This is a genomic window from Exiguobacterium sp. s78 (genome assembly GCF_018618985.1).
In the GTDB taxonomy this organism is placed as follows: Bacteria; Bacillota; Bacilli; order Exiguobacteriales; family Exiguobacteriaceae; genus Exiguobacterium_A; species Exiguobacterium_A abrahamii.
Genome location: NZ_JACSNB010000001.1, coordinates 1,424,865 through 1,482,535 on the forward strand (window position 1 = coordinate 1,424,865; position 57,671 = coordinate 1,482,535).

Below are 57,671 nucleotides of genomic sequence, written 5' to 3' on the forward strand. Positions count from 1 at the left end.
CACGTGAAGAAGCGATTAGGCGCCGGTCTATTCAAGTCACCGCACGGTCTCGAAGTCGATGACCAAAACAACATCTGGATTACCGACATCAGCCTGAACCAAGTCTTCAAGCTCGACCCGTCAGGCAAAGTCTTGCAAGCGTTCGGGAACGCATATGGTCCGTTCACGGAAGTCGGTCTGCGCATCCGAAACGTCTTGCCAAGCATCCCCCTACATCTGGATGAAAAGACATTCGCTCGTCCGACAGACGTCACCGTCCTAAAGGATGGCTCGTTCGCCGTATCTGACGGCTACCGGAATAGTCGCATCGTCATGTTCGATCCAAAAGGAACAGTCAAATGGGAAGTCAATGAACTCGGCAAACAAGACGGACAGTTCAATCTGCCGCATGGGATCAGTAGCGACGATGAGATGAATCTCTATGTGTCGGACCGGGACAACGCCCGGGTCCAAATCTTTAATCGAAACGGCAAACACATCGATACGTGGTCGTCAAAAGAACTCGGTCGACCGTACGGAATCGAAGTCGGTGCGAACGGTAAAGTCTACGTCGCTGATGGCGGAAACTATTTAAATGGACAAAAAAAGAACGCGCAAAGCCAAATCGTTATCTTGAACAAACAAGGAAGGATTGAGAAACGATTCGGTGCATGGGGCAAAGAAGCGGGACAACTCCGGATTGCGCACGACATCGCGGTCGGTTCGGATGGAACGATTTATGTCGCGGAACTAATGAATGAGCGACTTCAGGTGTTTTCCAAGTGATGAAATATACCTCGCCTTAATACGTCAGCAGCCTGCCTCGTTATTAAATCGAGACAGGCTGCTTCATTTAAGATCCTTCCTGAAAATCACGACGTGCATATCCGACTTGACCGATGACAACAAGTAGACATGCTACTACGAGCAGGACACCGAACAGTAGTCCATCGAAGTCTTCCGTCGGTACTTGCGGAATCAATCCTTGGATCGCCGTATACTCCACCCATTTTGGTAAGTCGATGATTCCACCGAAATACCCAATAAAGAAGGAATAGGTCACGTATACATAGGTTAACTTGCTCCACGTTGGTCGCCACCCGATGAATAGAGCAGCCAATCCAAGAAACAGGAGAACTGATGGCAGATAGTTGATTCCGGCAATGAAAAAGTCAGTGAATGTCATGGTCGCGTCCGGTCCCATTACTGAAATGGCAGTAAAACCTAGACTACTGATGACGATGAACATCGAGATGAGAGATGACGCGACAACTAAACCAATCGTATTCCAGTACAGTTGCTGTCGTGAGACTTTCGTCGCGAACAACGGACTCAAGCGCCGACGGTCCTCTTCGGTGTATAACCGGTTCATGAGCGTAATCGGTAAAATCGCAACGAGGACCATCATGATCATCATGATCGTGCCGGTAAAGGATTCTTCAATCGTAACACCTGAAACCGTGAACATCTGCTGGATGGTTGCATTGCTGTCAATGAATGTCTGCATGTCTCCATAAATCGAACCATAGGCAAGAGCCATGATTAGAAAAGCGACCATCCATGCGATGATGCTTCCGCGACTAATCCGAATCAACAGACCACGGATCGATAACAAGGATCGATTGGCTGTAGCACGTCCCTCTTTTTCAGGCAGATACCCAGCGCCCATGTCCCGATGATTTTCAAGAACTAGAGCCACGGTCATCAAAATGAGGCTCACTCCGATCGCCATTACGAGAAACAGCCAATTGTTCTCCGTGAATGGATAGGTCAAATACGTCCATCCCAGCGGATTGAGCACTGATAGTTGGTCATTCGATACATCCGTACCGGCGCGTCCTAAATAAAGAAGACCAATCCATCCCATCACACCTGCCGTCGCACTAGAAGACGACGGCATGATTTGAGCAATCAGTAAGGCAAACGTTGCACCTAAGATCCCTGCAGCCCCAACCGAAAGACCGAATAGAGCTGCACCCGCATTTGAAAACGTCTCGACTTGAAAAGCAATCAACGCACCGCTGATCAGTATCGAAATACTAAGATTGATTAAAATCACTTCAATTAGAATAGCGAGTGAATTGGCTTGTCGTCCGATTTGAAAAGAACGCATCAACTCCGTCAGCCCTAAATCTTCTTCCTTCCGTGTGTGTTGAATGACATGGAGTGACGATAAGACCATCGACAATAATGCACAGAAGATGAGCATTTGATGTGAGAACATCGCGCCTAACGTATAGTCCGCTATTGAGACAGGCGTCGTACCGATCATCGAGATCATCGCTGGATTTTTCAAGGTTTCATATAATCCACGCAGACTATCCCCTTTCGCCATCTCTTCGAATGAAGGAATAAAGCCGACCGTAAATAAGGTCACACCGAACGTCCATATTATGATTTTTTTGCTATCCCGTCTGAGATACTGAGACAACAGGATCTGCCAACAGGTAAATTGAAATCGCATTCGTCTTCCTCCTCTTTATCATGTGCAGCACGTAGTATATACCGTCGTCATTTTTCGTAATGGCGCATGAACAGATCCTCTAGTGATGGAGGCACTGCTTCTAAATGAACTACTTCCAGTTTTATCGCCTCTGTAAGAACCGCATTCATGCGAGAAGAATCCATTGAAAATACTGCCTGATTTATATTGCGCTGCGTGAAGTCATGAACACCGTCCAAGTTTTTAATCAATGAAAGATCCTGTTTCGTCTCTAACGTGATGACCGATCGTGTCAAATGTCTCAGTTCTTGTAACGTTCCCGTCTCAACGATTTCGCCTTTTCGAATGATGACGACACGATCCGCTAGTCGTTCGACTTCGCTGAGAATGTGCGATGACAATAAAATCGATTTTCCAGCTTGTTTGATTTTTTCTACCTCTTCTTGAAAAACAGATTCCATCAACGGATCAAGACCGGATGTTGGTTCATCGAAGATGTAGAGATCGGAATCGACTGCTAACGCGGCAATCAGACCGACTTTTTGCCGATTTCCTTTCGAATAACTTTTCGCCTTCTTTTTTGGATCAAGTTCAAAGCGATCGATTAGAGCATCACGCTTCGTTTGGTCTCCACCACCGTGTAACTTCATGAATAGATCAATGATTTCTCCACCCGTCAGATTCCCCCATAATGCGACGTCCCCTGGCACATATGAGATTCTTTTATGGATTTCAACACTATCGCGCCAGACATCCTTCCCGAAGATTTCCGCCTTTCCCGCATCTCGTTTGATGATCCCGAGCAACGTCCGAATTGTCGTTGATTTCCCTGCACCGTTCGGACCGATGAAGCCAATCACTTCACCTCGTTGAACCGAGAACGTGACGTCGGATAAAGCTTGAAATTTCGAGAATTTCTTTTTAACTCCTTTTAGTTCAATAATCGGATTCATGTTTCTTCATTCCTCTCTTCATCTCTAAATTCAGACTTAAAACAAACTAAATCAACAAGTGTAGTATTAAACTAAAACAATCAGTTTAAATAAAATACCAATTAATCTATTTTAGTTCATTTTATGTTTTTTATTTTTATCTGTAAAGATAATAATGTACTAAAATTAATTTGATAGTCCATTTCTAATCCATTACACTAGAGGGAGAAGTATTTTTTATAAGAGGTGAGACAAATGAATGGTTTTGAAAAACGAACGGAAGAAAAGAAAAAACAGATTCTCGATACAGCGTTTCGCTTAATGAATCAACAAGATGGTCATAAGACAATGACAGTCGATGAACTTGCCAAACAGGCAAATGTCGCCAAAACGACGATTTTCAAATACTTCGGTAATAAAGAGGCATTGGTCCAAGAAGTGTACAAACGGTTCATTACGGAGATGAGTACATCCGTAGAAGTCATCTTATCCAAAAATGAGGCTTTCGAAAAAACGCTTCTTGAAATCAGCTTCAATAAATTACGATTTCTGAAGGATCTCGATGAATCGTTTTATCTTGAGATGATGCAACAAATCACAACGAAACAGGATGATGGCTTGTCAGTATTAATGGAGAAATTCGCAAGTGATAGTCACGCGATGATGCTCGATTTATTTCACCGTGGTCGTAAGGAACAGAAGATCGACTTGAAGTATTCCGATGAATTTTTGCTACTCTATTTCCAAACACTTGCGGAAGGCCTGTCACATCCCCAGATTTACGAGCAACTCTTACCTTACACGTCGAATTTCTCAGAAGTAATCATCAAAGGAATTTCACCTCGATAAATACGGTTTGACTTGAGAGTGATAAAACCTAACTAGGAAACGACATCGCCTACGGTTTTTGAAAAAATGAATGACCTCAATTGAAAAGGCAGCAATGTTGCCTTTCTATATTTTGGTAAAATAAAGAAAATCCATCGGGGGTGTCTCATGAAACGTGGTCTAACATTAGCCGTTCTACTGATCCTCGTCGTTTGCATCATCGTTTTCGAACCGTTCCGTGGTGCGCCACCTAATCCCGAAGTCGAGGCAAAAGGAAAGGATGTTCCGACTGTCCAAGGATCTTATTGCTGGGATAGCTTACTCCGCAGTCAATGTGTCGATAAGACGTACCGTGACGGTCTTGACCTAGCAAAAGGGAAAACGCCAGTTACCGTCTCTGCTGGAGCACCCGTCCGTGTCGAATTATCTGGTGATCTTAAAAGCGTAAAACTATCACAATGGGATGATCAAAAACAGGAATCCCCTGTCGCTTTGAAAAAAGATCAGTTCAACGCCCCGACAGAACCTGGCCTCTATGCGTACGAACTAAACTCGCGCTGGGAACAAGGAGACGGACAATTCGGATTCTTACTGAAAGTGCAGTAAAAACAAATAACCCCCTTGATGTCATCGTACGTCAAGGGGGTTATTTCATCCTGCTTGGTGATAAAGTTGCAAAATTCCGAAGACGGTCAAGATGAGATAGCCTGTTCCGATGAACAGAAAGACTGGGCGAATCAATTGATCCTTCGGTTGACGCGTAATGCCTTCGAAGAAACAACTGATGATGAAACCGAGAACGAGGATTACGCTATACATGGAAAGGAAGATGACGAGAAGACCAACGAGACTCGGATTCGTCAACGAAGGTGCTAGACCACCGACTAATACGGCAAGCACAACTGTCCCCATTACGATTCCGATAAGTGGATGGATCGTATTTAGTCGACGGATCACATCATGACGTTTGACGAAACGCTCCACTAGAATCATCGCTGATTGACAGGTCAGTAAAAATAAGATTAAGAAATAGATTGCTTGCTCGACTGGACGGAACGTCGTGAAAAAGACAGCTCCGGTTAGAACAAGGAGTGGAGATATGAAAAAATCAAACGTTTCATTTCTTTCCCTCCTTTCGTACGACTTTCTTGAAAGTGAACGTGTGAGTATGACAATGTATCATACAACCTGTTACATCTTTTACCATTTAGTTCGCTTTTTCTAATTCTGATATCTATGTATCATTTTCAATAATTGTAAAAAATTGATAAAATTCTTTACGGTTTCATTCTGTATATGCTAGGATGAGACAAATCATATGAATTAAACGCGTCGAAGAGAACAGTACGTCATCTCGGCTTTTCCTAGAGAGCTCCGATTGGTGGAAAGGAGCATCAGCCATTGACCGAACCAAGCCTCTGAGCAGCACGGTGGAACCGAATCGGGGATATCGTGACGGGTGCTCCCGTTATCGAGCTCAGGTATTTGCCGTTTGAAAACGGTCGTACCGATGAAGGCGATACCGGTGACGGTCTCGCGAACAGGGGTGGCACCACGACACGCACAGTCTCGTCCCCAAGACCAACGTCTTGGAGGTGGGATTTTTTTATTGGCTTAAAAAACAGTAAAAAGGAGTGTGTCATATGTCGAATTGGAAATACCCTGGATTGCTATTACTTGGTGTTGGTGTCTCGAACATCGGCGCTTGGGTCTACTTCATCGCCTTGAATTTAATTGTCCTTGAACGAACGGGATCAGCGTTCGCCGTCTCCGTTCTCTATATTCTGTTGCCGATCTCCGCACTGTTGACGAGCCTCTGGTCCGGTAGTGTCGTCGATCGGATCAATCAGCGCCGCTTGCTCGTCATGCTTGACGTCTCGCGTGCCGGGCTCGTCTTTTCACTGACACTGATCGATTCGTTGTATGTCCTCTATGCCCTCGTCTTTATCCTGAACATCGGCAACACACTGTTTGAGACATCGTCATTGATCTACATGACGAAGCTCGTCCCGGAGACGAGTCGCCAACGGTTCAATGCGTTGAAGAACTTTATTCAATCAGCCGGCTTTATTCTCGGACCGTCGATTGCTGGATTTTTATTTTTAATCGGTTCTCCGGAGACGGCAATCATCCTGAATGCAGGAGCGTTGTTGTGTTCTGCTGCCTTACTATTCGTCTTGCCCGACGTCCGCCAGGCAGAGACTCCAGCGACGTCCTTCTCACTCCAAGTGATTCTTGCGGACTGGAAAGAGACGCTTCAGTTTGCACGGACTCGGCGCTACGTCACGCTCGTCTACGCCTTCTATGCGCTGATGATCGTCCTGATGAGCGGACTCGATTCGCTCGAAACCTCGTTTGCGACGATCGTGTTGCAACTGGATGAAAGCACGTATGGATTTCTCGTCAGTATCGCTGGAATCGGCATCATCTGTGGTTCTGCCGTCAATGCGATCTTCACGCATCGCTTGTCGCTCCGCTTCTTGATTCAATTCGGAGCACTGATGACACCGATCGGTTATGTGATCTTTGCCACAGCGACGTCGTTCCTGACGGCAGCAATCGGCTTTTTCTTGCTGACGTTTGCCCTCGCGTTTGCGAACACCGGCTTCATGACGTTCGCTCAAACGCACATTCCGGTCGAATCGATGGGACGATTCCTTAGTAGCATCCACGTCGTGCAGTCAGCTGGTGTCATTCTCTTGACGGCGTTGATTGGTTTCTATGCGGAGACCTCGATCCGCTTGACGTATACCGTCGCTGCAGTCAGCTTCCTGTTCATCGGTGGATGGATCGTTTGGATCGTCCAGGATCGAACGAAACGGCATCATTTTACGACGGAAACGGACGAAACGATCAAGCTTTCGTCATGAGAAAGGAAGGTATTCATGAACCTGACCGCAAAACGAATTTTCCTCCGTCCGCTTGACGTGACCGATGCACACGTCTTATTCGAACAAACCCAGGATGAGACATTACGTTATTTGACTGGTACGACAGCAACGTTTTCGATTGAACAGATTGAACAGCACATTCTTTCGATTCAAGCTGATCCATCGCGCTTCGATTTCGCTATCTGTTTGAATTCCGGTGAAATAATTGGTGAATGTTCCATTTTAGACATTGAGGCAGAGTTGAAACAAGCGGGCTTTCGTATTTCGATGCGTGCCCTCCCCTGGACCGGTCAAGGATACGGGACTGAAGCGATCGCGTGTATCATCCGGTTTTGTTTCGAGGAACTTCGACTTCATCAACTTGAACTTGAAGTGTTTTCGCATAATGAGCGAGCCATCGCTTCGTATAAAAAAGTTGGCTTTGACATCGTAGAAACGATTCCTGATGCTGTATCCTATGAAGGGCGTTCGTTCGACGAAATCATCATGCGGAAATGTAGCCCACTCTATGCTTAAAAGAATTACTCCTGATGTAGCACCTCCTTCGTGAGGTGCTTTTTCTAATCTATTAAAAACGAACATACCTAATTAACAGATTTTTTAGTCAATTCACTATTATTTGTATATAATGGAAAAATAAAAAGAAATATATGGATATGTACATAAGTGATAAGGAGGTCACATTACACAATTTTCTTCAAATCAAACGAAAGCGAGGAATAGTACATGCTGAGATTCATCTGGAATTCCTGGTGGCGCAACAAAGAGCGATTCATCCTGCTACTTGTCGGTGTCCTGATCGTCAGTACCGGACTGAGCTATTTGATCGGAACGACGCAAGCCAATAACGGAACGGTCGTTGATGAACTGCAAAAGCGTTGGGGATCGTCCTACGATATCGTCGTCCGTCCGGAAGGCAGCCGGAGTGTGACGGAAGACTTGAACCTGCTTGAACCGAACTATATGAGTGGACTCGACGGCGGGATCACCCGCAAACAATATGAGACGATCAAGCAGATTGCTGATGTCGAGGTCGCAGCACCAATCGCGATGATTGGTTATACATCGACATCGAGTAGCGTCGGTACCCATACGATTCAAGAAGAAGGGATTTACCGCTTGAAAATCAAGGATTCTCAAAATACGGGACTCCAAAACGAATCTTATACCATGACAACGTTTCTTGCTGCTGGCTGGGAACCAATGGGTGATGCAACGCGCACAGGCGTCTCCCCTTTAAAACTTGGTGAACAACCCCTCTATGACTACGGCTCAGAAGTCATGATTGCCGGAATCGATCCTGCTGCTGAAGACCAGCTCGTCGGTTTGAAAAAAGCGACCACTACCGGAACGTATAGCCGTTTCTTCAGCGAAACGGATCTTCCCGCTTCGTACGGTGATCAAGCGACGCAGATTCCGATTCTATTGAACTCTCGCGAATACGTCGATGCGATGCGCACCTATACATATGAAAAGGTAGAGCTTCCGTTCACTGCAACAGGCGTTGCAGACATGGTCCAAAAGATTGAACAAAAAGGTGGGAAAACATACCTGAGTAAACTACCAGTAGAAGAGCCTACCTCCTATTCGATCACGACTCAAGACGTCCAAAAAAAGTTGGTGGACGGTATCCTTAAAAACACCTTATCAACAGGCGATGCGAACAATAGTGATTCACTGTCTTCCATTACTTTGAAACCTTCACCGGTTGAATACAAAACAATTAAAAGTCCGTACGGTTCCCGTTGGCCTTTTACCTACCAAGTTCAACCAAAAGAGGTCGCCAAGGAATCCTTACTCTTCAAGCGAAGCATGTATCGCGAAGCACGTGAATTCGAAGGTGGTTTTAAAGGATGGAAACAAGTCCATCTCAACTTTATCGGTGTCTTTAACCCACGGGAGCTCGATGTTTCAAAGGATCCGTTGACTGAACTTCCAATGGAAACTTACTTCCCGGCAAAAGCACAGTGGGTCATGGATCAAAATGATCGTCCGGTCAATCCAGTCCGTGACGTCAAGCCCGCCAACGACTCCTATGACTTCCTGACGAAACCACCATCGATGCTGACGACACTCGATGCTGCCTTTAAGTTACGCGGGGATAAAGCAATTTCTGCGATTCGCGTCAACGTCAAAGGGGTCGAGACGATGAACGCAACAAGTGAGAAAAAATTGCAAGCTGTCGCACAAGAAATCGAGGATAAGACGGGTCTGATCACGGACGTCACACTCGGTTCCTCCCCGCAACTCGCCTTGACGTATTTACCCGGTCTAAAAGGAGAATCGGCACTCGGTTGGGTCCAGCAACCGTGGATCAAACTCGGGTCGTCGATCGCGATTTTCCAAGAGGCGAAAGTCGGAATGAGTGGCATCATCGCGAGCGTCATCGCTGTCGCGCTCGTCTACGTCTTCAGTTCGAACATCATCTTGCTCTATGCTCGAAAAAAAGAATTCGCGATTTTACTCTCGCTCGGATGGCGTTCACGGCAGCTATCCAGACTCCTCTTCCTAGAAGCAACACTTCTTGGAACGCTGGTCGCACTCATCGCCTGGGTGATTCTTGGATCATTTTGGATAACAGCGGATCACCCGATTGCCCTCGGACGCATCATCTTGATCGGATTGTCCGGGCTTTTGATCTACTGGGGCGGTACGATTGTTCCGACGTTACTCATCAGACGCATTCAACCATTTGAAAGCATGCGCTCTGGCGAAGTCTCAAAAGGACGTCGTTTCGTCCGAGCACAAAGTGTTCTTGGAATGAGCATCAACCAACTCGCGACTTACTGGCAACGCACGCTTCTGTCCATCATCGCAATTGCCTTACCGACGAGCTTGTTCATCTTCTTCTTGTTCATCACGTTCCGACTGAAAGGCGTCTTATATGCGACCTGGCTTGGTGAATATGTCGCGCTCGAAGTCGGTACGATGCATTATGTCGCAATGGGCGTCGCCCTACTCATCGCTATCCTGACGACGACCGAGATCATGTGGCAAAACGTCAACGAACGAAAGAATCAACTCGCCGTCCTGAAGGCAACCGGTTGGCGGAACGGTCAAATCCGACTTCTCGTCTTAAGCGAGGGTGTGATGACTGGACTCTTCGCTGGAATCGTCGGTCTACTTGTTGCCTTAGCAATGATTGGCTTCGTCTATAATCAGTTCCCATCCAGTGAACTCGGTTTCTTAAGTCTTATGCTCCTGATTCCGGTAACGACTGGTGTGTTTGGTGCCTTGCTTCCTGCCCAGCGTGCTGTGCGGATCACGCCGAATGCAGCCATCGGTGGCGTAAACGATAATCAACAATTGACCGAACGTCGCTTCAAATGGGCACTCGGTAGCATCGCTGCTACGCTCGTCATCGGAACGACGAGTTTATTCCTCCTCGCTGCACCTGAAACGAGAACGGCTCAAAAAGAAATAACGACACCAAAAGTACAAACGACCGGACAAAAATTAAAAAATCTCGCTCAAGATCCTGACGATAAGAAACATACTGCCGAAGACAACACGGCACTGGAGCAATTGATGAACGCAGGCGCTATTCAGACGTACCCGGGTGACCCGGCGGCGAAGAATTATGACTTCTCTGTTAAAAAGCTCGTTTCAACACCAAAAGAGTTAAAGCTCAAGGAGAAGTCAGGATATCGTTTCGTGACGATTCCAGTTTTCCTTCATAACCGGGATGAATTAGCTGCAGGTTCGTTTTCGTCGTATCGACCACAAACCTTCTCGTTGATTGCTCTTGACGGAAAAGAGTTTACTCCCGTCGATTATGTCAATCACGATAAAACGGCTTGGATAAATGCATTCAAATACATCAATTCGAAAAAATCATGGGTCGATCTTGTTTACCAAGTACCGGTTGACCAAAAGGTGTTCGTCTTGCTTGCAAAAGATGAGGCCGTCGAAAAAACGACGACCGTCAAGATCACGCTCGACGATATCAAAAAAGCGAATGCGTCAGCTACTAATCCTTCAACAGAGGAAACGGAAAAATTAAAAACATTGATGAGGCGAGGTGTCACGCAAACAACTCCCGGGAATCCGAAACATCAATCTGATCGTTTTCATGTCGAGGCATTGATTGACACACCAAAAGAACTGAATCTAAAGCAACGTGCTGGTTATCGTTTCGTGACGATCCCTGTCGTCATGCAAGATACAGGGGATGATATGGGAGGATTCATCACTTATCGTCCCAATCGGTATGCCTTGACAGACTTGCAAGGAACCGTTTATGAACCGATCGATTATGTGAATCGCAATGAGAAAGCCTGGAAAAACGGGTTTCAATATTTCGCACCGTACAAGTCACGAGTGGAGTTGGTTTATCAAGTACCCATCGATCAGAAGCGATTCGTTCTGTTCGCTTCTGATCCAGCTTTTCCCAAACCAACGACCGTCAAAATCGATCTGACAAAACAATCATTTAATCACTAGGAGGAATTTGACATGGGTCGTACCATCATTGAAAGGAATCGAGGTTTTGTCGATGCTTAAATTCATCTGGAATTCCTGGTGGCGCAACAAGGAGCGGTTCATTCTGCTCCTCGTCGGCGTCCTGATCGTCAGTACCGGACTAAGTTACTTAATCGGTACGACGCAAGCCAACAACGGAACGGTCGTCGATGAACTGCAAAAACGCTGGGGCTCATCGTACGATATCGTCGTTCGTCCGGAAGGCAGCCGGAGCGTGACGGAAGACTTGAACCTGCTCGAACCGAACTACATGAGTGGGCTCGATGGCGGGATCACCCGCAAACAATATGAGACGATCAAGCAGATTGCTGACGTCGAAGTCGCAGCACCGATTGCGATGATTGGGAACTACAATACGAATGCTGAAACGGATACCTATAATTTCAAAGAACCGGGCATTTACAAAATTTCGTTTACGGATATGCAAGATACCGGGCTAAAGAAAGAAACAGAATCTTATTCATTCTTTGCCGGAGCCGGTTGGTTCCCTCCTGAGAGTGACGGATTGAATCGAGATGTTTCACCGCAAGAATTAGGCGAGTTTCCTATCTACGGTTACGGGAGCGCAGTGATGCTTGCCGGGATTGATCCGGAAGCAGAAGCACAACTCGTTGGACTAGATCAGGCAACCAAAAAGGCTGCGCATAGTCGTTATTTCACGAAGGACGATGTCGTGAACGATTATGGTGACGGTGTTTGGGACATCCCATTGATCATGAACAGTCAGGAATACGTCAATGCTTCGCGGACCTATCGCTACGAGAAAGTCGATATCCCGCTCGTCAAAGATTCAATGGTTGAAACGGTGCGCAGTATCATGAAAAAAGGTGGCGAATCCTATCTCAAGACGCTTCCTGTTAAAGATACGAAGGAATACTATATTTCGACAGAGCAAGCATCAAAGCAACTTATTAAGAACATTCTCGAAGATAAGGTTCCGGAAAAAGCAAGTGGTAGCTTTGACTGGATGTTTTTAAAGCCATCGTCTGTCGAGTATCAAACGATTGCTAGTCCCTTTGCCAAACGTTGGCCGTTCACCTATCAAGTAACACCTCAAGAAGTCGATAAGGACGCCCTCATTTCGAAACGATCTATGTATCGAAAAGCTCGTCTCTTCGGTGACAACACGGGTAACCTTGATAAAGTACCGAAAATGCATTTGAACTACATTGGTGTCTTTGATCCGAAGAAATTGAACATCTCAAAAGACCCATTGACGGAACTGCCGATGGAGACCTATTTCCCGGCGAAAGCCCAATGGGTCATGGACAAGAATGAAAAACCGGTCAATCCAGTCCGAGAAGTCAAACCGACGAACGATCCGTATGACTTCTTGACGAAACCACCATCGATGCTGACGACGCTTGACGCCGCCTTTAAGTTACGTGGTGATAAAGCTATCTCTGCCATTCGTGTCAACGTCAAAGGTGTCGAGACGATGAACGCGACGAGTGAGAAAAAGTTGAAAGCTGTTGCTCAAGAGATCGAGGACAAGACCGGTCTGATCACCGATGTCACGCTCGGCTCCTCGCCACAGCTTGCGCTGACATACCTCCCTGGATTAAAAGGTGAATCGGCACTCGGTTGGATCCAGCAACCTTGGATCAAACTCGGTTCGTCGATGGCCATCTTCCAAGAAGCGAAAGTCGGCATGAGCGGCATCATCGCAAGTGTCATCGCTGTTGCGCTCGTGTATGTCTTTAGTTCAAATATCATTTTACTCTATGCCCGCAAGAAGGAATTCGCGATCTTACTGTCGCTCGGTTGGCGTCCACGTCAGCTCTCGAAGCTTCTGTTCCTAGAAGCAACGTTACTCGGCACACTCGTCGCCTTGATTTCTTGGACGATCCTCGGTTCGTTCTGGCTAACGACGGATCATCCGATTGCCTTATCACGGATCATCTTGATTGGACTCGCCGGACTGTTGATTTACTGGGGCGGTACGCTCGTCCCGATGACGCTCATCCGCCGGATTCAACCATTCGAAAGCATGCGTTCTGGTGAAGTCTCAAAAGGTCGTCGCTTCGTCCGGGCACAAAGTGTCCTTGGGATGAGCATCAATCAGTTGGCGACGTATTGGCAACGGACGATCCTTTCAACAGTTGCCATCGCCTTGCCGACAAGTCTGTTCATTTTCTTCCTGTTCATCACCTTCCGATTGAAAGGTGTCCTATATGCAACATGGCTCGGTGAATACGTTGCACTCGAAGTCGGCACGATGCATTACGTTGCGATGGGTGTTGCTTTACTCATCGCTATCCTGACGACGACCGAGATCATGTGGCAAAACGTCAACGAACGAAAAAGTCAGCTCGCTGTACTAAAGGCGACTGGATGGCGTAACGGTCAAATCCGGTCGCTCGTCTTAAGTGAAGGATTGATGACGGGACTGTTCGCTGGAATCATCGGCTTACTGATCGCTCTTGCGATGATCGGCTTCGTCTATAACCAGTTCCCAACTGGTGAACTTGGTTTCTTGAGCATCATGTTATTGATTCCTGCCAGCACGGGAGTTCTCGGTGCCCTCTTGCCGGCTCAACGGGCTGTTCGAATCACCCCGAACGCTGCAATCGGTAGTGTCTTCTCGAACCAAAAAGCGACCGAGCGTCAATTTAAGATCGCCCTCGGTTCAATCGGTACGGTATTAGTCGCAGGTGTAGCAAGTTTATTCTTCTTTGCAGCAGAAGAGACGACAACGACTACAGTTCAACCAAAGGCTGAACCAACTGTCATAACGACCGGACAAAAGTTAAAAAATCAAGCAAGTGAACCGGTTCAAAAGAAACAGTCGAAGAAAAAAAATACAGACGTCATCGAAGAATTGATGAATAAAGGTCGTCTTCAGACTTATCCTGGCGATAAAAACTTACTAGAGCAACGGGGGTTCATGGTCAGTTCAGCGAAACGTGTTCCGCTTAAGGATCTTCCGAAAAACAAACAAGCCGTATCCGTCAGACTTGAGATGCAAGTAAAGGGTGAAGATTCAGCCGACTCTTATATCGACTATAAACCTTCTTCTTTCCCATTGATTGATCGTCAAAAGAAAAGCTACACTCCTGAAGAAACAATTAATCTGAACAAAAAAGCCTATTCAGAAAGCTTAGGTTATTACGCTCCCTTACACTCAAAAATTGATGTCATCTACATCGTACCGAAGACAGAAGATACCTTCGTCATGAACGTAAAAACAGGCTTCACCGGTTTTCTCTACACCGTTAAAATCAAATTATGATTGATACTTCTATCTATTAGATCGCTGACTGTCATATGACGGTCAGTGATTTTTTGTTTATGCTGACAGATGATTTTTACTGAAATCGTTTGTTACACTTCCATTTTTGTTAAGATGATAGATAGGAAAAGAATTGGAAATAAAAATACTTAAACGAGGCTTTACTATGACATATTTCATGTATCTATTTTGTTTGATCGTCTGGGGACTGAACTTCATTGCTGTCAAAATCCAAGGAACACCTGTCGCCTTGGAAGTATCCTTGACCTATCGATTAGCGATGACCGCTGTTCTTTTCATCCTATTCGCATTATTCGTTAAACGAACGAACAAACCTACCGCGACGGACATGCCTTTCATCGTCGTATTCGGTGTCTGTAACTTCGCTCTGAGTTACTTATGTCTCTATTACGCGACGATGTTAAGCTCTGCCGCGATCGTGACGTTGATTTTCTCACTCAAGGTCATTCTGACACCAATCGCTCTGCGCTTGTTTTTAAAAGAGACCCTCCATGCGCGCGTTTGGATTGGCGGATGTTTTGGTATCATCGGCGTCGGTGTCCTGATTGTTCCGAGTCTAGGCAGCATCCATGGACTGACCGATTTAAAAGGGGTCTTGATTGCCTTGGTCGGCACGCTATTAACAGCAGTGGGTGACGCCAGTTCAGCGCGGAACGCCAAGCAACGGATCAACCCGGTTCATGCCAATGCGATCGGATTCACTGTCGCGAGTTTAGTGATGGGCGCAATCGTCATGATTCAAGGAACACCGCTTACGCTCCCGACAACCGTCACCTATCTTTCTGCCTTACTGTATTTAACCGTGATTGCATCGTTTCTTGCGTGGCTGTTTTATTTGAAACTCGTCGAACGGATCGGTGGTGCGAAGAGCGGCTATATGGTAGCACTATTCCCGTTGATCGGCGGTGTTGCTTCAGTATTGATCGGTGAATCGACGCTATCTCTTCCTTTAATCATCGGGTGTCTATTTAGTTGCATCGGGGCTTCGATTGCTCTAGGGATTCGTCTGTTTCGGCAACGAAATAAAGTATTCAGCTAATGTCAATTCATGAACCGGAGTGATGAACATGTCTTCTCAAATCATATGTACGTATGATTTTTTAAATTCACCGAACGCTATTTCAAATGCTTCAGCAAGGGACATCCCCACCATTCTGTCGATTGAAGCGAATGTCAAAATCATCATTGATCATGCACTATATCTCGAAACATCGTTATCCATCTTCGAGTTTTATAAATCGTTGTATCGGTGGAAAAGATCGGTGACGCCTTCATTCATTCCTGCCTTTTATTATTATTCGGTGGAGTTTGACCATGATGAAGAAGGGGCAATCGTATCGATGGTCCCCTCCACGAATCAAGGAAATATTCAATCGATTTGGGGCGATGAACGGATGAACACTGTTTTTCCTCTCGACACCTTAGTGACATGCTTGTCTGATTTAGAAAGGCAACTTCGATTCGATCTTGAAGCGTACTTCGACATTCAGCTGGATGTCTTCATCCGTCACATTCCCTATTCGTCACCAAAACTTTAATAGAATGAGGAGACTTCTATATGCTTGATTTATCTCAGTTCCAGATCGAGCTTGATATCAGGAAGCCAACACCCTATTTTCAGTCAACACCAGAACGCCGTATCCGCTTTTTAATGGAAGACCTAAATGCTTCGCAGTTAAAAGAAATTCTTCAGACGATTTTTCAAGAAGACAGATCCATCCATCTTCTATTCGTCGCTGCGTACATTCATCGTTTTCGTCGTTATTCAGCAAAGGCACGAGTAGGCTCGTCGATCACGATTCGAAACTGGAAAGAGTATATCGTGGAAGATGAAGTAGCTCATAAAGGTGTCGTCTATGCACATGTGAAAGATATAGAGCTCAATGAAATCATTTCCTATTGCACAAAAGTCTATCGAGGGCACACATCAGCTTACATCGTCTTTCATGACTCGGATTTCCTTTTGTATGTGTCGACGGATGTAGTGGATGTTATTGGCGATGCGACTGCGATTAAGTCACTCAAGGAAACATACGCGGAACTTTACAATAGCTTTCACGACAAGTACGTCGAGTAATATTCATAATAAACCTAGATATGTAAACATAAGTATTAATAATTAATTTTTTTGAATATTAAGGTTCATATATTGAATAAATGGAATACTTAATTATGTTTTTAGCAGGAACTATTATCTATCCGGTATTTGAAAGATAATTAGGGTATTATATAACTAATACAAGTATTTTATTTACCACTTTCCAACATCAGTAATGCCTCGTTCATCTAAGAGAGGAAAGGAATTTTTCCATGATTTTCATTACGGACTTTTCTTCACCGATCGGGCAGCTCGTCAGCCAACGTATGCGCACGGAAGAACAGCCTTTTTGCATCGGGGTATCCGATCCACAAGCCGCTTCCGAATTATATGGAGAGCATTTTGACTTTCGTCGATTCGATGTCCAAGATGCCTCGACGTTCGTAGAGGCACTCGCAGGATGCGATCAAATCTTTCTCGAATTTCCTGCAAACGCGGACTTGGAGACATTCGAATATTTTATTCATTATCTCAGACAGACTGCCCTGCAACACATCGTCTACCTCTCAGCCAAAGACGCTCTATCCCTCCCATTCACGCCACATCATCGTATTGAAGTCGTCATTCGCCAAATCGACATTCCCTACACGATCATTCGTCCTAGCTACTACATGCAGCATTTAAACATGTTCATGCGAGATATGTTACGAGATCATGCACACCTCTTCGCACCGGCAGGAATTGGTAAGACGTGCATGATTGATGCCCGTGACGTAGCGACCGTCGTAATGACGTGTCTTGAAAACCCAGCCACTCACTTCAATAAAATCTATACGATCAGCGGTGAAGCGGCTTACAATTTTTACGAAGTCGCCCGGCTTCTCGGAGAAGAACTTGAAACAGAGATCATGTATACGAACCCGTCGATTGATTTTTTCCGGTCCTTTATGATGCAACATGGATTGTCTTACGAAGAAACCAATGAAATCATCAAACTTCATGTGCCGATCTTATTAGGTCTAGCGGATGAGACGGATAACCACTTTCTAGAACTAATTGGTGAACGACCGATCACCCTTCGGCAATATATAAAAGACCACCTATCCGATTGGGTAAATGAAGAGGAGGGCAAAGCATATGATTACTCATGAACGAGCACTGTTCGTTCATCAATGCATCGTCGATTATTATCACCGGCTCGGCATTCATTGTCAGGTGACGATATTCACAGAGTACCCATTGCAATTGTTGCTCGACTTCGACTCTCGAAGAGATGAACTGATTACGCCTCAACGGCGAAGCCTCTCCTGTCGGTACATTCGCGCACACCTCATTTCTGCTTTGATCACATTCGATGATTCCTACACGCATGTTTACATGACGAAAGCGCCCTTTTCCTCCATGACGCGATATTGTCTCTTGATTGTCTGAAATCATCATCAGTCAAAAATGAAAGGAGATGCGATCGTGCGGTTGAAACGTGCTACGGAACATGGCTTACTGACATTACTTTTTTTGGCACACACCTCAAAATCGATGACACGAAGAGGAGAATACGTAAAGACGAGAGATATTTCGCTTCAATGTAACATCTCGTACGAGCATCTTACGAAGATCATTTCAATTTTAGGAAGAGCAGGTCTTTTACGAACCCATGCTGGACGAGAAGGTGGTGTTCAACTCCTTCCATTGAGTCATACTGTCCGGGTCGGAGAAGTCGTCGCATTATTCGAACGTCCGCTTTTCCCGGGAACGCGTTATCAGGTACGTGCATTAGATCAACTATTAGATGTTTCACTGATTTCGTTCTTTAATACGCTCAATCAAGTTACGATAAAGCAATTAGCGGACGATTTACCACCTCACTTTTTCTTAGACATATCATGATTTACTTCTCATCAAACAGCAGTTCAGTCAAGTGTACAGGAAGGACGTTACACATGACGATTTTAGTAACAGGATTCACAGGAAACGTCGGACTAGCCGTCGGTCATGCAATGATGAAGCGACATATTCCCTTTCATGCGGCTGTCATCGATCCAGCAGCTGCTTCAGAGAAATTCGGCAATGCTTTTCACTATCGTCACCTGGACTACGCCGATATCTCAACGTTTTCACAAGCGTTAAAAGGCGTCGATCAACTCTTTTTGATGTATCCGTCCCAAGTATCAACACGACAGTTCCATCTCTTTCTGCGCTATTTGCGCTTCACCTCAGTCCGGCACATTGTTTATCTCTCGTTCAAGGATGTTCCAGTCTTTCCGCTGACACCTCACCATACGATCGAAAAGATCATTCAAGAGACCGGTATCCCGTTTACGATCATCCGTCCCGGATACTACATGCAAAATTTGAATCTCTTCATGCGTGATGACATCCGTTTTCACGAGCAGATCGTTACGCCCGCTGGTCTTGGGAAGACAAGCATGATCGACATCCGGGATATCGCGACGTTCGTCATCCATTGCCTCGAACATCCTGCTCCCCATTTCAATCGTGTCTATACGTTGCATGGCGAGGAAGTTTTCGGTTTCCATGAGATTGCAAGTCTGATGACGCTACTCTTAGGAAAGTCGATTCGTTACACGAACCCTTCGATTCCATTCTTCCAAATGAAGATGGTCCAAAAAGGATATCCGAAAAGCTACGTCAATGAAGTCATCATGCTACACCTCCCGATTAGTCTCGGACTCACGAAACGAACGAATCGTCAATTCCGCGAAGTGACTGGCACCGAGCCGATTCCCCTAAGTCAATATATTCTCGATTATCAAGCCCACTGGGAGAAGCATTGATTCCTCTATTCTTCGTAAAAGGAAAATGACTTCCTCAAAAGACGCTGATTGTTTCGTCATATGTTCCATTCTGAAGAACCATAGCTAGTTTCACTTCATTTAGGTTCCTCGCAAAATCGATATTACGCTCTTTAAGCGCTAAGAAGTCGTCTAAAAAAAGTATAGGAGTTCAAATAACTACTTTCTTAACCTCTATTCTTTCATTGCACCTAGTCGTCTCAAAGAGACACGTGTGCCTCATTCATAATCCCTTCATCCATTTGAAGGGATTTGATAGTTTATTGTGGAAAATGATTCTATATGAAGATTCTTCTGCATGATATATGACTTGATTGATTTTAATTACCGATTTAACACTATTATTTATTCAATAAAGGAGGAGCTGGTATCCTTAAATTCATTTTGATTGGCTCACTACTTGCCGTGGTTGCTTTTTTTATCTATTTTGAGCCATTCCGTATTGAACCCTACGACCCCGACGTCGAAGTAAACGGTAAAGCGATTCCAACTGTCCAAGGTTCTTATTGCTGGTCCAGTTTGTTCAGTGCACAATGTGCGGACATGATCTATGTCGATGCACTACACATGACTGAAAAAAGTAAACCCGTCATTGTCTCACCCTCTGAAAAGATTCATCTCTCGTTTGATCGTAAACCCGATACGTTCCAAGTCGTACGCTGGGATTCGAAAACGAAAAGTGCACAGGTTGCTTTAAAAAACGATATTCTTATCGCACCGTCTGCTCAAGGTACGTATACCTATGAGGTCGTTGCCGGATGGAATGAACACGGCGATGGTCTATCCGCCTTTTTGATTCAAGTCCGATGAAACCCACCCCACTCAAACAGGAGATGAATAACAATGCGTACAGGTTTTCGACTTTGGCTTCCCTTGCTCTCACTTGCCGTCTGTCTATTCAATGCCTTCGGCTACGACGACAAAAATATCTTATTGTTTCTGACGAGCCCTGTCTTCTGGCTTCTTGAATCAAGATCCTTTCTTGGAACATGGCTAGATTCCTTCCATGTCCCGCTGTTCCTGATCTACATCCTGACCTTGATCAGTTGGTTCTTGATCGGCTTACTGATTGATGTCATTCTTTCTATTTTGTTTAGAAGATCGTCTAGACGCATCCATGATTAACTGAGGAGGAAAATACATATGGGTCCAACCAATGACATGTGGGTGTGGGTATTATTCTATGCTTTCTTTTTCATCACACTTATCAGTGCAATTTTTGTCGCGATCAAGCATCCATCTTTGAGAAAAGCATCGATTCGAGCGATGTTAGCCATGCTTTTTCTGTGTGCATTATTCATTTGGAACTCCATGTACCGTCTTGACATTACAGAGTTCAGACATTTTTACGAAGGATTGACGACACTGCGACCGTGGGCATGGATGTGTGTCTTCTTTTTCGCCTACACATTAAAGTGGTGGTATCTCGTATTTCTTCACACCCGTCGTCCGAGTCCCTCTTCCCATGAAATGCAGCACTGACTTACGTTTCCGAAAATCTTCGAAGGAGCTATCCGATATGAAATTACATCGATTCGCATCTGTCTTTTGTCTTTCGACCATCGTTTGGACGACAGCGGGTTGTACCATGATGGAAGAACAAGCAACACCGCGTGTAGCAAAAAAAAATGTCGCGTCATCTGAACAAGTGAACACTTCCTCCAAGATAGCAACGACCGACACCAAGAACCAACAAGCAATCGAATTAGAAAAGCAATCGGAGCGCGTCACGTTAGGTCAAACGAAAACGTACGACCTTTCTTCCTTATTAAGCAAACACCGTGTCTCGATCGATCCACAGTATGCTTATCAAAACCAGATGTTTTACTTGGATCTACAAGAAAATAAGAGCATCATTTATACATACGATACGAAACGACAGCACAACAAAATCGTCCATGCGACGAAGCATGCAATCCCGATGATGACGGGTACAGGTGAATTTTTACTATGGGTCGAAACGGAACAACCGACGAAAACAGGTGTAAAATGGTCGATTCGTCAATTGAAGATTACGACGAATCAGGTGACGACGCTCGATGTCGGTGAAAGTCGCTTCGATACGTCCCCTCCGAGAATCGATGTTACGTCAACTCGGGTTTCCTGGATCACGCAAGAAGCGACTGCACAAAAAACGGTCTCCACGATAAAAACGTATTCCTTAAAAACCGGAAAGATCACACCACTCCAGTCCTTCATCTTAAAAACAGGAAAGGTACGAGACGGTCTATTCACATACGAGCACCGCGATAGCGATGACGGCGTGACCTTATACACGTCTCACTTTAACAACGGAAAGAACGTCCGTGTGCTTGAGACGCTGGATGGTGCCTACAAAAAAGAGATATCCGGATTAATTGATTTCAGTCGCAGCGGTACCTATCTCGCTCTTGGAACAGAAGGCGACGCCATATTCCAACCCATCGGATTGGACGAACAGACGCTGAACTATTCCGCTTCCAGTGCCCAGACGACGATCGACGGCATTCAGTTCCTCTCAAATACACAAGTCATCTTCCGCGAAGGCATCCATCAGTTGATGTATGCGAACTTAAAAGCGAAGACCGTCGCTCCTCTGACTAACTTTGAAGAGTTGGTTTCCATTCCTCTTTACCATGACGGTGTACTGGCGTACAGCATCACGAATGGAACGAAAACGACGTACCATCTTGTAAACTTGAAAGCTTCAAATTACTAGACACGACAGTAAAAAAGCTTTTAAATCGTTTAAATCAAAAAATAAAAAACGATAACAAACTAAATGTAAGCCTAGATCAACTCAATTGGGAGAACTAGGCTTATTTTTAAGTTCTATATTTTAATAGTAGCTATTTTTAAAATCCGAACGACATTAGAACATTACGTTAAATATAAATCCAATATATCCGATACTTATTTGAAAGCTATTTAAACATAAGGGAGGAAAAATCTTTGCGTACAACTATAAGTTATCCCTTCCTTCTGTCCATCGGAATTGGTTTATTGTTTTGGTATGGGAACCATTTTTTTGAAGGATCTGAATGGATGCGATTGGTTCTATTAAACACGGTCCAGTTGTTCGTCGGTATTTTAAGTACGAGTTGGATCATAAAAAGTTATCTCAATAATGAATCCGCTAGACGTTTTTGGATGTTTTTAGGTCTTGGAACAAGTTTTTCTGCCCTTGGCACACTTGTTTGGATCATCTTACTTGTTACGAATCATGTCATAAATACACCGGACTTATCATCTTTAACTTGGGTCTGCTCTTACTTTTTTTACTTTGCTGCCCTGTTAAATCAACTTATGAATCAAACGAGAAAATTTTCAAACTCGGCATTCTTCTTTAATACAATGATTTATATGATAGCCGCGACTTCAATTAGTTATCATTACCTGCTTTATCCGCTTTATCAGATTAATCAGCAGTCTTTGTGGTACATCGCCCACACGTTTCTTTTCCAAATTGCCGATTTAGGAATTCTTTTTTTTATCATCACGCTTTATTATTTAATTCTATTCAACAAACGAAATGCATATTTGACTTATCTCATCATCGGTTTATTTTTACAAGTCATCGGAGATATCACTTTTGCACAATTTACAATTAAGAATAGCTATATATCAGGTGGCAGTGTCGATTTGATTTGGACTATCGCATTACTATTTATCGGTTACACCGCTCGATATCATGAAAAAGAGCCTAGACAAGGAAATATGATTGATCCATTTGCTCTTAATGTCTCAACTAAAAAAGAATTTATCTTTCCTTATTCGAGCATCTTGATCCTCTCCATCCTAATGATGCAAAGTTATGCCTGGAATTTAAATGCCTTAAGTACAGGATGGATCATGATTTTTTTTCTTATCATCATTAGACAAGCTTTTACTGTCATGAAAAATAGTGAATTATTAGCTGAATTAAACCAAATCGCATATATCGATCCATTAACGAGCTTAGGTAATCGTGCATCATTTTTACAAGACACCAAAAATAGCCTCAAAGATGAACACGCACCGCTTGCCTTCATATTGCTTCAAGTAGAACGAGTGCGGATGTACACAGATATTTTCGGGCATCATGTTGGAGAACAGATCATGAAAGAAGTATCTTTCCGCTTAAAACATGTACTGAAAGAGAATTTTAAAATGTATCGGTACAGTGAAGATGAGTTTATGATTGTGCTTCTGAAAACAGAGAGATCTAATATCACTGTTGTGAATGAAAAGATACTTATTCATCTTGCAGCTCCTATCCGTTTGAAGGAGCTAGAATTGAATATTGTAGCGCATGGTGGTGTCAGTGTATTTCCTGACCAAAGTTTGACGATCGAAGAAATACAGGCTCATACAGCTGAAGCTCTTTATCAAGCTAAACAGAATGGAAATTACGCATTTGTTTCCTATGGAACTGAACTTCAATCCAACTTAGTACGAAAGCTTGAAATTGAATCTTATTTACGAAATGCGATACGTGAGCATCAATTGAGCGTCTACTATCAACCTAAAGTCAATCTTCGTTCTGGGAGAATCGTTGGTATGGAAGCATTGCTCCGTTGGCATCATCCAAAGTTAGGGTGGATTTCACCAGCTGAGTTCATCCCAATCGCTGAAGAAGCAGGTCTGATCAATGAAATCGGAGAGTGGGTCCTATTCACTGCGACTTACCAAAGTAAACAACTTCAGCTTTTAGGATTTGAACCCTTACTTCTATCGGTCAACGTTTCTGTTCTTCAATTTCAGAGTCCAAACTTCTGCCGGCGTGTCATCGAGATTCTCGAGGAGACATCTCTTGACTCGCAGTGGCTCGAACTTGAGATTACAGAGAGCATTGTTCAAAACATCAAAGAGAGCGTTTCGATTTTGCAATGTTTGAAGACCTCGCAGATTAAAACATCCATCGATGACTTTGGAACAGGGTATTCGTCCTTGAATGTACTCGAGCAACTTCCGATTGATACATTGAAAATCGATAAGTCATTTATCGATCGCCTGCTTTCTAATCAAAAATCGCCTATGGTCAAGACGATCATCGAGCTCGGCTTGAATCTTAATTTAACCGTCGTAGCGGAAGGAATCGAAACGATTGAACAAAAAGAGGTTCTTACTTCTTACGGATGTACGATCGGTCAAGGTTACTTATTCTCTCGTCCAATCGATTTTGACGCATTTGTTACATTGCTTCAAACACAAGATGTTTTGAAGACCACATCTCTCTAAAAATTTTAAAGTGCATGCCGTAGATGACGTTTGATCATTTATGTCATGCACTTTATGATGGCGACTTATTTTTCTATCTTGATCTTAAGGAATAATTTTAAGATGCTCTGCTGATAAACCAGTATAGACCTGTTTTATAAACAAATTCTTTTCAAAAAATAAGCTCATTGTATACTAAGTGAATATGATAAGAAGGAGTATAAGAATAGCATGTTTAAACAACCTAAAAGCTTTATCCTCATCATTCTACTTTATGCTTTAGGCTATTATGGATGGATTGTCACTTTTTCTGATTCTCAATTTCTTGAAGCACTAGGGGGAAATATTTTTTCAATTGCAGGATTGTTGATCGCCCTTCTCTACTTGAGGATTGCTATCAAATGGGCTGATTCAAATGATCGTAAGTTCTGGTTACTTATCACTTTCGGCACCTTTTGTTATTTAATCGCCGAATTGATTTGGTTTTTCACAGAAAATATTTTTCACAAAAACGTGGCGTTTCCAGGATGGCCAGACGTGTTTTACATTCTACAAGTTATCTTCCTGCTTTACGCTCTGATTTACAAAATTTTGAAGGATGCAGCTATACAGCAACGCATTTCATTTTTATTCGATGTCATGATTATTTTAGTCGTTGCGAGTACCTTCTCTTGGCACTTTTTAATCGAGCCTATTTTGGATACGAGTGCGGCAACCATGAATGCTCTCATTGTCTCCCTAATCTACCCTTTAGGAGACTTGGGCATGTTAGTCGCCGCTTCCTTTTTATTCTTTAACCTTACGAGTAAGGATAAAAGTTTATCTATGTATCTCATTATCGCAGCCGTCACGATACAAGCAATCGCTGACTCTGTTTACTTGTATTTGATTGCTCAAGACACATACATCTCAGGTAGTTTAATTGATCCTCTGTTCATCATAGCAATGATCGTTTTAGCTTTTTCAGGTCTTCAACATCAGCCAAATACTATAAGTACAACGTTAACGACTCATCACGAAAAGTTAAATATTTTTCAAATGCTCACGCCTTATGGGGGAGTCTTGATTCTGTTCGTCTTCATGGGATTTCACTCGCGTAGTTTCGATATCGTGACAGTAGGTTCAGGACTTTCCATTTTACTCGTCATTACCCGGCAAGTCTTAATTATTATCGAGAATCATAAATTAGTCCGTCGCTACTACGATCAAGCACAAACGCTTGAATTAAGTGAAGAACGGTATAAATCCTTGTTCGAATATCATCCAGATCCAGTGTACTCAACTGACCTTAAAGGTCAATTTGATAGTGCGAATACTGCCTGTAGCGATCTTCTCGGCGTCTCTAAGACCGACTTGATGGGTCAAAATAGCCTTCGCTATGTCAAAGATACACATCGGATGACGGTCGCAGAAGAACTAAAGGAAGTATTTAAAGGTATGCCCCGAAGTTATGAGACCGTTGTTGAAAATGCATTCGGTTCCAGTATGTATATGAACATCACCAATGTTCCAATCATCGTCCAAAACGAAATTGTTGGAATCTTCGGTATCGGTAAGGATGTGACTGAAATAAAGCGAAATGAACAACGTATTCAATACCTTGCCTATCATGATGCGTTGACAGGATTATTCAATCGCCTTGCGTTCGAAGAACGCCTGTTAAAGCTCATTAAAAGTGATTCTTTTCATCCTCCATCAAATGTGTCTTTATTTTTCATGGACTTAAATCAATTCAAAGCAGTCAACGATACTCTGGGACACGATGTCGGTGACCAATTATTGAAAGCGGTCGCTAGAAGACTACAATCATTCGATGCGGATTTTGACATGATGGCACGGCAAGGCGGTGATGAATTTACATTACTTTTAAAGAATGTTAAATCATACGAACAACTTCATCGTATTGCAAATCAGTTGTTGAGCACGTTACAAGCACCTTATGAGATTGCCAATCATATGATTTCTTGTCCGCCAAGCATCGGTATCTCCTGCTATCCGACGGATGCCTCGAGTATGCTCGAGATGCTACAGCACGCGGATCTCGCCATGTATCGCGCAAAAGACATTCCCTCAGGAAGCTACGTTCTTTATAATGAACTTCAACATATGCCGAGTTAAAAAAACTTATTTGTCTTGGATATAGACTCTTTAGAATATGAAACCAGCACCTGATTATTTATCAGATGCTGGTTTTTATTAATTGATATTATATTTAATAAAAATAGTGGTTCGCTAATTCATCTTAAAATGTAAGAAGAATACAGTTATGAATGTAAACATTCGTCAATTGTCTCATCAGGAAAATCCTCCGATGAATTTTTTGCTAGTGGCAGAACCCTCATATAAGATAGTCAAACGTCTAGATTTCGAATAATCGGTGTCGATACGAACTACTTCTTGAGGCACTACAAAAAGGAAATCATTGAAAACGGAATCCGGTGCACGGATATGATCCGATTATCTCAAAACCTATGAAAATTCAGCATCCTTTTTTGAAAAGCATGATCTTATCGTTTGTACCAGAATCCATCTATAAAACTCCATTCAAACTCTTTGAACAATCATGATTGATGCCTTGATAAACGATTCACCTCAAATAATATTGCAAAAAATGTATTCATACCCCATAATATGAACATACGTTCTTATTATAGGGAGGTTCATCATGCAGCACCTTCAAAAAGAAATGACTCATCCGGTATCGTTACCCACTATGAATCCGCTTATTTGTCTCTCCATCGATTCATCCATTATTCTTCACAATGATACTTCCGTTACTATGACTTATAAAATGGACGTCATGTTATTCATCGCTTTACGGGAAAGATTATCCTTAAAACTGCTTCCTCCCCATCATTCCGGTGGCATTACAGAACTTGTCTACATAGAAGAAGTCGACTTCGAGAGTCGACAGTTGACGCTATTTCATGTGAACGATTCGTCATTGTCCTATCATCGCTACGTCGAAAACGATTACTTACTCTCCGAACAGCCTCAACTATTACTTAGCATAATGTGAGTTGAAACAAAATGATGACGTCAAAAAAGGTTGAATCCATTTCGATGTGTGAAGGGATTCAACCTTTTTTCGTGCTTCTCGGCAACAATGCTATTCCATTTAACGATACGAACGTTCAATCACAAAGTTTGTCTTATCCCCACGGAAGTAGGATCGTGAATACTCAATGATCTGACCTTCCTGATCCTCTGTCACCGTCTCGATATAAAAACACGGCGCATTGACCGGACATTTCAGATGACTACTGATGGCTTCATCCGCTAAGACGATTTCGAGTGACTCCGTCGTTTTCGCCACTTGGATATCGAAGACCTTCGATAGCGTATCAAACAACGAATGTTCTGCTTGTTCCTTCGTAATTCCTGGAGCAATCGACCACGGGATGAATGAGATCTCATATTGTGTCGGTTCACCGTCGGCATGACGAATCCGTTCAATCTTCTGGATGGGCGCTTGCTCTTCTACAGGAAAGACTTCCGTTAGGACGTCGGTCGCAGAGACGACAGACAATTGAATCAACGACACCTCGCCCCGCTTTCCTTGCACCGCTAACTGAGCGGCATAATTGTTTGGTGTATGCGACAAGGTCTGCCGAACTTTTTTACCGGCGACGAACGTCCCACGCCCTTGCTGTCGAATCAGATACCCTTCAAGCGTCAACTGGTTCAATGCACCTCGAACGGTCGTCCGACTGACATCGAACTCTTCACAAAGTACATACTCCGTCGGGAATTTTTTCCCTTCTTCGTAATAGCCTCTCTTGATTCGCGACAGTAACTCTTCCTTGATTGCCGTCTGTAACGTCGATTGCGACATACCCCCACCTCTTCCTCTAATCCTTTGTGCCTTTATTGTGATACAGACATCATACAAATGCAAATACAAATCATAATTTGTTTTATTTGTATTTTTATATTGCTCTAAGTTGTATTATTTGTTACATTTGTTACAACAAAAAGAAATCGCTTTCATAAGGAGGAATTCACAACATGCCACTCAAGGTCGTCATCATCGGTGGAGGCTCCAGCTATACACCGGAAATCATCGAAGGATTCATTCTGCGTCACCACTCCTTTCCGGTCGATGAGGTCGTGCTCGTCGATATCGAAGACGGAAAAGAGAAGCTTGAAGTCGTTGGTCAACTCGCTCAACGGATGATTGACAAGTCTAACGTGAAGATCACGCTTCGTTGGACGCTCGATCGAAAAGAGGCGCTCCGCGGAGCCGACTTCGTCTCGACGCAAATCCGAGTCGGTGGTCTTGCGGCACGTGCGCTTGATGAGCGCATCCCACTGAAGCATGGCTTCATCGGACAAGAAACGAATGGCGCTGGCGGTATGTTCAAGGCGTTCCGGACGATTCCCGTCTTGCTTGAGCTCGCTGATGAGATGACGGAACTTTGTCCCAACGCCTGGTTAATCAATTTCACCAATCCTGCAGGAATCGTGACCGAAGCACTATTGAAACATTCCAAGCATCAGAAGGTGATCGGTGTCTGTAACATCCCGTTCAACATGCGGAACTCCGTTGCTGAAATCCTACATGCCCCTGTCGAGCACGTCTCAATCGAATTCATCGGATTGAATCACTTCATCTTTGGTCGACAAGTCACGGTGAATGGTGTAGACCGGACGGCAGACGTTCTTGCTGCATTGCGTCAAGGGAATGACTACTCACCAGCGAATATCGTCGGACTCGGCTGGTCGGAGTCGTTCCTGAATTCAATTAAAATGTTGCCGAACCCATACCATCAGTATTATTTCCAAACGCGTGACGTACTCGCTAAAGATTTACAGGCTTACGAAGAGAACGGGACACGCGCTGAAGTCGTCCAAGAAGTCGAACGCCGACTGTTCGAGCAATACCGAGACATATCGCTCGATGTAAAACCGAAGGAGCTTGAGCAACGCGGTGGAGCCTACTACTCGGATGCAGCGTGTAATTTAATGGACTCGCTCTATAACGACCGTGGTGATATCCAAACCGTCAATACGCTGAATCAAGGAACAATCCGTGACTTACCGGAAGATGCGGTCATCGAGGTCAACGCCGTCATCACAAAAGCCGGACCGCGACCTCTGTCGATCGGTAGCTTACCACTCCACGTGCGTGGACTGATCACGAACTTAAAGACATTCGAGCAACTGACGATTCAAGCCGCCATCTCCGGGAAGTATGAGGATGCTTATCTCGCTGCACTGATGAACCCATTGATCCAAGACGAAAAACGGATCGACGCTTTACTTGAAGAGCTGTTTCGCGCGCATCACCCGTACTTACCCCAATTCCAACTTAAGGAGGTTCTCTCATGAACAAGTTCATTGAAATCGCCGGACGGATCGGTTCCCAGCGCCATCTCGTCGCCATCCGTGACGGGTTCGTCTCCGTCATGCCGCTCATCATCGTCGGTTCGCTCGCGATCCTAATCAATAACTTCCCTGCCATCCAGCTCGGCAGCTGGTCGCTCGACTTCGTCGGCTCGATGAATAACGCTTTTGGTGAAGGCAGTTGGCAACGGCTCGGCGGAAACATCTGGAATGCCTCCTTCGCGATCCTCGGCTTACTAGTCGCTTTCTCGATTGCCTATAACTTGGCACGGTCCTACCATATCGACGGTCTTGCCGCTGGTATCCTGTCGATCGCTTCTTATGTCATGCTTGTTCCGGTCACGAAGGACTGGGGACTTAGCTTCGCTTGGCTCGGCGCACAAGGCTTATTCGTCGCCATCATCGTCTCGCTCCTCGTGACGGAAGCGTTCCGCCTTCTCATCCATACGAAGCTGACGATCCGGATGCCGGAGGGGGTGCCCGGTGGTGTCACCCGATCGTTCCAAGCATTGATTCCTTCGATGATCATCTTGACGGTCGTTGCTGCGATCCAGTTGTTCATTCAAATAAAACTCGAACTCAGCATCTTCGAAGTCATCTTCAAGGCAATCCAACAGCCACTTCAAGGTTTCGGTGATTCGCTTGCCGCTGGTCTGATCATCGCTTTGTTGAACCATGTCCTCTGGTTCTTCGGTCTACACGGCACGAACATCATCGGGTCGGTCATCGAGCCAATCTACCTGCCGCTGATTGAACAAAACTTAGCTGCCTTCCAAGCTGGCGCTTCCGCTTATGATGTCCCGTATACGGTAACGAAACCGTTCCTCGATGCGTTCGTCTTCATGGGTGGCTCTGGTACGACTTTGTCACTTCTACTCGCCATCTTCATCGTCGTAAGGAAACAACGCAATCATCCCTATCATCAAGTCGCTAAGCTATCCGCTCCAGCCGGGCTGTTCAACATCAACGAACCGGTCATCTTTGGTATGCCGATCGTGCTCAACCCGGTCATGTTGATTCCATTCATTCTCGCACCGGTCGTCTTGACGGTCGTCTCATATGTTGCATTATCAACCGGAATGGTTCCAAAGACGGTCGCTATCGTACCATGGACGACACCACCAATCATCAGCGGGTACCTTGTCACCGGTGGTAGCATCCGCGGTGTCCTACTTCAGGTGTTCAACTTGACGCTCGCGACACTCATTTACATCCCGTTCGTCGTAGCAGGAGCACGCGCCATGACTGCCGAAATCAATCGAAATAAAGACAGCATCCACGAAGGAGAGAAAATCAGTTGAAAACAGAATCAATCCAACAATTATCGTTCATGATCATCTTACATGCCGGAAATGCACGATCAAGTGCGTTTGAGGCGATCGCCGCTGCCAAACGCAGCGACGCTGCGCTCGTAAAAGAAAAGCTGGAAGAAGCTGAAACCTCGTTTCTTGAAGCACATAAACTCCAAACGGAACTCTTACAAGAAGAAGCACGAGGAACCAGCAACGAGATGAGCGTCCTACTCGTCCACGCTCAAGATCATCTGATGACGGCGATGACGGTCAAGGAACTGGCGACCGAGATGATCGACATGATCACTAAAATCAATCGACTGGAGGAAGCGAAATGAATATCTTACTCGTCTGCTCAGCAGGCATGTCCACTTCAATCTTAGTAGAAAAAATGCGGACGGAAGCCGTAGCACGAGGGCTTGACGCAACGATCGAAGCAGTACCCGAATCGCGACTAAAGGAACATACGATGATGGACGTCATCTTGATCGGTCCGCAAGTCCGCTACCTCGAGAACAAAATCCGTACAGCAGTTAACGTGCCGGTTGCTGTGATTGACAACATGGCATACGGGTTGATGAAGGGCGATCAAGTGCTTGATCAAGCACTCTCGCTGACTGGCACGGCACATGCCTAAGACGCGTGTAATCGTCAATGCTGATGATTTCGGTTTGACGACGGGTATTAACCAAGGCATCATCGAGAGTCATCTTTACGGTCCCGTCAATTCGACGACGCTGATGATGAACGGACATGCGGTCGAAGAAGCTGTTCGACTTTCTCAGCAACACCCGGACCTGCATGTCGGCGTACATCTCGTGCTCTCTTGGGGAAAACCGCTCGCTTCGACAAGTCAGTCGTTAACGAAGGAGGACGGAACGTTCCGCTTCACGAGTCGCTTTTTGAAAGAAGAGCCACCGGATCCTAAAGACGTCTACCTAGAATGGAAAGCCCAGATTGAAGCTTTTCTTGCTACCGGGCTGTCGTTGCATCACTTAGACAGTCACCATCATATCCACGGCTGGTCCGCGATCGATTCCATCATCGTCGATCTCGCTAACGAATATCAAACGACGTTCCGTGCTGCGGGGAACGAGAAGCACCGGGATCTCTGGCTGACGAATCGCTTCGATGAGCGGTTTTATGGAGAGGGCGTTTCGTTTGCGACACTTGATTCAATCACACCCGGTTCATCCGTTGAGGTCATGGTGCACCCTGCCAACATGGATGCGTTACTTCCAAGCGTCACATCTTATGTGAATCAGCGACTCGTCGAGAAAGATCTTTTAACGAGATATACTCCACCGGATTGGTGGACATGAAAATAACATCCCTACTGCCTTGACGAACCGAGGAGTAGGGATGTTGTCATTTTCTTTATGAAACGTTGTAATAAGAAATTGCGATTTTTTTAGAATTAATTTTACATATATAAAATTAAAGTACAAAATGATTGTTGCTTTCACACTACGCATTATTTGGTGTAATGCGAAATTGAGTCTCAGAAAGTATATCTTCCGTATAATCAATCGCAGTTAACTGAGTGAAGTCTGTTAAGACGATATCAATTAATGGTCCCTCGACTTTATAGTTGTTTTCTTGAAGCCATTCTTGTAGAAATGAATATAATTTACGAAAACGTTCCTTCCCTGCCATACCTCTACTCACAATACAAGCATAACTACCACTAGGCAAAGTCGCATTCTGAAACGGGGATGTCATGGAAGGAAGAAGCACGCCTACCTCTAAATCGATTTCTGGAAGATGTCTTTCGAAGTGAGAAAATTCTTCATTTAGTTGGATATGATGATGCTGTAACACGAGCGATGTAACGGGTACATCCTCAAACGAATTTTCTTTGAGTAACTGTAGAAACGCGTCTTGATAGATATCAATTCCGCCTCTGTCGAAAATCTTTCGCTTCGATAGAATAGGTCGTTCATCAAAATGTTTCACTACTATTTCCCAACTATCCTTTTTCGTGATTGTTGATGAAATTAATTCCTTTTCTATAGATTCGATTCGGCGATGCACTTCCTTCTCAGTCTGAAGAAGTGCCAACCGCTTTAACTTAATTTCTTGTTTCTTCTTATCTAACAATCCAAGTTGAAGATTCACATCTCTTTCGTTTAAAAAAAGTTGAACTTCTTCAAGAGAAAAATTCATCCTGCGCAGATGCTGGACGATTTTCATATGTGTGATGTCGTGTTGTGTGTAATATCGATACTTACTATGTGAATCGATTTGACGCGAACGGATCAGACCAATCTGATCATAATATCGTAGTGTCGATGCAGGTATCCCACTTTGTTTTGCAGCCTCTCCAATTTTAAATAAACTCAAGTTATCTCTCCTTTTAAACTATATTTTATAGAAAGCTTGACCTTAAAGTTACTTGAAGGTTGATAATCAATCAGTGTCATCACAACATTGATTGAAGGAGAACTGAACTATGAAGTCAAGAAGGAAACGTACTCTTTTATTTTTATCTCTAATAGTAATTGGTAGTCTTTTCGTCTATCTTACCCGCCCGTTCGTACAAAACGAAACAGATAATGAAAATATTTCACTTCAAAGTAAAACAGATACTGAACAGTTGAAGATAAGTCTTCAACAGCAGATGAAACGCAATGAGTCGGACGCATTATATGCAATTCAGGATACCCAACAAGTGGCATCCATCGGCTCTTCGAACGAATTGTATAATGTTGCTTCTATTCGTAAAAGCATCATCAGTGCACTATTTGGGATTGCAGAGGAAAAAAGGTTAGTAGACTTGGATATGACATTGGGACAACTCTCTGTCGATGATTCCAAGCAACCCTTAACGAAACAAGAGAAGTCCGCAACAATTCGGGACTTATTACAAGCACGATCAGGTATCTACTTAAACGCATTGGGTGAATCACAACGAATGAAAGATTTACGTCCAAAACGTGAAAGTCATACTCCAGGAAGTTTTTATTACTATAACAATTGGGATTTTAACATGTTGGGTCTTATTCTTGAGAAAGAGACGAAAATGAAAATCGGAGATGCTTTTGAACAATGGATCGCCAAGCCTGTTGGCATGAAAACATTCAGCCCTTCTCATGTCACTTATGAAAAGAATGAAGAAACATCCATTCCGATGTATCGATTTTATATGTCTGCCGAAAACCTTGCCCGATTTGGTGCGCTTTATGCCCAAGATGGTAAGTGGAAAGGACGATCCGTTATTCCAATCAAGTGGGTTGAGGAGAGTACAATGGCTTACTCTAAGATTTCGGACGTCGATCGTTTTTCAGGATATGGATATCTTTGGTGGTTAGAATCAAATGCTAAAAATCCTCTGTTATGGGGAGTGGGATCAGGCGGACAGTTTTTAATCGTTGATCGGAAGAATAATTTATCTATCGCTTTATTGAATGACACTGGAACTTCGCCATTATCAACTCTCACTTATCGTTGGTTCGGACAGGAATCGACATATGCTGAGGCAAGGGCGATTCATCGACTATTAATAAAGTAGAATGTAGGAAACATGAAAAATCACTGCTCTCTTGACAAAACGAGGAGTGGGGATGTTGTCATCTATTCCTAAAATTTTATGATGAAAATCCAGGGTTCTAATTGGAATTAATTTTACAGATACATTACTTAATGGTATAATAATGGTAACCTTTTCATGAGGAGGAGATACTTTTGAAAAAACAGCTTGCTTTTGCCGGTTCTTTTGCGCTCTCAGCTATCACGATCGTCATCATTCTTAAATTAGTTGGAGTCGATCTTTAAAGCAATCACTCAAATGATGTAGATTTTCAAATTAATGATTCAATCGCTGTTATGATGCATCGTCTTCCGATCATTAGTAACAGCTTTTCTAGGTTCAATGCTATGGAACGATCGGAAGTGATGAATTGAAAAAAGTCGGAATGAACGTTTTGGTTGCCTCACTCCTATTAGGTGGACTGCTGTTTTACTTAGACGTCCGATACGATGAACGATTCGAGCAGCACGTCAGCACAAAAGTCGAAACCTATGTCGAGAAAAAATACGGTCCAGCTCGTGTCGTCTCACTCCACTCTGCTTATGACGACAAACACCGCGATAAAGAGAAACGCTATAAGATTGCCGTAAAAGTACAGGGGCAAGGACTTCAAAAAGAGGAATATTTCTTGTATCGTCTTCAAGATGATCACGTCGTCGAGATGGGCACGACGACTAGTTTGCCGAAGCGAAACTAAATCACGTGATGCTTTCTAATTTCACACTACATATCACGAAAGGTCAGAAGATTCTTTTTACTCGGAATCAACTGACCTTTTCGTTTAACCTTTTTACGACTCAGAAATACCGTAAGCCAGTAACAGTAAATAGGACATCATACAGAACGTAATAAGATGGATACCAACGAATAGCCATCTAAGTACTCGATGCTTCGTTTTGTACCCTGTGTATACGCCGACTAACGGAACGATAAACAGAAGCAGGATATAGACGCTTCCAAACCCTTTCAGACTGACTCCGCTCTTCATCAAGAAAAATAAGAAACAAAAACAGATGAATGCAGATAACGAAAGAATACTGTAACGATTCATAAGCCCTCCTCCTCTACAAACACAGCTTAGCGTCTTACCGTCTGAAGATTAAAGTATGTGGAGAGCGGCACGATCCGCCCCTGCTCATGCCAGTTCCGATATGCTTCGAAAACGCGTAAGACGTCCCCGTCATATCGTTCCTCGATGAGATGGTGGATTGCGAGAAAGCTCCGCCAATAATCAAACATGATACTCGACAGACTACCGGTATAGGAGAAACTCCCAAATTGATCAATCGAGCGCGCTCCATACTCCTCCTGAAAGAGCTCGACCAGTTCTGTCTCAATTGTCGTAATTCGCTTGAATGCTTCGTCCGACAACAAATGCTTGCGGGGTAGATACTCACACATCCCCTCTTCGAACCAGATTCCGTCTTCTCTCTCATCGTCGAATTCATCAACGAACAAATCCAAGTGATGGGTCAGTTCATGACCAGCAATCGTCAAGACGTGATCTTCCGCGAGCGTTTCGTAGAACGCTCGAATATGCGGTACGTCCTTCCCGTCGAGTTGAGACAAAAATAACGTTCGCCATTCTGCAACGTCTGGTGATATGTAAATTAAGTCCTTATTCGTAAATGCTGGAATCGGAATGTCCGAGAAGACGGTCGTCGCGAGTTCCGCTGACGTCCAAACGATTCCTTTCGACACGTCGATCAGTTGATACTTCTCTTGTAAGATCGTTTGATACTCGTCTAACCGTGCTTGAAAGCGATGCGTGACCGCTTCGTATTTGTCATAGTCCGTTTTTGTCTCAAACGCATGAATCTGTTTCATCATCGCTATATCCCCCATCCTTAAAAAAGCCTATTTTATTTTAACATATATTGGATAAACATAAAAAAACCACCTGACCCAGGTGGTTCGATAAATCATTCGTTTGCTATTAACACGACGACGTTACCGAATTTTTGTCCGGAGTCAACGTAACGATGGGCTTCGACGATCTCATCAAGGGAATAGATATGGTCGATAACGGCTTTAAATCGTCCCGCTTCAAACAGTTCATTCAAATAGTGTAGATCCTCTTTCCGTTCTCTCGCGACACCCTGCCCCGCGACGGATGCAAAGGCACCGTTTTGTTTGACGTGCCGTTTCGCTTGCGTCTTATTGATCTTTCCGGACGCATCGAAGACGGCATCGTACTTCAGCAACAATCCATCGTAGCCGTCCTTTGTATAATCGATGACGTGATCGGCACCGAGCGCTTTGACCCTTTCCGTGTTTCGTCCACTACAGATAGCCGTCACCTGCAGCCCTTTTGCTTTGGCGATCTGAACGGCAGCCGTCCCGACAGCGCCCGACGCACCGTAAATCAAGATCGTCTTCATCTGATCGATTTGGAGTTTTCGGAAGAAATGGAGCGACGTCGTACCACCGAACGGGAGACAGACCGCTTCCGTGTACGATGCGTGCTGCGGCATTTTTGCAATGCAACGTTTCTCAGACACGCACGCATATTCGGCGTATCCACCGAAGCCAAATCCGGTCAAGGCATGGACACGGTCTCCGACTTGAAACTGCTTGACGTCTCGACCGACTTCGACGACTTCACCGGCAAGAACAACGCCAAGAATTGGTTGTCTCGGTCGCTTAAAGCCAACAGCTAGGCGCATCGGAAGCTTCCCCAATAGCGGAACATCGAGCGAACGCATGCGACGATCTCCGGAATGGACGGCAGATGCATATACTTTAATCAGTAGATCGTTTGATTTTGGAACCGGGCGTGGTACCTCTGTGATGTGCAAGACGTCAGGGGATCCGTAGCGGGTACAGATGGCTGCCTTCATCGTAATGCCTCCTCATATCGAGATGATGGTATTCCCTTAATCATACGCCGATTTCGATCCGAATTCCTGTTGTTTTGGAGTAAGAAAGTTTTTTTAATTCGCATCAATCAGCATCACAACTGGTAAAATTTATATAATAATAAGATTTCATCTAACCCTATTAACTGACGAAAGCAGGTGCCTGGTTCATGCCGACACGTCGGTGGCTTTTCGCTTTTATTCTATTCCTTAGTTTGCCGCTTAGTGCCTGTACACACGAGAACGATACACATATCGTCGAGAAAGTTACAGGGGATACGTTATTCGTCGCTCCAAGTGAACAACATCCAGACGAGCAGTATGCATTAACAGAGATTCGCGTCACAACGGACACGATCGTGTATGGCAAAACGGATAACACGTCTGCCATTCAAACGGGTGATACGATTCAAGTGACGTTTGCAAAGGACTCGATTGTCGCGACCGAGATCCGTCGAACGAAAAACTAAGAAAGAGGGGTTCTCCATGATAGTCCAAGTACTTCGCCATCTACGCAATATTTTCATGATTACCACTGCGATTTTTGGTTCATCCTATTTTTTTCAAAAGAACATCGGCAATGATCTCATTGGTTTCCTGTTCATCGGAATCATAGGTGCGATTGGTTTTTTCATTACCCTCGGACTACTCTGGTATCTCAAACGAAAAGAAACGCACAGTTTTTAATAAGTTTGTCAAAGGAGACACAATCATGATGGCACGTACGAAAAAATCACACCTTATTCAGTTGAAAGTACTCTTCGCGCTTCTGATCACGCTTTCGATGATTGGTGCTATTTTCGCACCTCATTCTGTCGATGCAGTGACTAAGGAGTATACATCTTACAAAAAGCTAAAACTCGGCATGACCGCGACAGACGTCGCAAAGTCGCTTTACGGAAAATCGTTTAAGAAATACATAAAGAAAGAACACGGCGTCACGACACTCAATCACAAGGTAGTATTGAGTGAGATCAAAGACGACTATGCTTTATACGCTTTCTCATTTTATCCGTACGATGAAAAAAACGATCATTGGTCTTTACAGCGCATGCACCTGATCTTCAAAACGAAACAAGAAGGTCACACGTTATATCTTGCGCAAAAGGAATACACCCCTAAAACGCCTTCGAAAAAGCGACTCTTACCAGGAAAGAAATTTAAACCAGGCATGACGATGGCTGAATTCGATCATATTCTTTCAGGTAAAGGGCTAGGTGTCATGACGGCTCACCGCACAGAAGATTACTCTAAGATCGGAAAAGCCTACAATGACAGTACAGTCGAATATCCAGAAAAACAGACATCGCTCTTTTACTCGTATCGGAATCCAACGGGTGATGAATGGATGATCGTTGAATTTAAATATGATTTCGATCAAAAGAGATATATCGCTCAAAAATAACGAGTATTCATCTTCGGATGAATACTTTTTTACTTTTAATTGAAATTGATTGAATCTTTTTACAGTAATATTCGTAAAAATCTGTATACACGAAAGGAGCTCGACACACATGTATGATTTGTTATTGGCCGTTGGTATTTGTCTCGTTGCCTATTGGTTCTACTATGTCTTCTTACTCGGATTCAAAAAAGGAAATATCGTCATGACGTTTAACGAGCGGTTCATCCATCATGAAGACCATATTCAAGCTGTTAAGCGAAGATTAAAGGATGACGGTCGCCACTTCGAGTATCTTGGAGATCGAAAATTCATCGTCGATGGAAAACCGTACCTGTTCATGGAACGGACGGTTCCGGGGGACTTTGGTCCCTTGCAACAGACGATTCTAAAAGGTCAACGTAAAGCGTTCTAACCAAAACACCGCTCCTTCTGTCAATGACAGAGGGAGCGGTGCTTATTTGATTAAGCATTATTCAGGTGTATGTGCATACAATTCATCCATGACGCGTCGAATCGCGGGCAATGAATGCTCTAAATCAATCCAGGTTTTAAAATAATACTCGAAAAAGACACCTTGGTTCCGCATCCGTTCTAATGTATTAATCGGATCTCCCTCGGTGACCCAATCTAGGTTCTCAAAATTTGTATAACTATCCGTACACGATACGTCCTCCTCGTGAATGCCTGACTCTAAATAATCATTCGAACAGGTCTCATTTTGTACATCGATTTGTCGATAAAAATCACGAATTCCTTCCTTTGGACGATTGATATGGTAGGACTCACCCGTTTGATAACTCTCCTGGTAGTACCATTCCCACAAGATGACCCATTTCCAGACCAACCCATCGATTAGATAATGGCCGATTGCCCGGTCCATCCGGCAAAAGTTAAATCGAAACGTCCGTTCACCAAAGTTTGTCTTCAGATCAAGGACGACTTTGATATCATTGGTTTCCGGCGGATGACCGAAAAATAAGATGCCATGCTCGAATCCTTGTGCAAACTCCTCGATTGACTGGCGTCTGCCGGCTTTATCCTCAAAACTGACTGTAATCGAATCGAACTGAACGATTGATTGCTCCATCTTTTTTCCCCACCTTGTATATGTATTCAAAAAAGTGAGCCTCGAGCGAGACTCACTTTTGTTCGTCATGACGAGACGACTTCTCCACCCGTCAAATCAATATGTCCTTCTCCCCATGCGCACATCGCGTCAAGAATCGGCTTCAGCGACCAGCCGTACTCGGATAACGAGTAGATGACTTTCGGTGGGACTTGTTCAAAGACCGTCCGGATGATGACGCCGTCTTCTTCTAACTCGCGCAATTGTTGCGTCAGCATTTTTTGCGTAATCGTCGGCATTAGCTTGCGGAGCTCACTCGTCCGACGCTCGCCTTTGATCAAATGACACATGATGACGACCTTCCACTTTCCACCGATGACTTCAAGTGTTGCTTCGACCGGGATATTGTATGGCATATATGTTCCATCCTTTCGTGATTCCGTTAAGGGCATAGGTACTTTTTAGTGCCTATCGTACTTGAAAGTGCGTACTTCCCAAGCAGATTAGCTGGCTATATGATAGCAATTGTCAACGGAAAGTACAACCTCCTTTTAGACCTTGCATCTAAATGAAGGAGTAGGGTACTTTTTAGTGCCTATCGCACTTTAAAGTACGTACTTCCCGAAATGAAACACCCCGGTTATGCTGGGTTCATGTCAATCGGATCATGTTCGGTCGGGCCCACTGAACACGATCCTTACTGAAATCATTTTTAGGAGGAATCCCTATGAATCAATTAAAATCACGGATCCAGGAGGAACAGGTCCCAAGAAACGGCGGACTTGCCCTACTTGCCTTAGCCATCAGCGCCTTTGGGATCGGTACGACGGAATTCGTTCCCGTCGGACTGCTCGCAGCGATCGCTGGTGACTTAAATATCGGCATCACACTCGCTGGTCTCATCATTTCTGGTTACGCGATCGGTGTCGCCGTCGGTGCACCCATCCTGACGGCACTAACGAACCGAATGAATCGGAAAACGTTACTGATGGCATTGATGGTCGTCTTCATTGCTGGTAACCTCGTTTCCGCGATTTCACCGACGTTTGAATTGTTGATCGCTGCTCGTTTCATCACTGCTTTCTCGCACGGTGTCTTCTTCTCAATCGGTGCGACGATTGCCGTCCAGCTCGTACCGGAGCATAAAAAAGCGAGTGCCATCGCCTTGATGTTCACAGGTCTGACAGTCGCAACGGTCACAGGTGTACCACTCGGGACATTCATCGGTCAATCATTCGGCTGGCGCGCGACGTTCTTCGCGGTTGCTGCACTCGGAATCATCGCAATCATCGCAAGTTTCTTCTTGATTCCAAAAGACTTGAAACAATCACCACCTGCTAAGTTCTCCGACATGTTCAAATTGTTGACGAACGGACGCTTGATGCTCGGCTTCTTGATCACTGCCCTCGGTTACGGTGGAACGTTCGTCGCCTTTACGTACTTGACACCGATCATGCAGGACGTCACGAAAATCAGTCCGAGCTTAATCAGTATCATTCTGCTCGTCTACGGAATCGCGGTTGCGATCGGAAACACGGTCGGCGGAAAACTCGCGAACGGTAATCCGATTAAAGCGTTGTTCTATATGTTCATCATCCATGCCATCGTCATGATCGCCCTCTCGTTCATGATTCCGTTCAAGGTCGCCGGTATCATCGGCATCATCTTAATGGGACTCCTTGCGTTCATGAATGTCCCTGGACTACAGCTCTATATCGTCCAGTTGGCTGAAAAATATGTCCCAGCAGCAGTCGATGTTGCATCTGCCTTGAATATCGCAGCCTTCAACATCGGAATCGCACTCGGAGCAACGATTGGTGGTCTCGTCACCGATACGATCGGTCTCGTCCACACGCCATGGGTCGGCGGAATCATGGTTATCCTTGCCGTCATCTTGACGGGTGTCTCGCGTCGTCTCGAACATCAATAAGGAGGACCACTATGTTTAACGATCATAAAAGTTATCAGCGGATGTACCGGGAGGGCGAGCTCACGCTCGGTCTCCACGTCCCGCTCGAGAATTTCAAGATGCGAACGCCGACGCTTGCCAATCAAGTCGAGCTCGCACAAAAAGCAGAGAACTATGGTTTTACGACACTCTGGTTACGCGACGTCTTATTAAAGGATCCTTATTTTCTTGATCCGGCTGTCGGACAGATTCATGACATGCTGATATACGGGACGCATCTCCTTAGCCAAACGAAACACATCGCCCTCGGAACGTCAGCACTCGTCCTGCCGCTCCGTCATCCGTTACGCTCTGCGAAGGAAGTCGCGACGATTGATGCGTTGTTCCCGGAACGTTTGATTCTCGGTGTCTCGTCCGGTGACCGGCAAGCCGACTTCAATGGACTTGGTGTCGATCATCCAAGTCGTGGTGCTCAGTTCAAGGAAGCACTGCAAGTGATGGAACAAGCCTTATACGAAGACTATCCGCAAATCGATTCGACGTATGGGGAAGTCCGTGGTGCGACACTCGTGCCACGACCAAAGAAACGAATCCCGACGATGATCACGGGTTTCGCACAGCAGGATATGGACTGGCTCGCAGAAAACGGCGACGGCTGGATGTATTATCCGCAAGGACCGTTCGAACAAGCACGTGCCATCGAGCAATGGCGTGCTGCGAGTCAAGCAGCCGGTAACACAACGTTTCGCCCGTTTTCGATGCCGATGCATCTTGATTTATCCGCGGATCCGAACGAGGAAGCGACACCGATTCGACTCGGTTTTCGGATCGGTCGCAATCGACTGATCGAGTTGCTGGAATTGTATCGTGAGCTTGGCGTCAATCATTTATTCTTCGCGCTATTCGACGGTGAGCGATCAGCAGAAGACGTCATCGATGAACTCGGAACGTACGTCTTACCGCATTTCCCTCCCTTATCATGATGACTTATATAATTAAAAGTAACATGCATGAAACCCAGTCCCTTCTCGGAACTGGGTTTCATGTCGTTTCATCGCACATCACTTCGAATACATTCTTCCACTTTCGGGGATTGTTTTTTAACCAATTGCACATTCCGAACATTTATTTCTTTACTTTTGAGTTCTCGTGACCTTATAATAAATTCAAGATAACAATTACCTTAAAGGAGGAAGCGCTGTTGACACTACTCATTGCTTTTCTAGCCATCGTTTTCATCATGCTCGCTCTTGACCTTGGAGTCTTCCATCGTAAGGCACATGAAGTTTCGCTTCGGGAGGCCTGGACGTGGACGTTCGTCTGGATCGCGATTGCGATTGCCTTCGGGGGCTGGCTCTACTTCGATCAAGGTAGCTCCGCTGCAATCGAATATACGAGCGTTTATTTCATCGAGAAGGCTCTCGCGATTGATAACGTCTTCGTCTTCTCACTCGTCTTCGCATACTTCGCGATTCCATTGAAGTATCAGCACAAAGTCTTATTCTGGGGTATTCTTGGTGCAATCTTCTTCCGCGTCATCTTCATCGTCGCTGGTGTTTCGTTGCTTGAGAACTTCGCTTGGGTCTACTACATCTTCGGAGCGTTCCTCGTCTACACTGGTTGGATGATGTACAAAAACATCGGTCAAGAGACGTCGCTCGAAGAGAACAAAACGATTCGTTGGTTAGAGAAACGTTTACCGATCACGCAAGACATCTCGTCTGGTAAGTTCGCGAAACGGATTGATGGGAAGTTGTTCTTCACGCCACTCTTAATCGCGCTCGTCTTCATCGAGATCTCGGATATCGTCTTCGCCGTCGACTCGGTCGCAGCAAGCTTCGCGTACTCGCGTGACCCGTTCATCATTTTCTATGCGAACATCATGGCGATCCTTGGACTCCGTAGTCTCTACTTCGTCCTCGCGAACTTGATTGATCGTTTCTACTACTTGAAACACGGTCTTAGCTTCATGCTTGTCTTCATCGGAGCGAAAATGATCTTCAGTGACGTCTACAAAATGCCAATCTGGATGTCACTCGGTACGATCGTCCTCGTGATCCTGATCAGCGTCTTCTACAGCTTCTACAAGACGAAGCCAGGAAAATAATCAATTGTAATGCAACAGGGAGTGGATCCGTTGATCCACTCCCTGTTTGTATTAGCCGACCTGTTCGAGCCGACCTTGATTGATCCGGTAGACAGAGTCACAAAGTGCGTCGATGTCCTGTTGATTGTGACTCGTCAAGATGATCGTCTTCCCTTCTTTTTTGAACGACAACAAAAGTTCCCGCAGACGCAAGACACTATCGTGATCGAGTGCATTGAATGCCTCATCCAAGATCAAAATGTCCTGCTGTTCCATGATAGCTTGCGCGATTGCGAGCTTTTGTTTCATTCCGAGCGAATATTGTTTGACCTTCTGACGATTTCCAGGCTGTAAGCCGACGGTCCGCATCGCTTGTTCGATGTCGGCATCTGTGATCACTTTACGGATCGCTGCGAGTTGCTTTAAGTTATCAAACCCTGATTTATGAGCGATATAACCCGGTCGATCAATGATGACGCCGACGTTTTCCGGAAAGCGTCGTGTCGGACCGAGCTGTTCATTCCGGACGGTGATCGTTCCCGCGTCCGGATGGATGAAGTCGCAAATCATCATGAATAAGACGGATTTTCCTGAACCGTTCGGTCCCGTAATGCCGACGATGTCTCCTTTTTGAATCGTCAAATCGACGTCTGCGAATAACGGATTACCTTGATACCCTTTCGTGACCTGCTCGAGCTTGATCATTTCCATGATACGTCCTCCTTATATTCGTATGCTTTTTTGAAACAGAACATATAACCAGACAAGTGAAAGCCCAACATAGATCAACAAAACGATCAAGAGATGTGTCAGACTAAACGACTGCAACTGGGCGAATCCATTCAATCCGGACGGAAAGATGCCATACTGATTGAAATTGGGCAGTAAGAAAACCGATAAGACGCCGAACAAACCGAGCATCGCGTATCCATCTGGGAATTGCCACAGCAAGATGAAGCTGAAGAGTGAATAAAGCATTAATTGTAACATCGAGATGCCAATCAGTTGCAGCAACAACTGCATCGTTGAAATCGATAAAAGGCTTGTCGAAAGCGATAGCGATACGCCTTGCAGCATTCCGATTACCATCGTTCCGAGGATCAGAAGTGAGAGAGCAAGTAGATAAAAACGCCCTTCCCTTACGAAGACATGTAGTGCCCATTTCTCGAGTCGTTGGTAACGCATCCATGTGTATGGTCCGATTGCCGTCATTTGATCCTGCAGACGCAATTGACTTAAGTAAGCGAGTCCGAAGAAAAGGATCAGATGCGACACGAGTTGGAGAAACGAACTGTCCTCCGCACTGACACCGTAAAACACGACGACGAACAGATCACCAATCGTTTGCAGCTCAGTTGACGCTCGACTACTACTGAGGAAGATGTACAGACTAGCAAGCATCGCATAGACTAGATATGGCAATAATTCTTTTATCGAAGTCAGTAGCTGACGGAGCAATTGAATCCATTGGACCGATAAATAAATCAGTGCGATCACGAGACTGAGGATAACGAGTGCCATCAAAGGATGCATTATATTGGATACAGCCCCGACAGAGAAATACACAGCGGGTGAAAAGAACTCTCCTACTCCAAACGATGATTTAAAACTAAAGATACACCAAAACACTACCCCTGCCGCCTGTAGCAACAAGCCATTACGTTTTTCATGCAACAGAAACACAAGACACATCAATCCATGTAGGACAATGCTCACAAGCAGCCACAGAATCAGTTGTAAGAAAATCACTGACAGGGGTGAGCGGAAAGTCGTAACGAGATGATGACTGATGTTACCACTCGTTGCGAGTTGACTGTATGGACTCCACTGCAACGTAAACGATTGATCGCTAGCACTAAGAAGACTCAGCAACAAGACGAATCCGAACAGTGACAGGACAGCGCGTACATACCGTTTTGTCGAGTAGTACAGCCAGTACCGAAATGAGCCGACCCGAATCAAAATCGTCGGTTCATACTGCTGTTCAATCGTTCGAAACGAGAGGAACAGCAGTAACGGCATCAGGAAAAAGAGGATTAGGTACATATCATTTTGAATCGCAAATGTGATGTCCCACGTGTTGACGTCTTTGCCGAATTCTTGTGCCTCGGACAGAACTTCTTGTCGTCTATACCATGCGACGTAGCTGATCACGAGGATGAATAGACTGTTAAGTACAATCGAAATGTTTCGTGTCCTCTTCATGATTGGAAGATCCACTCCGGTTTCGGTCGAATCATCGTTAGATAGAGCGTGATGTTAACGACGATCAAAATAGCAAACGGCACGAACACCGTCCAAAGCGGTTGTTCCGTGATATTGAACGGAAAGACCGTACTGATGGGCGAGAACTGTGGTGCTTGCATGATACCCGCGACGAAATTAAAGACATGATAAGCGACGAACGGTAACGAAATTGCGAGGTAGACTTGTTCGAGCGCCAAAATCAACAGATAAGCAAGCGTCGCATACACGGCTCCGTTGAGTCCAATCCAAGCAGCATAGAGGACGGCATAGAGTAACGGATGAATGTCCGCCAAGAACGAAAATGCATTTGAGGTCTCATATGTCTTTTCGCTGAGAGACCAATAGTCAACGAGACCGATGACTGGTTCGACATAATGAATGAGGACGAACGTCACGATTGTCATTAAAAAGAACACGAGTCCTGTCAGCATCGCATTGACGAAACCGACCGCAAGCAGATAATCCTTTAGACTCGCACGTGTTCGGACATATGTCAGATAGTTATCCTTGTATTCAGCGATGAAGATTGGCAAGAAGATCAAGACCGCAAGTACCGGAAACAGCATCGGGATCGTTCCTGATAGCGTCTCCTCGAACACTTCGATCGGTAAGAAGAACTGATAGCCTTCATAAATGAAACTGAATTGAAGCACCGGTAACCCGAGAATGATCAGAAGATAGAACACGCATCGTTTCACCGTGAACGCTTGCGACCAAACGAGCTTGATTTGCTGCGACATATGACCCCTCCTATTTTCGTAATGCCCAAAACCAATAACCCAGGACGTTAAAGAACACGACTGAGACGATACTTAATAGATGCAATCGTCCTGCATGATAGAGCTTGATGATGCTCCAAATGACGGATGTCACGAGATAAATCGTCATGCCGATCAACGCGAACACCGCACCGAATTTCGTAACATCGAAACTTTCTGTCGTCGTCAGGTGCTGTTCGTCAATCAGATACATGCCGTGTGAAATGAACAACTCCGGTAACCAAATCGATTTATGAATGGTGAAATCACGTGAAGACGCCGCGTCTTGTCCGGAAATCGATACTAGCAATAGATGATCTTCTAAAATACGTTCATACGCTTCAATCGAGCGTTCATTACCATTAAAGGCATCCGCATAGGCGAGTGACTGATGCTGGCTCAACATCATCGTGCCGATAAAGCATAGTATCGTTGCAGTAGCTATACTAATCCCGATTCGGAGCAACCACGAAGCGAACGTCCGCTCTTTTCGATAGACCCACGTCAAGAGCTGATCGACATGTTCCTTGCTACCGTAGCGATACATGGCAAGCTTCGTCGCTTCTTCTTCAGAATAACCTTGAATCATCAAGTCTCGCATCGATTGTTCGAGATGGCTACGCGTCTCTTCCATGACGTCAATGATTTCCGGATCCGTCACATCCGCATCTTGATACAAGTCGCGGACGAAATGATCGAGTTTATTCAAGCGCACCGTCTCCCTCTTCAAGAAACTTCGGGAGTAGTTGCTTCAGAAAACGCCATTCGCGTCGTTTTTTCGCAAGAAGGATTTCTCCTTCAGTCGTCAGCGTATAATATTTACGTCGCCCGCCGCCCGCTGCTTCGTCACTCCAATAGGATGTGACGAACCCTTTTTTCTCAAGTCGTTTGAGTGACAAATAGAGTGTCGCCTCTTTCAGTTCGAACTGCTCGTCTGACGTTTGCCGGATCGTCTTCGCGATTTCATACCCGTATCGATCTTGTTCGTTCAGCAACGACAAAATGATCGTGTCGACATGCCCCTTTAATAACTCTTTATCAATCTCGATCCCGTCCAACCCCTTCCTAATTCTGGATGTATCAGTACCTTAACGATAAACTGAATTACTCTGTAATGCAAAGTACTTTTTACAACTTATGAGAATGAATCAACGAAAAAGCACGCTCCTGTTTAAGAGCGTGCCCAGTCGGTTTAGTTCAATAAGTCGTTTACTTTCTTCGAATCTTCGATAAAAGGCTTCGTGAATGCCTTCAGTGCTTTCTCATTATCGTACGACGTAAAGTCTTTTCCATACCAATCGCGAAGCTGTTGTTTCGTAAAGTGATACGAAGCATCCTCGATCGTCATGTTGACGTGGTCGACATTCGGAATCAATGTGAACAGTGCTGTTGCATTGTAGATTGCCGTACGATGACTTTTTTGTTCGACCTGTCCTTCTTCGAATCCAGCATAACGTAACGTGAGTTGATACGGTTTATCCTTCGTCGACAGTTCTATCTTCTTTAACTGATCGCCATGGGGTAGCTGTTGGACGATGTCTCGTACGTTACTGTTATCCCCTAGATATGTACCTTGTTGATCAAATACATCGGTTTGTGTTGCCGCTGTTCCGCAACCTCCGAGTATCAGCATGCCGCTCACTAGAGCAATTGCGCCGATTCTCTTTCTCATCATACTCTCTCCTTTTAGTAGACCGATTATACCTAATAAACGTAATCAAACAAAGAAAAGTTTCAAAATAAAGGAAATCAACGCTTACGTGAACTCGATGCTCTTTGTTTTGAGGAGAGTAAACTGTACAAAATACTTACACCTGCAACAATTAAAAGCTTTATAACACTAAAACGAGTGAACCTTAAAAAGCGTATCCTTTAATCTTTTGAGCTAACGTTGCTTCCAGAATCCAATCGATCGTATATCCGATGCTGAAAGATAAAAGCAAACTGAGAAATAAATAAGTGATGATAGCACTAAAAATAAATCTTTTGATGATCATGATATCCCTCTCTTTTTCAAAATGGAATAAAATAACTATTCGTTCATATAATAAGTAGATCCTTTAAGAAATATCAAAAACAATAAGTCATTTCCCTATATAATGTTAATTACTATGTTACTCTATTATTATTCGAAAGTTCGAAAATCCAGCTATACCTATTCACGGAGGTCTTTGATGCTACAACTGTCTAACTTACTTATTCTACTTTTCTTATTCGTCTTACTGACATGCGGAATCGTTTTCGCTTTATTTTGGATCATCAAAAAAATCAAATCGTAATCACGACAACCCGGTCTCTCAGACGAGAGAAGCCGGGTTGTTTGTTTCATAAAGTTGTCGGATACGATGCACGATTTCGTTTGCCGTTTCCGGTACAGGTGGCATCCAAAGACCCGTCACAGGACCGTAGACGACAGGATTGATTGCCACTTCGTATCCACCATACGGATGTTCTTCCGCTGTCGGCAAATAACCAATGTAACCGTTCGTATAGCCTCCGAAGAATGCGAGTTCCGTTTGACGCATCTGTTGAATCTGTAACGCTGTTTCACAGAACGGTTCCATCGGGATGCCTGAGAACGAACCTTCGTTTAGTTCGAACAATTGAACTTCGAGCGGGATGGTGAGTGTTGTTCCCGATTGCTCTTGAACGTACGCCGACCAGCACGATGCGCTGACACCCCATGTCTGTTCAGCGTAAGTTGCCATGTCTTGTAATTCGTTCGTATCCAGTACTTCTGTTAAACGCATCGGATAGATCACCGACTGAATCCGGTGGTGCGTTAACGGTTGATACGACACTTCTGGAATCGTCGTCAAGACGTGTCCACTTAAAGCAAACGCCATCTTCTGTAGACTTGCTAGGTCACCGCGATATTTCGCATTGATGTTCCCCGTCGCCCCTTGGATGATCACGACTGGACAGCCGAGTGCCTGTTCGAGTATCGTTCGAGCGACACCCGGATAATCACCGGATAAGACGACACTGTCTGATTTCAAGACGTTCGGATGCGCTGTACAGAAAACGAAGGCTCCGACGAGACACGCATCATCGGCACGTCGAACCAACAGTGTTCCGATTCGGTCATCCGTCACTCCCAGCGGATCCGTTCCCATCACCGCGTGACCATTCCTTTTCTCCCGTCGGTTGACACCGAGTTTCCCAGACGTCACACCCCAACCAATCTCGACCGACTGCATCGCTTCGCTTGCTTTGACGGCAGAAACGATCGCTTGTTGCGTCAAGATCGTTTTATAGGCGACGGTCAACGGTTCGTTTCCCGCTGTCGCTGGACCTGAATGTGTATGCGTATAAACGACGGTAATCTGTTCCTTCGACACTTCTAGCTGGTCCACGATGCCTTCGCGGATGGTATCGGTATCTGCGACGAGCAAACCGATGTTATCGATGCTGACAAAAACCGATGTCGTCTGCTCACTCTCGAAGATGCTCGCTGTGACATATAGCGGATCGTGTATGCTTGCGACACCGACTTCTCGGTGATAACCGATGAAGGCGGCACCGAGCGGCGGATTGATTTCTTCCCGATGTATTCCAAAACGACTCATGTCTAACGTTCCCCCTTGAGTAACACACTATTTCTTCCATATACTAACATTAACTACAGTAGAGGAGGACATGAAGATGTCGATTCGTTGGAAGGAAGAGATGATTCAGTTCGAGACGTTCCGTGAAGCCGAAGTTTGGGCGGACTCGATCACGAATGAGATCCATGGTCGTTCAATTACCGGTTATTGCACCCCTGACTTTAAAGTCGCGACGATTCTTGCTTTTTATCTGGCGGAAAACCCAGACTATCGCGTACGTTCGGCAACGGTTCACCTCGATGAAGAGATCTATTATCAAGTCTGGGTCGAGATACTCGATTCACCCTGACTTCATGAATTGGTCCAGGACGATTTCCTGAAAGGCACGTGTCACGGGTGAGCCCCACTTCGACTGTTTCGTAAGCAGATGGGCATACATCGGTTCGAATGTCTCATCATGATGAATGACTTTCAACGCACCAGACTCCACTTCCTCCGCTACAGTCACATACGGTAACACAGCAAAACCAAGACCGTTCATCACCATCTTCTTGATCGCCCCGATACTCCACAATTCTTGCGTCTGAAACGAGATGTCTTGGTTTCTGACGCACGCCTCAAACATCGTTCGGTAACTACACCCTTCTTCATTCGTCAGATAGACGTATGCGTCTGCGGAAGATCGAATCGCGTCAAAATGATCCGGCATCGTCGGATGACCAATGATGACGATCTTTTCTTCTCTCAAAACGTCATGCGTACAACGTTCAGCGGAAAACATCGGATACAGCATCAAGGCGACATCGACCCGTCCATGTAAGAGTTCGTCTTGATTTTCCTTACATGTTCCATTCGATAAGATGATGTTGACATTCGGATATGCTGTCATGAACGTCTGTAAGACGGAACCAAGACGAGAAATCGTCAGTGACTCTGGCGCTGCGACTTTCAAGACGCCTTCAAAGGGATCCTGTTGTTGAATCGACTTGATTTTCTCGTGTGTCGCTAGTAAGTCTTCAGCAAGCGGGATGATTTCCTGACCTAGCGGTGTAAGCTGAAGCGTACGATTGGCATAGAAAAACAAAGCACCGCCTACTTCTTGTTCAAGCAATTGCATATGGGACGTGATCGTCGATTGCGTGTATCCAAGGTCACTCGCTGCTGCCGTATAACTCCTCGTCTCAATGATCTTCAAGAAGCTGACTAAATGGCGAATTTCCATTCTGATACTCTCCTTTCATCATCCATCGAAAAAAATGATGACATGATTTTTTATTTCAATTTTATTTATCGATTTTGTCATCTTACACTAGAATTCAAGTATTCGATAGAATGAAAAAGGAGTTTTCTTATGAATGTTGTTGCTTTTTTGTCTTATGTCATCATTACGTCCATCACACCTGGACCAAGTAATCTGTTAGTCATGCATGAATCGAGCCACTTTGGTTTTCGTGGTGCTTGGCGATTTAATACCGGTATCTTACTGGGGTTCATGATGCTCGGGTTGGTCAGCGCATTAGGGACGACAGTTTTACAAGCGACCATACCTATGATTGAACCGATTCTTCAGTGGTTCGGTGCCGCATACCTCGTCTACCTTGCCTATAAGATTGGTTTCCCGAAACAGACGGCAAGTCAGATCGATACCGTGCCAGCGACATTTTTATCCGGTCTGTTGTTCCAACTCATCAACGTCAAGAGTATCCTCTTTTTCTTAACTGCTTTATCGACGTTCATTCTGCCGCATAGCACGTCTACTGTAGAAATCGTTCAATACACATCGTATGCCATCATTCTCGGTTGGATCGCCTTATTGCTTTGGGCAGGAAGCGGCTCCCTGTTTCGTTCGTTATTTCAAAGATACGATGTCGCGTTTCGCGTCATTATGTGTGGTTTACTCCTTTATTCAGCTGTGACGATTTTTCAGTGAGATGCAGAAAAAGGACAACACACCTCAATTGTGAGGCCTGTTGTCCTTTGTTAATGCGATCATCGCTTCCACTGCCGCGTTCATCCGCTCTTGTAAGCCGATCTTATTTAAGACGACGAGTCCTTCCGTGAAGACGAAGAGCAACGCTGTTTGCTGTTCGACATCTTCCCCCTCTGTTGGTACATAGATCTGTTTAATCCAATCGTCGAACGATTCTCCAATCGTCCGCGTGATCGACGTATACGGTTCTCCCTGACTCGTTGCGAGGTGGGTGATCTCGAACCAAAGATTCAAATATGGCTTGATTCGTGGCTCATCGATTGCTTGTCGCAAAAAATGGACGAATGCCGTGAACTCGAGTTTTAAATCCGGTTGCTGCAGTAAATCGATCAGTTCTTGGCTGATTGCAGTCAACACGGCGGTCTCGATGTCTTGTTTATCCTTGAAATAATGCATCAGCATCCGGTCACTCGTCCCGGCAGCGGTCGCCATCTTCTTGAGACTCATCTCCTTAATGCTTGATGCTAACGTCGCTTGTGCGATGTGATGCGTATAGTCCTGTCGCTTCTGTTCAAACTTATCCATATCCGATCGACTCCTTCCCTTTCCATCATACTCGATTTTAAGAAACGGACACCATGCAAAAAAGCATCCACAAAGGATGCTTCATTTTAAAAATTGATTGATGATCTTCTTAAAAGCAAGATCCAGTCGGACGTTCTCGTCTTTCGTCAGCTGTTTCGCTTCTTCAAAGACAGCTGCTGCTTCCTCGAATTTATTCTCGTAAATCAAGATCGTCACTTTCCCACGTTCGGGTCCGACGCGCTCACTCGACGTCTCACGTTCTCGTACCATCGCTTCAGCTGCGCGATCCACGCGCTCTATTCGGTCTTGCTTACTGATTTTTTTCTTGATCAGTTTTCGTTCGAGTTCTTGTACATATGGAAGTGATTTAATCAACGTCAATACCGGATCAATCGGTCCATATTGGGCGACGAACGCTTCCATTTGCTGTCGCTCGTAATCGATGACTTCTTGATAGAGTGGTTTGCTTTCCTTCGCTAATGCCTGCTCGACCTTAACGAGTCGTTTGACTTCTTTTTTCATTTCGGCCATTCGTTTATCGAACGCTTTTTTCTCAGACGATGTATCGACTGCTTTTAGATCAACTCGCATCGCTCTGATTTTTCTTGACTCCTTCACGTTATCTGAATCGTATTTTTCTACTTTCGGATTATACTGCTCGACCGCAGTCCGATATGCTTCATTTTGATAATAAGAAGGAATTTTGATTGGGGATTTGGAGCTAAGATCCGATAAGATGTTGCCGTACTTCGTGATGACCTTCAATTGATCGGCACGGTATTTTTTATAATCGAATGCTTTTTTCGTCTGGACCACTTTTGCTTCGACAAGACTGCTTCCACTTCCGATACTCGCTCCACTCATCAATACTGCTACAGCCGCACTACATGCGAAGATTGTTCGAAATCGCTTTACCTTCATATATTCGCCCCATCCCTTCTCGTCATCCTACGTATCTTTTTCCGTATTATACCAAATTGAACAGCATCACATTTTGTTATTTGACGTATCAGGGTAATAACTTTCCTTCTACGTATCCTCGATTGACGTTCGATTGTAGTACATGCTACATTTATTTGTAGTAAACACTACACTTATAAGGAGGATCCTTCATGAAAGAATCTCAAGCTTCATTTGTAGACACCATCCCGAAACCTTTATTGCTCGTCATTACGATCGCTTTCGCTGTTTTAACCGCGTTTTCGATAATTGACTTTGGTGTACTTGGCATCTTTGCAGAAGCGACACAAAACACGGCGACGCTCCAGATTTTCGTCGACCTGATTCTCTGCGCCCTCTTCATCATCGTTTGGCTCCGCCATGATACACGTCGTGCCGGACGAAGCTTTCCGCTTTGGGCGATCATCACCCTCGCGATTGGTGCGTTCGGACCTCTACTCTATTTGTTGACTCGAAAATCATGACGTTCTGACACGTGCCGCATCTTCGGTACGTGTTTTTCTTAAGACAAACTTAAGAAAGCGACTCCGTCTATCAACAGAATTCGACCGTATCCTAAGAGGTAGATTACAGCTTAAAGGAGTTTTTACCTCATGAAGAAAGCCATCTTTGATACGATCGTCCACTTAAATGCTCGACCCGTTGTTGCGAACACACTAAAACGGTTTGCGATGAGTCGCTTTAGTAAACCGCTCATCCGACCTTTTATTCGCACCTATCACATTCAGACGGATCAAGCGCTGAAGTCCGTTGATTCGTTTACCTCGCTGCACGATTGTTTCGTACGCGAGTTACGTCCCGGTATGCGACCAATCGCAACCGCGCCGGATGCCTTCGTCAGTCCGAGTGACGCCGTACTTTCCATCGTCCCAGCATTAACGCAAGATAGTCGGTTTACAATCAAAGGACAGGACTATACCGTTACTGAGCTGATCGGCTCGAGCGAACGCGCCCAGGATTACGCGAACGGTGTCGCCTTGATTTTCTATTTGAGTCCGACCGACTATCACCGTGTCCATTCGCCAATCACGGGCGAAATCACGACGAGTTATACACTAGGGCGAGAATCAGCACCCGTCAATGACATGGGGCTACGATTTAGCAAACGTCCGCTGACACGCAACTATCGTCGGGTCACGCGTCTGCAAGTCGATCACCGAACGATCGAGCACGTCATGGTCGGTGCGCTGAACGTCAATACGATCGTTCAGACACATCAAGGACGCCTGCTGGAGCGTGGTGCAGAGTTCGGCTACTTCTCATTCGGTTCGACCGTCATCCTCGTCTTGCCACCGGACACCGTCGAACTCGCACCAGGCATCGAACGTCGCGTCAAGATGGGGGAGCAGATTGGACGCTGGATCCCATAAAAATGGATTCCCTTTTTGTTAAGATTCCTGACTAAGAAAAACATTTGAATTTGCTAGACTAAAGGAAACCACTGTTCAATGGGATGGTAACCGTGAAGAGCAGTTGACGTTAACGTGTATCGAAATGCAATAACTTACAAAACGGGAAAGAGGTTATATCATGAAAAAAGTCGTTTTATTATGCGCTTTCTCGATTATGACGGTATGGATATTAGTTGGTTGCAATAATGAAGAGATAATGCAAAGTACTAGTGAAAAACCGACGGCATTCGAAGTTTTGAGCGAAGATTCTAAAGCAGACATTTTTCAATTCAATGATACGATCTACCAATCAGATGTAGCATGGGCAGAAAAAACCGAAGTCACTCAGAAGGAAAAAGTCGGAGAAATTAAAAGAAGAAGTTCGGATAGAGACGATTTTGATAATGGGACTGCTACGAAACTCTCTAAGGGTACCGCCCTATACTCTACTAAAGAAAGAAATGAGATTCTGATAGTCAGCTTCAACGGGAAATTAAAAAAGTACGTTGCTTTAGGAGAAGGTTAATTTGTCTATAAGAAAAGGCATCCTCAGCTGGGATGCCTTTTCTGATTTAGATCACGACGATAATAGCCGCATCTGATCAGCCGTTAACGACTTTTTCAGCTACTTCTTTATTCATCGACTGACGATTGATTGAGAAACGCTCGCCTTCTTTCAAGCGTTTGCGATATTCCGCTGTAGCTGTGAACAGAACATCTGTCGAAGAGTTGAGTCCTGTTTCAAATGAATCTTGCAACACTCCAATGATGAAACCAACGGCAACGACTTGCATCGCGACATCGTTCGGAATTCCGAATAAGCTACATGCAAGTGGAATCAAGAGAAGTGATCCGCCAGCGACACCTGACGCTCCACATGCACAGACCGCAGCGAGTACACTCAAGATGATGGCTGTCGGAATATCGACTTGAATCCCGAGCGTATTGACGGCAGCAAGTGTCAGAACCGTAATCGTAATCGCCGCCCCCGCCATGTTGATCGTGGCACCGAGCGGAATCGAGATGCCGTATGTCTCTTTATCGAGACCGAGCTTCTTACACAATTCCATGTTGACTGGGATGTTCGCTGCCGAACTACGTGTGAAGAATGCCGTGATGCCACTTTCACGTAGACATTTAAAGACGAGCGGATATGGATTTTGACGGACGTTGATGAATACGATCAATGGATTAACAATGAGTGCGACGATAAGCATCGTACCAATCAATACGCCCAATAATCCTACATACTTACCGAGAGAACCAAGTCCATTCTCTGTGACTGAACCGATGACGAGACCCATGATTCCGAGGGGTGCCAGTTTGATGATCCAGCCGACCATCTTAGCGATACCATCTGAGAAATTCGAGATGAACGTTTTTGTCGTGTCGGAAGCATTTTTTAATGCGAGTCCTAAGACGATCGCCCATGTCAGGATTCCGATGTAGTTCGCTTGAATGAGCGCATTGACAGGGTTGTCGACCATGTTCAAGACAAGTTTCTTAAGGACTTCGATGGCGTTCCCAGGAGCTGACAGCTTCTCTGCGCCTTCTGACAGTGTAATCGTGACCGGGAACAAGAAACTGACGACGACCGCAATCGCACCCGCTAAAAATGTACCGAGCAGATATAAGAAGACGATGGATTTCATGTTCGTTTGCTGACCTTTTTTGTGTTGCACAATCGAAGCCATAACTAGGAAAAAGACCAAAATCGGCGCGACTGCCTTTAGTGAGGAAACAAATAATGTTCCAAAGATGGTCAAAGAACTCGCTACTTCAGGAATCGTGACGGCTAAAACAATCCCTACGATTAAGCCAATCGCGATTTGTTTCACTAAACTGATTTGGTTCCACATCTTCAACAATTTCATACGTTCCCCTCCAGGCTTACAAAAAATAAGTTATTTAGAATTCGAAAAAC

At 44.8% G+C, this 57,671-nt stretch carries 61 protein-coding genes (1 of these 61 only partly in view); 40 read left to right on the forward strand and 21 right to left on the reverse strand.

Annotation, left to right across the window (positions count from 1 at the left end):
- On the forward strand, nt 1–765 hold the 3' portion of the coding sequence (locus KNQ18_RS07420) for a peptidyl-alpha-hydroxyglycine alpha-amidating lyase family protein (RefSeq protein WP_214769821.1). 306 nt of this gene lie to the left of the window's left edge; the window shows 765 of its 1,071 coding nt (coding positions 307–1,071); its start codon lies off the left edge, out of view; it ends in the stop codon at nt 763–765.
- 67 nt (nt 766–832) lie between these two features.
- Here the strand turns inward: KNQ18_RS07420 and KNQ18_RS07425 are convergent, their stop codons facing one another.
- Together KNQ18_RS07425 and KNQ18_RS07430 are read right to left on the reverse strand one after the other, a co-directional pair.
- Nucleotides 833–2,443, reverse strand: coding sequence for an ABC transporter permease (locus KNQ18_RS07425; protein ID WP_149427268.1), 1,611 nt, complete (start codon nt 2,441–2,443; stop codon nt 833–835).
- Between the two features lie 47 nt (nt 2,444–2,490).
- Nucleotides 2,491–3,375, reverse strand: coding sequence for an ABC transporter ATP-binding protein (locus KNQ18_RS07430; RefSeq protein WP_064299955.1), 885 nt, complete (start codon nt 3,373–3,375; stop codon nt 2,491–2,493).
- Nucleotides 3,376–3,609: 234 nt separating this feature from the next.
- Here KNQ18_RS07430 and KNQ18_RS07435 point away from each other — a divergent pair, with 234 nt between their 5' ends.
- Both KNQ18_RS07435 and KNQ18_RS07440 read left to right on the forward strand, forming a co-directional pair.
- Nucleotides 3,610–4,203, forward strand: a complete 594-nt coding sequence (locus KNQ18_RS07435) for a TetR/AcrR family transcriptional regulator (protein WP_215084297.1) — start codon at nt 3,610–3,612, stop codon at nt 4,201–4,203.
- Between the two features lie 147 nt (nt 4,204–4,350).
- The gene (locus KNQ18_RS07440) at nt 4,351–4,788 is read left to right on the forward strand and encodes a hypothetical protein (protein ID WP_064299957.1); all 438 of its coding nucleotides are present in this window, start codon (nt 4,351–4,353) and stop codon (nt 4,786–4,788) included.
- Between the two features lie 45 nt (nt 4,789–4,833).
- Here the strand turns inward: KNQ18_RS07440 and KNQ18_RS07445 are convergent, their stop codons facing one another.
- Nucleotides 4,834–5,166 (reverse strand): hypothetical protein, encoded by a 333-nt coding sequence (locus KNQ18_RS07445; RefSeq protein ID WP_149427266.1) that lies wholly within the window; start codon nt 5,164–5,166, stop codon nt 4,834–4,836.
- A gap of 659 nt (nt 5,167–5,825) precedes the next feature.
- Between KNQ18_RS07445 and KNQ18_RS07450 the strand changes: the two genes are divergently transcribed.
- The 18 genes from KNQ18_RS07450 (at nt 5,826) to KNQ18_RS07535 (ending at nt 27,856) form a co-directional block, all read left to right on the forward strand.
- Entirely contained in the window at nt 5,826–7,052 is a 1,227-nt protein-coding gene (locus KNQ18_RS07450) for an MFS transporter (protein ID WP_215084299.1), read from the forward strand.
- A gap of 15 nt (nt 7,053–7,067) precedes the next feature.
- The gene (locus KNQ18_RS07455; protein ID WP_214769808.1) at nt 7,068–7,589 is read left to right on the forward strand and encodes a GNAT family N-acetyltransferase; all 522 of its coding nucleotides are present in this window, start codon (nt 7,068–7,070) and stop codon (nt 7,587–7,589) included.
- A 210-nt stretch (nt 7,590–7,799) separates the two neighbouring features.
- Nucleotides 7,800–11,516 (forward strand): ABC transporter permease, encoded by a 3,717-nt coding sequence (locus KNQ18_RS07460; RefSeq protein WP_215084301.1) that lies wholly within the window; start codon nt 7,800–7,802, stop codon nt 11,514–11,516.
- Nucleotides 11,517–11,568: 52 nt separating this feature from the next.
- Entirely contained in the window at nt 11,569–14,787 is a 3,219-nt protein-coding gene (locus KNQ18_RS07465) for an ABC transporter permease (RefSeq protein ID WP_215084303.1), read from the forward strand.
- Nucleotides 14,788–14,953: 166 nt separating this feature from the next.
- The gene (locus KNQ18_RS07470) at nt 14,954–15,847 is read left to right on the forward strand and encodes a DMT family transporter (protein WP_214804836.1); all 894 of its coding nucleotides are present in this window, start codon (nt 14,954–14,956) and stop codon (nt 15,845–15,847) included.
- 28 nt (nt 15,848–15,875) lie between these two features.
- On the forward strand, nt 15,876–16,346 hold the full coding sequence (locus KNQ18_RS07475) for a DUF7878 domain-containing protein (RefSeq protein WP_214804834.1): 471 nt from the start codon (nt 15,876–15,878) through the stop codon (nt 16,344–16,346).
- 20 nt (nt 16,347–16,366) lie between these two features.
- Complete coding sequence (locus tag KNQ18_RS07480; protein ID WP_214804832.1) at nt 16,367–16,885, forward strand: hypothetical protein; 519 nt, start codon at nt 16,367–16,369, stop codon at nt 16,883–16,885.
- A gap of 233 nt (nt 16,886–17,118) precedes the next feature.
- A complete protein-coding gene (locus KNQ18_RS07485; protein WP_214769791.1) occupies nt 17,119–17,997 on the forward strand; it encodes an NmrA family NAD(P)-binding protein in 879 nt (292 codons plus the stop codon).
- The gene (locus KNQ18_RS07490) at nt 17,984–18,277 is read left to right on the forward strand and encodes a hypothetical protein (RefSeq protein ID WP_149427258.1); all 294 of its coding nucleotides are present in this window, start codon (nt 17,984–17,986) and stop codon (nt 18,275–18,277) included. The genes KNQ18_RS07485 and KNQ18_RS07490 overlap by 14 nt, the downstream gene beginning before the upstream one ends.
- Before the next feature lie 36 nt (nt 18,278–18,313).
- Complete coding sequence (locus KNQ18_RS07495) at nt 18,314–18,733, forward strand: RrF2 family transcriptional regulator (RefSeq protein ID WP_215084305.1); 420 nt, start codon at nt 18,314–18,316, stop codon at nt 18,731–18,733.
- A 53-nt stretch (nt 18,734–18,786) separates the two neighbouring features.
- Nucleotides 18,787–19,641 (forward strand): NmrA family NAD(P)-binding protein, encoded by an 855-nt coding sequence (locus tag KNQ18_RS07500; protein WP_167507556.1) that lies wholly within the window; start codon nt 18,787–18,789, stop codon nt 19,639–19,641.
- A gap of 585 nt (nt 19,642–20,226) precedes the next feature.
- Nucleotides 20,227–20,469, forward strand: a complete 243-nt coding sequence (locus KNQ18_RS17290; protein WP_251133314.1) for a hypothetical protein — start codon at nt 20,227–20,229, stop codon at nt 20,467–20,469.
- 33 nt (nt 20,470–20,502) lie between these two features.
- A complete protein-coding gene (locus KNQ18_RS07510; RefSeq protein ID WP_215084307.1) occupies nt 20,503–20,784 on the forward strand; it encodes a hypothetical protein in 282 nt (93 codons plus the stop codon).
- A gap of 18 nt (nt 20,785–20,802) precedes the next feature.
- Nucleotides 20,803–21,141: a hypothetical protein gene (locus tag KNQ18_RS07515; RefSeq protein ID WP_215084309.1), complete on the forward strand. Its 339-nt coding sequence runs from the start codon at nt 20,803–20,805 to the stop codon at nt 21,139–21,141.
- Nucleotides 21,142–21,178: 37 nt separating this feature from the next.
- Nucleotides 21,179–22,357 carry a hypothetical protein gene (locus KNQ18_RS07520; protein ID WP_215084311.1) on the forward strand — a complete coding sequence of 393 codons (1,179 nt, stop codon included), beginning with the start codon at nt 21,179–21,181 and terminating at the stop codon, nt 22,355–22,357.
- 233 nt (nt 22,358–22,590) lie between these two features.
- Nucleotides 22,591–24,858, forward strand: coding sequence for a putative bifunctional diguanylate cyclase/phosphodiesterase (locus KNQ18_RS07525; protein WP_215084313.1), 2,268 nt, complete (start codon nt 22,591–22,593; stop codon nt 24,856–24,858).
- A gap of 210 nt (nt 24,859–25,068) precedes the next feature.
- Nucleotides 25,069–26,955 carry a DUF4084 domain-containing protein gene (locus tag KNQ18_RS07530; RefSeq protein ID WP_058713527.1) on the forward strand — a complete coding sequence of 629 codons (1,887 nt, stop codon included), beginning with the start codon at nt 25,069–25,071 and terminating at the stop codon, nt 26,953–26,955.
- 547 nt (nt 26,956–27,502) lie between these two features.
- A complete protein-coding gene (locus KNQ18_RS07535) occupies nt 27,503–27,856 on the forward strand; it encodes a hypothetical protein (protein ID WP_055967732.1) in 354 nt (117 codons plus the stop codon).
- Between the two features lie 99 nt (nt 27,857–27,955).
- Here the strand turns inward: KNQ18_RS07535 and KNQ18_RS07540 are convergent, their stop codons facing one another.
- On the reverse strand, nt 27,956–28,672 hold the full coding sequence (locus tag KNQ18_RS07540; protein ID WP_058713528.1) for a GntR family transcriptional regulator: 717 nt from the start codon (nt 28,670–28,672) through the stop codon (nt 27,956–27,958).
- 173 nt (nt 28,673–28,845) lie between these two features.
- Here KNQ18_RS07540 and KNQ18_RS07545 point away from each other — a divergent pair, with 173 nt between their 5' ends.
- The 5 genes from KNQ18_RS07545 to chbG are packed head-to-tail and all read left to right on the forward strand — an operon-like array spanning nt 28,846 to nt 32,797.
- On the forward strand, nt 28,846–30,168 hold the full coding sequence (locus tag KNQ18_RS07545; protein ID WP_215084315.1) for a 6-phospho-beta-glucosidase: 1,323 nt from the start codon (nt 28,846–28,848) through the stop codon (nt 30,166–30,168).
- Nucleotides 30,165–31,484: a PTS cellobiose transporter subunit IIC gene (gene celB / locus KNQ18_RS07550; RefSeq protein WP_215084317.1), complete on the forward strand. Its 1,320-nt coding sequence runs from the start codon at nt 30,165–30,167 to the stop codon at nt 31,482–31,484. The genes KNQ18_RS07545 and celB overlap by 4 nt, the downstream gene beginning before the upstream one ends.
- Before the next feature lie 29 nt (nt 31,485–31,513).
- The gene (locus KNQ18_RS07555) at nt 31,514–31,813 is read left to right on the forward strand and encodes a PTS sugar transporter subunit IIA (protein WP_214724268.1); all 300 of its coding nucleotides are present in this window, start codon (nt 31,514–31,516) and stop codon (nt 31,811–31,813) included.
- Nucleotides 31,810–32,112 carry a PTS sugar transporter subunit IIB gene (locus KNQ18_RS07560; RefSeq protein ID WP_215084319.1) on the forward strand — a complete coding sequence of 101 codons (303 nt, stop codon included), beginning with the start codon at nt 31,810–31,812 and terminating at the stop codon, nt 32,110–32,112. Before KNQ18_RS07555 ends, KNQ18_RS07560 begins: the two co-directional genes overlap by 4 nt.
- Nucleotides 32,105–32,797: a chitin disaccharide deacetylase gene (gene chbG / locus KNQ18_RS07565; RefSeq protein ID WP_214769773.1), complete on the forward strand. Its 693-nt coding sequence runs from the start codon at nt 32,105–32,107 to the stop codon at nt 32,795–32,797. The genes KNQ18_RS07560 and chbG overlap by 8 nt, the downstream gene beginning before the upstream one ends.
- A gap of 145 nt (nt 32,798–32,942) precedes the next feature.
- On the opposite strand, the gene KNQ18_RS07570 is transcribed toward chbG, so the two are convergent.
- On the reverse strand, nt 32,943–33,818 hold the full coding sequence (locus KNQ18_RS07570; RefSeq protein WP_215084321.1) for a MerR family transcriptional regulator: 876 nt from the start codon (nt 33,816–33,818) through the stop codon (nt 32,943–32,945).
- Between the two features lie 109 nt (nt 33,819–33,927).
- Here KNQ18_RS07570 and KNQ18_RS07575 point away from each other — a divergent pair, with 109 nt between their 5' ends.
- Complete coding sequence (locus KNQ18_RS07575; RefSeq protein WP_052017145.1) at nt 33,928–34,986, forward strand: serine hydrolase domain-containing protein; 1,059 nt, start codon at nt 33,928–33,930, stop codon at nt 34,984–34,986.
- A gap of 388 nt (nt 34,987–35,374) precedes the next feature.
- On the forward strand, nt 35,375–35,701 hold the full coding sequence (locus tag KNQ18_RS07580) for a hypothetical protein (RefSeq protein ID WP_215084323.1): 327 nt from the start codon (nt 35,375–35,377) through the stop codon (nt 35,699–35,701).
- Between the two features lie 93 nt (nt 35,702–35,794).
- Here the strand turns inward: KNQ18_RS07580 and KNQ18_RS07585 are convergent, their stop codons facing one another.
- The 3 genes from KNQ18_RS07585 to KNQ18_RS07595 all read right to left on the reverse strand — a co-directional run bounded on the left by KNQ18_RS07585 (nt 35,795) and on the right by KNQ18_RS07595 (nt 37,844).
- Nucleotides 35,795–36,055, reverse strand: a complete 261-nt coding sequence (locus KNQ18_RS07585) for a hypothetical protein (protein WP_214804816.1) — start codon at nt 36,053–36,055, stop codon at nt 35,795–35,797.
- A gap of 26 nt (nt 36,056–36,081) precedes the next feature.
- Nucleotides 36,082–36,834 (reverse strand): collagenase, encoded by a 753-nt coding sequence (locus KNQ18_RS07590; RefSeq protein WP_251133315.1) that lies wholly within the window; start codon nt 36,832–36,834, stop codon nt 36,082–36,084.
- 92 nt (nt 36,835–36,926) lie between these two features.
- A complete protein-coding gene (locus KNQ18_RS07595; RefSeq protein WP_214804814.1) occupies nt 36,927–37,844 on the reverse strand; it encodes an NAD(P)-dependent alcohol dehydrogenase in 918 nt (305 codons plus the stop codon).
- Nucleotides 37,845–38,032: 188 nt separating this feature from the next.
- On the opposite strand from KNQ18_RS07595, the gene KNQ18_RS07600 reads away from it, so the two are divergent.
- The 4 genes from KNQ18_RS07600 (at nt 38,033) to KNQ18_RS07615 (ending at nt 39,679) form a co-directional block, all read left to right on the forward strand.
- On the forward strand, nt 38,033–38,332 hold the full coding sequence (locus tag KNQ18_RS07600; RefSeq protein WP_214804812.1) for a hypothetical protein: 300 nt from the start codon (nt 38,033–38,035) through the stop codon (nt 38,330–38,332).
- Nucleotides 38,333–38,348: 16 nt separating this feature from the next.
- A complete protein-coding gene (locus KNQ18_RS07605) occupies nt 38,349–38,549 on the forward strand; it encodes a hypothetical protein (RefSeq protein ID WP_035397707.1) in 201 nt (66 codons plus the stop codon).
- A 25-nt stretch (nt 38,550–38,574) separates the two neighbouring features.
- The gene (locus tag KNQ18_RS07610; protein ID WP_055967703.1) at nt 38,575–39,267 is read left to right on the forward strand and encodes a hypothetical protein; all 693 of its coding nucleotides are present in this window, start codon (nt 38,575–38,577) and stop codon (nt 39,265–39,267) included.
- 109 nt (nt 39,268–39,376) lie between these two features.
- On the forward strand, nt 39,377–39,679 hold the full coding sequence (locus KNQ18_RS07615) for a hypothetical protein (protein WP_035397713.1): 303 nt from the start codon (nt 39,377–39,379) through the stop codon (nt 39,677–39,679).
- 57 nt (nt 39,680–39,736) lie between these two features.
- On the opposite strand, the gene KNQ18_RS07620 is transcribed toward KNQ18_RS07615, so the two are convergent.
- The gene (locus KNQ18_RS07620) at nt 39,737–40,354 is read right to left on the reverse strand and encodes a hypothetical protein (protein ID WP_174316222.1); all 618 of its coding nucleotides are present in this window, start codon (nt 40,352–40,354) and stop codon (nt 39,737–39,739) included.
- A gap of 65 nt (nt 40,355–40,419) precedes the next feature.
- Nucleotides 40,420–40,749: a winged helix-turn-helix transcriptional regulator gene (locus KNQ18_RS07625; protein WP_055967696.1), complete on the reverse strand. Its 330-nt coding sequence runs from the start codon at nt 40,747–40,749 to the stop codon at nt 40,420–40,422.
- A gap of 311 nt (nt 40,750–41,060) precedes the next feature.
- On the opposite strand from KNQ18_RS07625, the gene KNQ18_RS07630 reads away from it, so the two are divergent.
- The 3 genes from KNQ18_RS07630 to KNQ18_RS07640 all read left to right on the forward strand — a co-directional run bounded on the left by KNQ18_RS07630 (nt 41,061) and on the right by KNQ18_RS07640 (nt 44,349).
- Entirely contained in the window at nt 41,061–42,263 is a 1,203-nt protein-coding gene (locus KNQ18_RS07630; protein ID WP_215084325.1) for an MFS transporter, read from the forward strand.
- An 11-nt stretch (nt 42,264–42,274) separates the two neighbouring features.
- Complete coding sequence (locus tag KNQ18_RS07635) at nt 42,275–43,225, forward strand: TIGR03571 family LLM class oxidoreductase (RefSeq protein ID WP_214804806.1); 951 nt, start codon at nt 42,275–42,277, stop codon at nt 43,223–43,225.
- Nucleotides 43,226–43,443: 218 nt separating this feature from the next.
- Nucleotides 43,444–44,349, forward strand: a complete 906-nt coding sequence (locus KNQ18_RS07640) for a TerC family protein (protein ID WP_214804804.1) — start codon at nt 43,444–43,446, stop codon at nt 44,347–44,349.
- 51 nt (nt 44,350–44,400) lie between these two features.
- On the opposite strand, the gene KNQ18_RS07645 is transcribed toward KNQ18_RS07640, so the two are convergent.
- The 7 genes from KNQ18_RS07645 to KNQ18_RS07675 form a co-directional block, all read right to left on the reverse strand.
- Nucleotides 44,401–45,039, reverse strand: a complete 639-nt coding sequence (locus tag KNQ18_RS07645) for an ATP-binding cassette domain-containing protein (RefSeq protein WP_215084327.1) — start codon at nt 45,037–45,039, stop codon at nt 44,401–44,403.
- A 12-nt stretch (nt 45,040–45,051) separates the two neighbouring features.
- A complete protein-coding gene (locus KNQ18_RS07650; RefSeq protein ID WP_215084329.1) occupies nt 45,052–46,533 on the reverse strand; it encodes a hypothetical protein in 1,482 nt (493 codons plus the stop codon).
- A complete protein-coding gene (locus KNQ18_RS07655) occupies nt 46,530–47,315 on the reverse strand; it encodes an ABC transporter permease (protein ID WP_214769734.1) in 786 nt (261 codons plus the stop codon). Before KNQ18_RS07655 ends, KNQ18_RS07650 begins: the two co-directional genes overlap by 4 nt.
- Nucleotides 47,316–47,325: 10 nt before the next feature.
- Nucleotides 47,326–48,048, reverse strand: coding sequence for a hypothetical protein (locus KNQ18_RS07660; protein WP_214804798.1), 723 nt, complete (start codon nt 48,046–48,048; stop codon nt 47,326–47,328).
- The gene (locus KNQ18_RS07665; RefSeq protein ID WP_214805702.1) at nt 48,035–48,382 is read right to left on the reverse strand and encodes a PadR family transcriptional regulator; all 348 of its coding nucleotides are present in this window, start codon (nt 48,380–48,382) and stop codon (nt 48,035–48,037) included. The genes KNQ18_RS07660 and KNQ18_RS07665 overlap by 14 nt, the downstream gene beginning before the upstream one ends.
- A 143-nt stretch (nt 48,383–48,525) precedes the next feature.
- Nucleotides 48,526–49,005 (reverse strand): DUF4825 domain-containing protein, encoded by a 480-nt coding sequence (locus KNQ18_RS07670; protein ID WP_214769728.1) that lies wholly within the window; start codon nt 49,003–49,005, stop codon nt 48,526–48,528.
- 625 nt (nt 49,006–49,630) lie between these two features.
- Entirely contained in the window at nt 49,631–50,902 is a 1,272-nt protein-coding gene (locus KNQ18_RS07675; RefSeq protein WP_214804796.1) for an alkaline ceramidase, read from the reverse strand.
- Between the two features lie 76 nt (nt 50,903–50,978).
- Between KNQ18_RS07675 and KNQ18_RS07680 the strand changes: the two genes are divergently transcribed.
- Nucleotides 50,979–51,230 carry a hypothetical protein gene (locus KNQ18_RS07680; RefSeq protein ID WP_251133317.1) on the forward strand — a complete coding sequence of 84 codons (252 nt, stop codon included), beginning with the start codon at nt 50,979–50,981 and terminating at the stop codon, nt 51,228–51,230.
- On the opposite strand, the gene KNQ18_RS07685 is transcribed toward KNQ18_RS07680, so the two are convergent.
- A complete protein-coding gene (locus tag KNQ18_RS07685) occupies nt 51,222–52,103 on the reverse strand; it encodes a LysR family transcriptional regulator (RefSeq protein WP_214804794.1) in 882 nt (293 codons plus the stop codon). The two genes, KNQ18_RS07680 and KNQ18_RS07685, sit on opposite strands and share 9 nt — an antisense overlap.
- A 129-nt stretch (nt 52,104–52,232) precedes the next feature.
- Here KNQ18_RS07685 and KNQ18_RS07690 point away from each other — a divergent pair, with 129 nt between their 5' ends.
- Nucleotides 52,233–52,811, forward strand: a complete 579-nt coding sequence (locus KNQ18_RS07690; RefSeq protein ID WP_214804792.1) for a LysE family transporter — start codon at nt 52,233–52,235, stop codon at nt 52,809–52,811.
- Nucleotides 52,812–52,835: 24 nt separating this feature from the next.
- Here the strand turns inward: KNQ18_RS07690 and KNQ18_RS07695 are convergent, their stop codons facing one another.
- Nucleotides 52,836–53,396 (reverse strand): TetR/AcrR family transcriptional regulator, encoded by a 561-nt coding sequence (locus tag KNQ18_RS07695; RefSeq protein WP_214804790.1) that lies wholly within the window; start codon nt 53,394–53,396, stop codon nt 52,836–52,838.
- A gap of 81 nt (nt 53,397–53,477) precedes the next feature.
- A complete protein-coding gene (locus KNQ18_RS07700) occupies nt 53,478–54,317 on the reverse strand; it encodes a hypothetical protein (RefSeq protein ID WP_215084331.1) in 840 nt (279 codons plus the stop codon).
- 191 nt (nt 54,318–54,508) lie between these two features.
- Between KNQ18_RS07700 and KNQ18_RS07705 the strand changes: the two genes are divergently transcribed.
- From KNQ18_RS07705 to KNQ18_RS07715, 3 genes are all read left to right on the forward strand, one after another.
- Nucleotides 54,509–54,820, forward strand: coding sequence for a DUF2834 domain-containing protein (locus KNQ18_RS07705; RefSeq protein ID WP_215084333.1), 312 nt, complete (start codon nt 54,509–54,511; stop codon nt 54,818–54,820).
- Nucleotides 54,821–54,949: 129 nt separating this feature from the next.
- Nucleotides 54,950–55,726, forward strand: a complete 777-nt coding sequence (locus tag KNQ18_RS07710; protein WP_215084335.1) for a phosphatidylserine decarboxylase — start codon at nt 54,950–54,952, stop codon at nt 55,724–55,726.
- A 160-nt stretch (nt 55,727–55,886) separates the two neighbouring features.
- The gene (locus tag KNQ18_RS07715; RefSeq protein WP_149427223.1) at nt 55,887–56,273 is read left to right on the forward strand and encodes a hypothetical protein; all 387 of its coding nucleotides are present in this window, start codon (nt 55,887–55,889) and stop codon (nt 56,271–56,273) included.
- 76 nt (nt 56,274–56,349) lie between these two features.
- On the opposite strand, the gene sstT is transcribed toward KNQ18_RS07715, so the two are convergent.
- The gene (sstT, locus tag KNQ18_RS07720; protein ID WP_215084337.1) at nt 56,350–57,621 is read right to left on the reverse strand and encodes a serine/threonine transporter SstT; all 1,272 of its coding nucleotides are present in this window, start codon (nt 57,619–57,621) and stop codon (nt 56,350–56,352) included.
- Between the last annotated feature and the right edge of the window lie 50 nt (nt 57,622–57,671).

Coding starts and splice junctions, on each gene's coding strand:
- KNQ18_RS07540 (WP_058713528.1), bottom strand. CDS start 28,672: ATGTCGCAATCGACGTTACAGACGGCAATCAAGGAAGAGTTACTGTCG.
- sstT (WP_215084337.1), bottom strand. CDS start 57,621: ATGAAATTGTTGAAGATGTGGAACCAAATCAGTTTAGTGAAACAAATC.
- KNQ18_RS07630 (WP_215084325.1), top strand. CDS start 41,061: ATGAATCAATTAAAATCACGGATCCAGGAGGAACAGGTCCCAAGAAAC.
- KNQ18_RS07475 (WP_214804834.1), top strand. CDS start 15,876: ATGTCTTCTCAAATCATATGTACGTATGATTTTTTAAATTCACCGAAC.
- KNQ18_RS07700 (WP_215084331.1), bottom strand. CDS start 54,317: ATGAAGGTAAAGCGATTTCGAACAATCTTCGCATGTAGTGCGGCTGTA.
- KNQ18_RS07450 (WP_215084299.1), top strand. CDS start 5,826: ATGTCGAATTGGAAATACCCTGGATTGCTATTACTTGGTGTTGGTGTC.
- KNQ18_RS07635 (WP_214804806.1), top strand. CDS start 42,275: ATGTTTAACGATCATAAAAGTTATCAGCGGATGTACCGGGAGGGCGAG.
- KNQ18_RS07465 (WP_215084303.1), top strand. CDS start 11,569: ATGCTTAAATTCATCTGGAATTCCTGGTGGCGCAACAAGGAGCGGTTC.
- KNQ18_RS07595 (WP_214804814.1), bottom strand. CDS start 37,844: ATGAAGGCAGCCATCTGTACCCGCTACGGATCCCCTGACGTCTTGCAC.
- KNQ18_RS07490 (WP_149427258.1), top strand. CDS start 17,984: ATGATTACTCATGAACGAGCACTGTTCGTTCATCAATGCATCGTCGAT.
- KNQ18_RS07545 (WP_215084315.1), top strand. CDS start 28,846: ATGCCACTCAAGGTCGTCATCATCGGTGGAGGCTCCAGCTATACACCG.
- KNQ18_RS07625 (WP_055967696.1), bottom strand. CDS start 40,749: ATGCCATACAATATCCCGGTCGAAGCAACACTTGAAGTCATCGGTGGA.
- KNQ18_RS07460 (WP_215084301.1), top strand. CDS start 7,800: ATGCTGAGATTCATCTGGAATTCCTGGTGGCGCAACAAAGAGCGATTC.
- KNQ18_RS07620 (WP_174316222.1), bottom strand. CDS start 40,354: ATGGAGCAATCAATCGTTCAGTTCGATTCGATTACAGTCAGTTTTGAG.
- KNQ18_RS07590 (WP_251133315.1), bottom strand. CDS start 36,834: ATGATGAAACAGATTCATGCGTTTGAGACAAAAACGGACTATGACAAA.
- KNQ18_RS07610 (WP_055967703.1), top strand. CDS start 38,575: ATGATGGCACGTACGAAAAAATCACACCTTATTCAGTTGAAAGTACTC.
- KNQ18_RS07705 (WP_215084333.1), top strand. CDS start 54,509: ATGAAAGAATCTCAAGCTTCATTTGTAGACACCATCCCGAAACCTTTA.
- KNQ18_RS07680 (WP_251133317.1), top strand. CDS start 50,979: ATGTCGATTCGTTGGAAGGAAGAGATGATTCAGTTCGAGACGTTCCGT.
- KNQ18_RS07485 (WP_214769791.1), top strand. CDS start 17,119: ATGATTTTCATTACGGACTTTTCTTCACCGATCGGGCAGCTCGTCAGC.
- KNQ18_RS07515 (WP_215084309.1), top strand. CDS start 20,803: ATGGGTCCAACCAATGACATGTGGGTGTGGGTATTATTCTATGCTTTC.
- KNQ18_RS07655 (WP_214769734.1), bottom strand. CDS start 47,315: ATGTCGCAGCAAATCAAGCTCGTTTGGTCGCAAGCGTTCACGGTGAAA.
- KNQ18_RS07690 (WP_214804792.1), top strand. CDS start 52,233: ATGAATGTTGTTGCTTTTTTGTCTTATGTCATCATTACGTCCATCACA.
- KNQ18_RS07650 (WP_215084329.1), bottom strand. CDS start 46,533: ATGAAGAGGACACGAAACATTTCGATTGTACTTAACAGTCTATTCATC.
- KNQ18_RS07555 (WP_214724268.1), top strand. CDS start 31,514: ATGATCATCTTACATGCCGGAAATGCACGATCAAGTGCGTTTGAGGCG.
- KNQ18_RS07435 (WP_215084297.1), top strand. CDS start 3,610: ATGAATGGTTTTGAAAAACGAACGGAAGAAAAGAAAAAACAGATTCTC.
- KNQ18_RS07670 (WP_214769728.1), bottom strand. CDS start 49,005: ATGAGAAAGAGAATCGGCGCAATTGCTCTAGTGAGCGGCATGCTGATA.
- KNQ18_RS07575 (WP_052017145.1), top strand. CDS start 33,928: ATGAAGTCAAGAAGGAAACGTACTCTTTTATTTTTATCTCTAATAGTA.
- KNQ18_RS07615 (WP_035397713.1), top strand. CDS start 39,377: ATGTATGATTTGTTATTGGCCGTTGGTATTTGTCTCGTTGCCTATTGG.
- KNQ18_RS07530 (WP_058713527.1), top strand. CDS start 25,069: ATGTTTAAACAACCTAAAAGCTTTATCCTCATCATTCTACTTTATGCT.
- KNQ18_RS07675 (WP_214804796.1), bottom strand. CDS start 50,902: ATGAGTCGTTTTGGAATACATCGGGAAGAAATCAATCCGCCGCTCGGT.
- KNQ18_RS07535 (WP_055967732.1), top strand. CDS start 27,503: ATGCAGCACCTTCAAAAAGAAATGACTCATCCGGTATCGTTACCCACT.
- KNQ18_RS07520 (WP_215084311.1), top strand. CDS start 21,179: ATGAAATTACATCGATTCGCATCTGTCTTTTGTCTTTCGACCATCGTT.
- KNQ18_RS07480 (WP_214804832.1), top strand. CDS start 16,367: ATGCTTGATTTATCTCAGTTCCAGATCGAGCTTGATATCAGGAAGCCA.
- KNQ18_RS07710 (WP_215084335.1), top strand. CDS start 54,950: ATGAAGAAAGCCATCTTTGATACGATCGTCCACTTAAATGCTCGACCC.
- KNQ18_RS07510 (WP_215084307.1), top strand. CDS start 20,503: ATGCGTACAGGTTTTCGACTTTGGCTTCCCTTGCTCTCACTTGCCGTC.
- chbG (WP_214769773.1), top strand. CDS start 32,105: ATGCCTAAGACGCGTGTAATCGTCAATGCTGATGATTTCGGTTTGACG.
- KNQ18_RS07715 (WP_149427223.1), top strand. CDS start 55,887: ATGAAAAAAGTCGTTTTATTATGCGCTTTCTCGATTATGACGGTATGG.
- KNQ18_RS07470 (WP_214804836.1), top strand. CDS start 14,954: ATGACATATTTCATGTATCTATTTTGTTTGATCGTCTGGGGACTGAAC.
- KNQ18_RS07430 (WP_064299955.1), bottom strand. CDS start 3,375: ATGAATCCGATTATTGAACTAAAAGGAGTTAAAAAGAAATTCTCGAAA.
- KNQ18_RS07645 (WP_215084327.1), bottom strand. CDS start 45,039: ATGGAAATGATCAAGCTCGAGCAGGTCACGAAAGGGTATCAAGGTAAT.
- celB (WP_215084317.1), top strand. CDS start 30,165: ATGAACAAGTTCATTGAAATCGCCGGACGGATCGGTTCCCAGCGCCAT.
- KNQ18_RS07600 (WP_214804812.1), top strand. CDS start 38,033: ATGCCGACACGTCGGTGGCTTTTCGCTTTTATTCTATTCCTTAGTTTG.
- KNQ18_RS07560 (WP_215084319.1), top strand. CDS start 31,810: ATGAATATCTTACTCGTCTGCTCAGCAGGCATGTCCACTTCAATCTTA.
- KNQ18_RS07440 (WP_064299957.1), top strand. CDS start 4,351: ATGAAACGTGGTCTAACATTAGCCGTTCTACTGATCCTCGTCGTTTGC.
- KNQ18_RS07455 (WP_214769808.1), top strand. CDS start 7,068: ATGAACCTGACCGCAAAACGAATTTTCCTCCGTCCGCTTGACGTGACC.
- KNQ18_RS17290 (WP_251133314.1), top strand. CDS start 20,227: ATGACTGAAAAAAGTAAACCCGTCATTGTCTCACCCTCTGAAAAGATT.
- KNQ18_RS07500 (WP_167507556.1), top strand. CDS start 18,787: ATGACGATTTTAGTAACAGGATTCACAGGAAACGTCGGACTAGCCGTC.
- KNQ18_RS07425 (WP_149427268.1), bottom strand. CDS start 2,443: ATGCGATTTCAATTTACCTGTTGGCAGATCCTGTTGTCTCAGTATCTC.
- KNQ18_RS07605 (WP_035397707.1), top strand. CDS start 38,349: ATGATAGTCCAAGTACTTCGCCATCTACGCAATATTTTCATGATTACC.
- KNQ18_RS07585 (WP_214804816.1), bottom strand. CDS start 36,055: ATGAATCGTTACAGTATTCTTTCGTTATCTGCATTCATCTGTTTTTGT.
- KNQ18_RS07685 (WP_214804794.1), bottom strand. CDS start 52,103: ATGGAAATTCGCCATTTAGTCAGCTTCTTGAAGATCATTGAGACGAGG.
- KNQ18_RS07695 (WP_214804790.1), bottom strand. CDS start 53,396: ATGGATAAGTTTGAACAGAAGCGACAGGACTATACGCATCACATCGCA.